Below are 56,320 nucleotides of genomic sequence, written 5' to 3'. Positions count from 1 at the left end.
CTCGGCACAGCGTCGGGATTGTCCGTGTTGGCCCTCGCGGCGTGCGTGGCGCCAGCGCCGGTGACGCCGCCATCCGCTTCGCCGTCGACCCTCACGCCCTCGCTGGTGCCCCAGCCGATCACGGTCGACCGTACGAACTGGTCGACCGACCCCTTCTCCCGCGGATCCTTCAGCTACGCCGCCGTCGGCGCCACCCCTGAACACCGCACCGCTCTCGGTCAGGCCGTCGACGCCCGGGTGTTCTTCGCCGGTGAGGCCACAGCGGTCGATGAGCCCGGGACGGTGCAGGGTGCCCGCGCTTCGGGCGTGCTCGTGGCCAGCCAGGTGCAGGGCGTCGCGGCTCCCGGCGAACGCATCACCATTGTCGGTGCGGGAATCGCCGGCATCACCGCCGCCCGCCGTCTCGTCGCCGCCGGCTTCAGTGTGGTCGTCATCGAAGCGCGCGACCGTATCGGCGGGCGCATCGACACCGTCAGCAGCGACTGGCCCTTTCCGATCGAGCGCGGCCCCTCGTTCGTGCACCATAGCTCCGACAGCTTCCTGGACAACGAGTTGACCGCCCTCGGGGTGACACTGTTACCGTTCGAGCGCACTCCCGAGGTGCGCAGCCGGGCGGGCGCAGTCGTCGAACCCTCACCGTTAGGCGCTCAGGCCGTGGCGGGCGCCCTCAGCTGGGCGGCCGGTCAGCAGCAAGACGTCTCGGTTGAACGGGCCCTGATCGACTCGGGCGAAGCGAGCCTGTCGAAGACTCCGAATGCCGAAGGGCTCTCGGATGCCGATTGGCTGGAGTACGAAATCGCCACCCGGCTCAAGGTCGAAACCGGGGCGACGCCGAGTCAGCAATCGGCCTGGTACACGACCGATATCGCCAGTGCCGACAACGACCAGATCGTGGTCGGCGGGTACTCGACCCTGCTCACCAGTGAAGCGGCGGGCCTCGAGCTGCTGCTCTCGAGCGTGGTGAACCGGGTCGCGCACGACGATCGCGGCGTGAGTCTGCGCCTCGGCACCGGCGAGTCGCTGTCGGCCGATCGGGTCATCGTGACGGTGCCGCTCGGCGTGCTGAAGAATGCGACGATCGAGTTCTCGCCGGCGCTGCCCTTCGCCCATCGCGGCGCGATTGCCGCACTCGGAATGGGCGTGGTCGATAAGGTCTGGCTGCGTTTCGACGTGCCGTTCTGGGATACCGCGGCCCGGCTCTGGACCATCGTCGGCGAAGATTCCGACTTTGCGGTCTGGATCAACATGATGCCACTCACCGGCGAACCCGTTCTCCTGGGTCTCATCGCCGCCGAAAACGCGACCCGGCTGTCTGCGCTCGACGACGATGCCTTTCTCGCCGCGGCGCTCGCGGCGCTCGAACCGTTCCTCGCGGTGCCCAAAGACTAGTTCAGGCGGCGGCCCGCCAGGGTGGGAGCAGGTGTCGCGGCATCCGCTTCAGCCGGGTGATCCCGGTGAGCAGCGCCGCAATTCCGGTGATGATGGCCACGATGATCAGGCAGTACAACACGGTCTCGCCGGGGCCGCTCACCTGGCGGGCGTCGAGAAAGAAGTACGGGTACCAGCCAACGATCGGTCCGCGAATGAGCGTGAAGACCAGCCAGAACACGGGGAAGACGATAGCCCAGCCGAGATATTTCCACGACAGGCGGGCCTTGTACGGGTCGACGACCCAGTCGATGAGGGCGCAGATCGGAATCACGAAGTGCAGTAACTGGCTCGACCACGGCACCTCGATCGAGTAGTTCACGCCAGAGGACCGCCAGACGATGATTCCGTAGACCACGCCCGAGACCAGAATGTAGGTTGTCACCATGGCCCGCAACATATCGAGCCAGGCCGGATCGGTCAGCCGGCGCGCGGCAACCACGGCCGCCGTCACGAAGACGATGACCGACGCAATGCCGCTCTGCACCGTGAAATAGCTGAAGAAATTCGCGATGGCAAACGTGGTCACGCCCAGGGTGTACTGAAAATAGCCGATCAGGGCGACGAGTCCCGCCGCGCTCAAACCCAGGCGCGCCAGGGCGAACGCGGTGCGCGCGTTCACTCCCGCCCCCCGGCGGGGCTCGTGCGCGCGGTCATAGGCTAACGCTACGCCAGCGCTGGGCGGCCCCCGACCTCAGCCGGTGATCTGAAACTCGCTCTCGCCCGTCGTGGCCACATCGCTCACCTCGAGCGCGGTCACGACGGCGTAGCACGGGCCCGTTTCGAGCCAGCGCAGCATGCGCGAAACGGATGCCTCCAGCCCCTCGAGCTCGAGTTCCACCGTTCCGTCCGGCCGGTTGCGGGCATACCCGACGAGCCCGAGGTGCAGGGCCTGGGCCCGGGCATGGTACCGAAATCCGACGCCCTGCACCTCGCCGCGGGCGAGCACGCGTTTACGAATCACCCCACCAGTGTGCACCGGGCGCGGAGACTGTGCGCGCCCCTTCGCTCTGGATCACGCGCAGGTCGAGTCACAATGGCGGGGCAAGACACGGGCGGCCGAGAATGCCACACTGATCAAATGTCGCAGAACTCAGCCCTTGCCCAACAAGCCCAGGCCGCGGCCCGGGTGGCGGCCGAATCGGCCGGCGTGCTGGTGAGCAACGAGGGCAGCCTCGCCGGTTTTCTCGAGATAGAAACGCTCTTCAACACGGTCTGGCGGCTGCCACCCGGCGAGAGCGTCATCCCCTCCGAACTGCTCTGCAGCATCGGTCACGCCGGCTGCAATGTGACCGTGGCCCGGGACCAGGCCGGCCGCCTCGTCGGCGCCGCTGCGGCGATCGTCACGCCATCGTCCCCGTCGAAAAAGATCGCGTCGATGTACTCCCTGATTGCCGGGGTGCTGCCCGGCAACAGCGACCACGGCGTCGGCTTTGCCCTGAAACAGCACCAGCGGGCCTGGGGCCTGGACCGTGACCTATCCGAGATGACCTGGACCTTCGACCCCTTGGTCAGCCGCAATGCCCGCTTCAACCTCACCAAACTCGGCGCCCACGCGAGTGAGTACGCCGTCGATTTCTACGGCCCGATGATGGGCGAAATGAACGCCAACGACCCAAGCGACCGCCTGGTCGCGGTGTGGCCGCTCACGAGCGACGAGTCGGCTGCCTGCAGCGAAGACCGCCCGGTTGCGGTTGGGCTTCCCGACTTCGGGCTGCATGATGTGCTCCGGCTCGGCCCCGACGGTGAACCGGCCTTCGTTGCGGCGAATGGTGCTCTGTGGTGCCGGGTTCCCACTGATATTGTGGCGCTGCGCGGGCTGGACCCGCGGCTGGCCGCCCGGTGGCGGCTCAGCGTCCGGGCTATTCTCACCGACGTGTTCGCGTCGGGGCACGTAGCCCGCGGAGTCAGCCGTGACGGCTGGTACCGACTCGCGCCGGGAGGAACCGCATGAAAATCGAGACCATCGAGCTGCGCCGGGTGCACATGCCGTTAGTGCGGCCGTTCCGCACCTCGTTCGGCACGGCCACTGAGCGGGTAGTGACCGTGGTGCGCGTCATCACAGCGGATGCCGAGGGCTGGGCCGAGTGCGCCGCCGACGCCCGTCCCCTGTACAGCTCCGAATTTCTCGATGCGAGCGACCTGGTTATTCGCGACCACCTGGTGCCCCGGCTGCAGGCGGTGGGCGACCGGCTCAGCGCCGAACTCGTCGCCTCCGCACTCGAACCGGTCAAGGGGCACAGGATGAGCAAGGCCGTTCTCGAAACGGCCATTCTCGATGCGCAACTCAAAACCACCGGCGTCTCCTTCGGCAACCATCTCGGCGCGGTGCGCGACACCGTGCCGGCCGGCGTCTCGGTCGGCATCGTGAATTCGGTCCCCGAGCTGCTCGACGTCGTCGCCGGCTATCTCGATGAAGGCTACCTGCGTATCAAACTGAAAATCGAACCAGGCTGGGACCTTGCCCCTGTGCGGGCCGTGCGCGAGCGCTTTGGTCCTGACCTGCTGTTGCAGGTCGACGCGAACACCGCGTACACCCTCGCCGATGCCCGCCACCTCGCCCTGCTCGACCCGTTCGACCTGCTGCTGATGGAACAGCCGATGAAGGAAGACGACCTGCTTGGCCATGCCAACCTGGCCAGGCTCATCTCCACGCCGATCTGCCTCGACGAATCGATCGGATCCGCCCGCGACGCCGCGACGGCGATCACCCTCGGCGCGTGCAGCATCATCAACGTGAAACCGGCCCGGGTCGGCGGCTATCTCGAGGCTCGGCGCATCCACGATGTCGCCGCGGCCCACGGCGTTCCGGTCTGGTGCGGCGGCATGCTCGAAACCGGCATCGGCCGGGCGGCCAACGTGGCCCTCGCCGCCCTGCCGAACTTCGTACTGCCGGGCGACACCTCGGCCTCGAACCGGTATTTCGCAGAGGACCTCACCGCACGGTTCGAGCTCGAGAACGGGCACCTGCGGGTGCCGACCGGTCCAGGTATCGGCGTGGAGGTGCTGTCCGCCGTGCTGGACAGTGTGACCGCGAGAACCGACAGCATCCGTTTCTAGCCTGGGTCACCAGAGCGCCCCGACCCTGCTCCACGGCCGGCATGCTCGGGGCCTACTCTGGAAGCATTGAAACCCTGGAGGAACAATGACCGTATTGACCGCCGACCTCTACGACGAGCGTGGTGACGAGCTGCAATCCGTACCCCTGCAGTTTCAGACGATCGGTGGGCGCGCCCGGTTCAGCGGCCCGATCCGCACGGTGACCTGCTTTGAGGACAACGCGCTGCTCAAGTCGATCCTGTCCACGCCCGGCGACGGTGCCGTACTCGTCATCGACGGCGGCGGCTCGTTGAACTCGGCGCTCATGGGCGACATGATCGCCGACCTCGCCGTCGCGAACGGATGGTCCGGCGCGATCATCAACGGCGCCGTGCGTGACCGGGTCGCCATCGGTGCCCTCGACCTCGGCGTCAAGGCCCTCGGCAGCAACCCCCGCAAGAGTTCCAAGACCGGTTCCGGGATGGCGGACACCGTCGTCGAGATCGCCGGCGTCGTCTTCACCCCCGGGCGCACCGTCTACTGCGACGAAGACGGTATCCTCGTCGAACGCTGACCAACAGCAGGAGGCCCCGAGCAATTTCGCTCCGGGCCTCCTGCGAACGGCTCTTACTGCTGAACGGCTCTTACTGCTGAACGGCTCTTACTGCTGAACGGCTCTTACTGCTGAACGGCTCTTACTGCTGAACGGCTCTTACTGCTGAACGTCGTCGATGCGCACGACGACGAAGCCGGCGTCGAGCTCGACGTCGCGGTCGGTGCCATCGTCGAGGGTGACCTCAACCTCGTACACGTGGTCCCAGTCTTCGTCCCGATCAAAATCGGTCACGCGACCGTTGCCGACCGCGACGAGGGCGGCGGCTTCCGCGCTGGCACGCTCGCTGGCGGCCTGGTCGGCGGCGCTCGCGTCGGCCGTGGCGCTCGGGCTCGGCGCCGCCTCGCTGTTGTTCGAGGAGTCGTCACTGGTGTTGTCGTAGTCGCCGACCCAGACCACGTCGAAGGCATCGTTGAGTTCGAGGTCGACCTCGGTGCCGTTGTCGAGGCGGACCGCAAGGTCGTAAGCGCTTCCGCCGTCATCGTTGCGCTCGGCGCTCGACACGGTTCCCGGACCGACTTCGGCCAGAGCGGCGTTGCTCGCGCGGTCGAGGGTTTCGCCGCTGAGCGGGCCATCGTTGTCGCCGAGGTTGGTTGCGGCCAGGGCAAGGCCTGCGCCGCCCAATACGAGTGCGACGCCAGCGGCGCTGGCCAGGAGAATATTCTTCTTGTTCATACTGCAGGTACCTTTGGTCGGGCTCTCAGGCGCGGAAGACCAAACGGCCATGCCAAGTTGCTGGCTTAAGCATAAGCGAAAGTATGTACACCCCTGAACCGGCTAGCCGCAGCTGATCGACCGGCGGGCCGACCGGGCCGCGCGTCAGGGGTGATTCAACGCATCCGTTGCGGCGAACTGTTCGAGCACGCTCGATCGCACATCAGGAGCCCCCGCAACTCCCGGTTCGGGGGCTGCTCGGGCCGGTCCTCGGCAGGCTACATTCAGGTACCCGACAGGAGAACCGTGACTTTCGATGCTCCGATCATGCGACAGCGTTGCCCGGCGCAGTCGATCATGGAAGTGCTCCTGCTGGAGCAACGCCTGGTCGCGCCCCGCAGTTCGCTGGAACGCCTGATCGGTCGATCCCCGCTCGGCGCAGGCAGCGTGCGCTGCTTTGACGCCGCCCGCGCGGAAATCGCCGTGGGACTGGCTCTGGCCGAGCTGCCGCGGGAATGGATCGTTTTTCATTCCCTGCCGGTGGGCGAGAGCGGTGCCGACGTCGACCACCTTGTGATCGGACCGGCCGGGGTGTTCACCCTCCATTCCCACCGGCAAGCGCGCAAATCGGTGCAGGTCACCAGCCGCAATGTGCAGGTCGGTGCCCGAAAGATTCCCTATTTGAGGGAGGCCGAATATGAGGCGGGTAGCCTCACTGCCCTTCTCGCCCAGCGGATGCCGCGCCCCGCATCGGTGCGCGGCGTCGTCGTGCTCGTCGGCGCCAAGAACGTGATCGTGCAGGCACAGCCGTCACGGGTGAAATTCATTGAGGCGCCCGACCTCTGCGCCTGGTTGCAGGGACTACCTCCGGTGCTGGCCCCACTCGACCGGCTGGCAATTGCCGGGTACGTCGAAAATCCCGTGCTCTGGCAGGCGCTCACGGCGCTGGAACCGGCCGAGATCCTGCAGCGCTTTGCTGTCCTGGAAACGGAGGTGGGTCGTGCACGTCGCACCCGTCAGCTGTGGTTACTGTGCGGAATGGTGTTCACCACCTTCACGGCGCTGGAGATGCTGCTGATAGTGCCCCGGCTGCTCGGCGCGCCGTAGCCTGCCGGCGGCCTATTCGCAGGCGCTGCCGTCGCCGTCGCGGTCGAGGTGGCTGCCGTAGCCGGGATCTCCGGCGTGCACGGGGGCCGCGCCGGCCTCACGTGCGGCGGTGCAGGTTGGGAAAAAGACGTTGCTCGGGGTCTCGTCGCCCGGCTCTAACGGTTCGGGCGCGTCGCCCGGCGCGATGCCGGTGCTCGCAAGCTCGTCGGGGCAGTCCGACAGTATGCGCGTCATCGCATCATGCTCAGCCGGGGTCACCCACAGCGCATGGGCCGCTTTGACCGAGACCTGCCGCGCCACATAGATGCACCGGTAGCTGTTCAGCGGCGGCAACCAGGTGGCCGTGTCGCCATCTCCCTTGCGCGAGTTGGTCACGCCGTCAACGGCAAGCAGGTTGAGCGGATCATTGGCCAACGCCACCCGCTGCTGCTGCGACAGCTGCTGCGCGCCGGTCTGCCAGGCATTCGACAACGCCACGACGTGGTCGATCTGCACGAGCGACGAGGTCGTCTGCCCACGCACGAAAGCGATGGTCAGGCCCGTGTATGGCCCGAGCAGGGTGCCGCTCTGCACTTCACAGCCACTGTCGACCACGAGCACGGTCAGGTCGCGGGCCAGAATGTCGTTGCGGGTGTCGCATCCGTTCTGGTCGACGTCTTGCCAGGCTGATCCGAAGCTTTCCTCGCGGTCATAGCCGGTCTTCGGCGCGCGCCCCTTGATCGGCAGTGTCGCGAGCACGGCGAGGGCCGCGGTGTCGGCCGGGGGCTCGGGGGCGGTGGTGGCCGGCCGTGCAGCCGTCGGCGTCGTGCTGCCCATAGTTCGGGCCCGATCAGGCGAAACGGATGTGCCCGTCACCGCCGTACCGATCAGGATCGCCGCGAGCACGCCCACGATCACCCCGATCACCAGAACCGACCGGGCCGGGCGTCGAACGGTCATAAGGCTCCTTCTGGCCGCAAGCGCACGACCCTTCGAATATACGTTGTACAACCCGGCCGTCTCGAATCAGGGGCAGCGGGGTGATATCCGCTTGGTGAAAGGCCCCCCTATTCTGGGGGTCATGCCGATGGGGTGGCACTGGCAGGATATAAAACCCGGCGAGGAGCACTCATGACTCACATACTCTCCACGCGGCGGCGCCTGTCGGCGCCCCCGGAAATGCCCGAATCGAATCGCACCGGAGCGCCTCGATCATCAACTGGCCTCTTCTGGCTGCTCGGCCGGGCGTCGCGCAACGCTGCGGCGACGCCCGACGCTTTGGCCCTGGCTCGCGCCCGCACCGACACCGCCGTCGACACCCTGCTCGCGACGCTGCCGCAACACTGGGCTGCCTTCACCTCGACCGCGCTCGGCAGCGACGACGGAGCGAGCGCCGTGCGCCTCCTCGTTGGCCCCGGCGGCATCTTTGCGTTGCACGCGCAGCTCTACGACGGCCACATCGTCTGGGTGCACCGCCACACGGTGCTCGTTGCAGGGCCGCGCTCCCCGGATCTCGCGGTCGCCGAAGCCGGCGCACACCGCCTCACGCTGTTGCTGCGGGGTCGGCTGCCGCTGCGAACGGCGGTGCAGCCAGCGCTCGTCCTGCTGGGCACCCGCGCGCTGTGGGTCACCGGCCGCTCGCCATCGGGCAGAACTCCGCCGGTGCTCGGCGCGGCCACGCTCGGCGCCTGGCTGGCCGCGCGCCCTCAGGTCTTGCGGCCCATCGAACGCATGGAACTCGCCGCCGTGATCGACAACCCGCTGACCTGGGGCATTCGCCCGTCTATCGCGCCGCGGCCCGGTAGCGTGGGGGTCTGATAATCCACCGATTCCGGTGCTTATAACCACGGCGGCAACGACGCCCCGGATTGGACATCGATGCACACCGACGACCTCGCCCACCTGCAGACCCTGCTCGAGCAGGAACGTACCCTGCAGTTCGACGCGTTCAGCCACGACGACGCCTGGATGCTCGGAACCCGGTTGCGCACGCTCGCCGCTGAGCAGACGTTGCCGGTTGCGATCGCGATCATGCTGGGTGACCAGCGGGTGTTTCATGCTGGCCTGGCGGGAGCATCCGCTGATAATGACGGCTGGCTGGAGCGCAAGTTCGCCGTCGTACGCCGCTACGGGCACTCCTCGCTCGCCGTCGGCGTGGAATTTCGCAGCCGCGGCGTCGACTTCGACGTTGATTCCCGGCTCGACCTGACCCGGTTCGCGGCGCACGGGGGAGCGTTTCCGCTGTTCGTTCGTGGGTCGATCGTGGGAATGGTCGGTGTCTCCGGTCTGCCGCAGCTCGACGACCATGCCCTCGTCGTCGAGGCATTGGGGGCGCACCTGGCGTCTGCGTGACCGTGCGACGCGTCGCTTTGCGTTCTGCGGCCAGCGTTCTGCGCTCAGCGTCCTGCGATCAGCGTTTGGCGGGCCCGTGGCCCTTGGCCGAGAGCAGGCGGGCGCGCACCGAGAACGCGCCGCCGACCACGAGGGAGACAACGGCCGCTGGCAGGATCGCGTTGACGAACTCGTTGCCCGAGACGAGATTGGCCAGCAGCAGAAGCACGGCTAGGCCGCTGAAACCGAGTCCCGCGATCGCGCAAACGTTGAAGGTCAGGTGTTTCACGTGCAATTCCAATCGGTGGGGAGGCTTTCAGGCTAGCCGACGTTGCCCTGCGTACTGGGGGAGGCGGCATTCGGGGCCGACGCCCTGCAGTGACAGCGGATGCTCCGCTCAGCTCGCACGTCGCCCGCGCAGCGCTTCTGTGAATTACCAAGGATTTGCCAGCCAATGCTGCAACACGGCAGGTCGTTCACGCAGAATTGTCAGGTGTCGATGCCACCATAATGGTTGATACGAATCCGTGGGTGAGGCAAGTGAACATGGCTTTTACAATTCTTGGCGCAGGGGGGCATGCTCGCGATCGCGAGCCTGCCCCGCTTACGACGCCGGAAACACCCGCTGTCCCCGGTCGCTTCGCTGGGCAATCCGTCGTCGAGGAACTGCTCCGTCAGTACGGTGATCGGCCGCCGCGATCCCGGCTCGCGCGCACCCTCGGTGCCTCGCCGCTCGACGCAAACGAGCTCAGTTGGTTGCGCGCAGCACAGGCCGAGAGGATTGTCGGCGACATTCTCGCGCGACTGCCAACCGGCTACAGCGTCTACCATTCCCTGCCCATTCGCAACACGGCGTTCTGGGTCGACCATCTCGTGCTGGGCCCGGGTGGCATCTTCGCTATCAATTCACGGACCCGCTGGGATCGCGACCTGTTCGGCGCGCCGCGCTCGATTCCGATCGGCGATCACGCTTTCCCGTACCTGCGGGATGCCCGGTTCGAATCGGCCCAGATCACCGCGCTGCTGGCCGCAGCGATGCCGGCGACGACCGTGGTTCAACCCGTGATTGTGCTGGTCAAAACGCACAAAATTCTGCTTGCCGGCAAACCTGACGCGGTGACGGTCATCGACTCGCCCCGTCTGCGCCGATGGCTCGTGGGGCGAGAGCAAGTGTTCAGCCCGCAGCAGCAGGCCGCGCTCGCCGCGATCATCGACGATCCATCAACCTGGCTTGCCGCGGGCCAGCCACTCGCTCCGGCGCACCTGAACGCACGGTTCACCGCGCTGGAACAGCAGGTAGCAGATGCTCGCACCCGACGCACCACATTCACGGTTCTGGCGGCGACCGTGGCAGTGCTCTTCGGGGCGATGTCGCCCCTCGTCGCCGAGTACCTCGCCGCCCGCTGACCCGCCGAGGCGTCAGGCGAGGCGCTCGAGAACTGTGCCCTCGCGCATCCGCTCGACGCGCACCACGTGGTCGCGCAGGTCGCGCACGCCGCCCGCTGACCCGCCGAGGTGTCAGGCGAGGCGCTCGAGAACTGTGCCCTCGCGCATCCGCTCGACGCGCACCACGTGGTCGCGCAGGTCGCGCACGCCGCCCGGGATGGCGAGTTCGGCGATGTCCTGCCCCTTGGTCACCGCGTGTGACCGGGTCGGGTGGTGAAAGTGTGCGATCGACACGAAGGTGTCCCGCCCGCGTGGCTCCCTGCTGTGCCGCTGCGCGAAGCCGGAGTTGATCGCGCTGAGCTCTATCTCGTCTTCGTGGGCGGCGACCAGGCTTCTGGTGCTCAGGGTGATTACGGTGTGGGCGTCATCCCGATAGGAGCGGGCGGTCAGCAGGTCACGCAGAAGTCGCGGCTGCAGGTGAAAGAATACTCGCTCGTTCAGGGCTGCGTACCACTCGGCGAGTGTCATATCGTCGAGGGCGTCGTCGAGCGATGGCTCATGAATGGCCTTCTGATGACGGATGACCGCGGTGCCGAATTCCGCATGCTCCAGCACGCGCGACTCGCCTCGCCGCTTAGCCAGAATGGCCGCTTGCGGGGCCCCCTGCTTGACGCCCCAGCGGGTCACGAGCGCGGACGGGCTGAGCAGCCCATGCCGCTCGATGGCGGGCCAACTGCCGTCGGCCGCCACATGGTAAAGCTCGGGGTACAGACGAATCAGATCGCGAGACAACACGATTCGAGCGTACTCGCCGCCGGAGCGGCGCCGAGCCAGGCTTACGGACACATATCGTAATCAGGGGTCGATGCCCGGAAAGCGTCACGGTCGAGCGTCGCGAGTACGTGCTGCCGCTCGTCGCCATTCCGGGCGCCATGTCCACGAGGGCAACCTGGATCAGTCTGAGTTCGTCGCCCGACTGCACTCGTCCCTGTTGCTCAACTGTCACGTGCGCCCGAAATTCCGGCCCGGCGAGTGCTGACTCGTTCGGATCGGTGGCGAAGCTTTCGCCGGCCTGCAGCGGTGTGAGGGGCAGAACGACGACGACAGAGGAGGCGTCCTGGATGGCTGATCACCGCCGGAAACCGGTCGGTGCAGACCAGTGCTGGGCTGGCCCTTCGCGAAAACAACCGCCGATGACCCGTACGGGGTTAGTCGGGGGAACCTGTTCGGGCTGGTTCATCCCTATGCTTGCCCTATGAGCAGAAATGGCTCAGAGGCGGTTTGCGTGCGCGCGGGCCGCTACCCGGTTCTAGATGAGCCGCAGACTGCTGGGGGCTGCACCATGATCCTTAATGACACTGCTGTCGCAGGAGAGCTTTCGATGAGCCTCGACGACCTCCTCGCGAGCAGTAAACGAGCACGTGCGCAGGGGGAGCATCGACTCGGCGCGGACCAGGCCGAGGAGGTGCTGACCCGCCCCGAGGCGACTCCCGGCCAAATGGCACGTGCCCGGGAGTTGCTCATGGTGCATCGCCTGCGGCTGGGCGACTATCAGGCATCGGTCAAGCAGGGCCTTCTGGCGTTGGAGTACTACACGGCAAGTGGCGACCGGCTGGCCCAGTCGAAGGTGCACTGCACGCTTGCGCTGGCGTTCTCCGACACCGCCCTCAATGAGACAGCACTCCACCACGTGCTCGGCGCGGTCGAGGCGGCACGCGCGTGCGCCAACCCGACGGCGGAATTCTGGGCGCTGAGCCGCTCGTCGCTGGTGCACGGGGCCATGGGCGACGCCGTGCGTTCGGTAGACCTGGGCAAGCAGGCTCTGGTACTCGCCGAAGCCCTGCACGACCCGGAGACGAGTTTCACGGCGCTGAACAACCTCGGCGACACCTATCTGACCATGGCTCGCGCCATGCTCTCCCGCGACGAAGACGCCTCGCAACCCTTCACTGACGGGCTGGTTCTCCTGCGCGAGGCGCTTGGTCTGGCGCAGCAGCAGCAAAATCCCTTTCAGGAGGCGATTGCGCGCACCAACCTCGTGAGCCTGCTGATCGGGCTCGGGCGGCACGACGAGGCTCGGGAGCAAGGTCGGCAGGGCAAGGTACTCAGCACGGTGCACGGCTACCGCAGCCTCGAGATCGACATCGACGCCCAGCTCGCGGAGCTGGTGCGGGCTTCCGGCTGCTTCGACGAAGCCACCGCCATGATGGAAGCCCAGCTCGTCAATCCCGACGTCGATGACGAACCGGCGCTGCTCGCCAAGCTGCACCGGTCACTGTATGAGATGCACAAGGCGGGCGGGCGCTTCGCGCAGGCGCTGGCGCACCATGAGCAGTTGCACGCCGTGACACTGCTCATGACCGTACAGACAGCCGGGCTGCAGGCTCAGATGCTGATCAACACCATCGAAATCGAACAGGCGCGCCACGAGGTCGAGAAATCCCAACTGGAAGTGGGAGTGGAACGCCTCCGGGCCGAGGAACTCGACGACCAGGCAAACACCGATCCACTCACCCACCTGTTGAATCGTCGCGCACTCGACCGTGAATTGCCGTGGTTGATGGGCCATGCCGAGAAAGGCACGCGACCGCTTTGCGCCGCCATGATTGATTTCGATCACTTCAAGCAGGTGAATGACGTCCACGGTCACGCGACGGGTGATCGAGTTCTCACGGTGATGGGCTCGATGCTGCGCACGGTCACCCGCGGCACCGACCTCGCGGTGCGGGTGGGTGGCGAGGAATTCCTGCTCGTCTTCGCTGAAACCAGCCTGGCCGAAGCGACGGCGGCCTGCGAACGGCTTTTGACCTCCGTGCGCGGCTACGACTGGGGGAGCCTCGCTCCGGGGCTGGCCTGCACCGTGAGCGCGGGGGTGGCGGCACTCGAGCCAAACGAACCTGTCTCGGCCTGGCTGGCCCGAGCGGATGCCGCTCTCTACGAGGCCAAGCACAGCGGGCGGGACCGCGTTCACGTGGCCAAACCCGTCGCGGTGGCGATTCCCTAGCTCGCCGCCGCGAGCGCCGCCGTCAGGGCACCATCCAGCCGAGCACGGGGGTGGATTGGAGCCAGATCAGGAGGGTCATCAGCACGAGCAGGCCCAGACTCCAACCAATGAGCTTGCGTAGGAGCGTGCTCTCCGCCCCGGCGAGTCCGACGGCGGCCGCGGCCACTGCAAGATTTTGCAGCGAGAGCATCTTGCCCAGCACCCCGGCTGAGGAATTCGCCGCAGCCATCAAGACCGGTGAGAGGCCAGTCGAGTTGGCAGCAGAGACCTGCAGCTGCCCGAACAGGGAGTTGGACGAGGTGTCGGAGCCGGTCAAGGCCACACCGATCCACCCCAGTAGCGGGGAGAGCACGGCGAAGAAGCCGCCGGTGGAGGCGAGGGCGACGCCCAGCGTGCTGGCCTGTCCGGACAGATTCATCACGAACGACAGGGCGAGCACTGCGGTGACGGTGACGATGGTCCAGCGCAGCTGCATCAGGGTTTCCCGGTAGATCTGCAGTCCTTGGCGGGGGGTGATCTTGTACAGGGCCATCAGGACCGCACCGGAGATCAGCACGGATGTGCCGGCTGCCTTGAGATGGTCCAGTTTGAAGAGCTGCGCGACAACCGGATTGCCCTCTGGGTCGGTCACATCCAGTCCCGGCCACTGGAACGTCACGCTGCCGAAAGCGGTCAGCCACGCCTTGACTATCGGGACTTGCGCAATCGAGAAGATCACGATGATGATCAGGTAGGGGGCGATGGCCGTCCATACCTGCCGAGGTTCGGGACGCGTCGTTTTCACCGGCGCGGCGTCGATCGGCGATGTTGCCACAACCAAGGAAGAGGCGGCAGCGGACGCCCCGGCCCGAACCTTGAGCCCACCGTCGTTACCGACAGCGCCGGTGCGCACCCGCACGTCATCCGAGGGTGCATTGGCCGCTGCCGTCGACAATCCGATGGTTTCGCACGGCTGCCAGAACCGCAACATGACCAGTACGGCAGCGATGGTCGCGAGAGCGGCGATCACGTCCACCAGTTCGACGGCAAGGAAATTGGAGGCGAAAAACTGCGCCACCGCGAAGACAACGCCGGCGACTACCGCCACCGGCCAGGTCTGCTTCACGCCGCGCTTGCCGTCGACGATGAAGACCAACACGAGCGGTACCAGCAGGGCCATGAACGGGGTCTGCCGACCGATCATCGACGCGAGGTCATGAATGGGGAGCCCAGTGACGCCGCTGAGGGCGATGATCGGCGCCGCCACCGATCCGAAAGCTACCGGGGCAGTGTTGGCAAGTAGCGCCACCATCGCCGATTTGAGCGGTTTCATACCGGCGGCCAGGAGCATGGCTGCGGTAATGGCCACCGGTGCACCGAAACCGGCCAGTGCCTCGAGCAGGGCGCCAAAGCAGAAAGCGATCAGGATCGACAGAATCCGCATGTCATCACTAATGGAACGGATGGTGCGCCCGAGCACCTCGAACCAGGGGGTCGCGACGGTCAGCTTGAAGATCCACAGGGCGTTGATGAGGATCCACAGGATCGGGATCATTCCGTAGACGGCTCCTGCTCCGACGGCGCTGAATGTCTGGCCGACTGGCATCTGCCAGCCGAGCAGGGCAAGCACAACGGACAAGAGCAGGCTGGCCAGGGCGGCCTTGTGCGCCTTGACCTTGAAAACGCCCAAGAGCACGAACAAGAGGATGAGGGGCAGTGCGGCGCAGATGGCCGAAAGGACCAGTGATCCAGCTATCGGATCGATGATTTGCTGAAATGGTGCATCGACGGATTTCACGAAAAAACTCCTTTGTTTTCGAGTGTGGTGGTGCGTGTTGGAGCGTTAGCTCATTACGGTCGCGTCACCTCTTCCAGGATCTCGAGCACGTGGCGATACGGTTTGCCGGTGGCACGCGTCATTCCGAGTTCGCAGGTGCGGTTGCAGGAGGCGTGTGCGGTGGCGCCCATGGCGACGACGTCCGCGGCTTGGGCGCGGGTGGCGGATGCGGTGAGTTCGGGATGGAGCATTCCTCGGTCGCCGGCGAACGCGCAGCACCCCCAATTCTCGGGGATTTCGACGTGTTCGGCGATGGCGTCGGCGATGGTGTCGAGGGCCGGATTGATGCCCATCCGGGTGGAGGAGCAGGTGGGGTGCAGCGCGAGAGATTCGATTTTCTGATACCCCGGCAGGCTCGGCAGGATGTGGGTGGCTGCGAACTCGACCGCGTCGATGATGGTCAAGGGCCGCGCGCTGGTGTCGCCATCGATGATGTGGCGAAGGCCCTCTGTACAGGAGGAGGCATCACAGATGACGGGCAGTTCGCCCTCGCCGGTAGCGGTGCGCAGGGCGGCGAGGGTCTTTCGGCTCATGGTGGCGAGCCCGTCGACCATGCCCTTGGACGACCATGGTGTGCCGCAGCACAGCGCATCGATTCCGGTCGGAACGAAAAGAGTGATGCCGGCGCGTTCGCACAACTGCTCGAAGCCAACCTGCACCCCGGGAGTTCCAGTGGTGGCCGGGCCGAACATCGTTTGCACGCAAGCGGGAAAATAGACGGCCTGCGGCGCATCCGCTGGCAGGGCACGCTGTCGGGTGGTTTCAGACGCTGGATTACGCATGGCTGGCTTCGCTTTCTTGGAGTTCGATGGCGGGACGCGCGGCACCAGTCACTGCCGGACGTTTGCGGCTGGCGCCGCCACCGGGCAGTTCCGGGGAGTAGAGGGGCACTGCGTCTGTGCCGAGCACGGCGCGCGCAAGCCTGTTGGGCGCCAGGATGACGCCGACGGGTACTCTGCGCACCACATTCAGGGCAACGCCAGCACTCCGGGTCACGGCGCTCCAGTTCTTCGCGGCAACATTCCAGATTGCCTGCTCGACCGGGTTGGCGTCGTCCCGGCGCAGGCGTTTCATGAGGTCGCCGGTGTTGATCGTCACCGGGCAGGCTGTCTGGCACATGCCGTCGGCGGCGCAGGTCTGCACGGCGTCGTAGTCGTAGTCTTTCTCCAGCTCGGCCACGAGGGCGAGATTGCCATCGAGCCGGGCCTGTTCGATTGCACGTAGCGATACGATGCGCTGCCGGGGTGTGAGCGTCACGTTTCGGCTCGGGCACACCGGTTCGCACCAGCCGCACTCGGTGCAGCGGTCTACTTCTTTCGCCACTGCAGGGATGGCCTTGAGATCCTTGAGGTGCGCGTTCGGGTCATCATTGATGAGCACGCCCGGGTTGAGCAGGCCGGCCGGGTCGAACAATACCTTGATGCGCCGCATCACGTCGTAGAGTTCGTCGCCGTATTGGCGTTGCACATAGGGTGCCATCACACGTCCGGTGCCGTGCTCGGCCTTGAGCGAACCGCCCTCGCCGAGCACGAGGTCGACGAGGTCTTCGGTGAACCGGCTGAACCGTTCCAGCCCGGTGGGGCTGCCGAAATCGTCGGTGAGCATGAAGTGCACGTTGCCGTCTTTGGCATGACCAAAAATCATGGAGTTCTCATACTCGTACTTGGCGAACAGCCGAATCAGTTCCATACAGGTGCGGGCGAGGGCCGGCACCGGAACCACGATGTCTTCGAGCAGCGCGTTCGTGCCCTGCGGCCGGGTACCGCCCACGGCGGGGATGATCCCCTTGCGCAGGTACCACAGCTGGCCGCGGATGCCCGCATCGGTCGTGAAATCGGCTGGCAGGGTGAGGTCCAGCGTATGGACGGTCTGCAGGCCGGTCTCGAGCATCTGTGCCAGTTTCTCGGATGACTCGGCGTGGTACTCCACGAGGAGGGCGGCGTGCTCGTGGATAACGAGGTCGAGCACGATGGCCGGGGCGCCGGGCATCTGCTGCCCCACAGTCAGCGATAGCGCGTCCATGAGTTCCAGGGTGGCCGCGCCGGTCGCCACGAGGGCGGGCAGCGCGGCCGTGGCGGCCTCGAGGCCGGAAAACACGAGCAGCGCTGTTGTCACGTGCGGCAGCTTGGGCACGGTACGAAAAACCACCTCGGCCACGAAGCCCAGCGTGCCCTCGCTGCCCACAATCAGGTGCGCGAGCATGTCTACCGGCCGGTCGAAGTCCAGAAGGGAGTTCACGCCGTAGCCCATGGTGTTCTTCATCGAGAACTGCTGCCGAATGGTGGCGACGGATGCCGCGTTGCTTCGGGTGCGTCGCGCCAGTTCGAGCAGGCCGTTGTACAAAACCGGTTCCCGTCTGAGGAGATGATCATCGGCATCCGCAGCCCCGGTGTCGACGACGGTGCCGCTGGGCAGCACCACGATGACCGATTCGAGGGTCTGGTAGGTGTTATCGACGGTGCCGCACGCCATTCCGGAGGAATTGTTCGCCACGACGCCGCCGATGGTTGCGGCGGACTCGCTGGCCGGGTCGGGCCCGAACTTACGGCCGTACCGGGCCAGCCGGGTGTTGACGGCACGCACAGTGGCGCCCGGCTGCACCCGCACCCGGAGGCCCTCGTCGAGCACCTCGATGTTCTCGAAGTTGCGACGCACATCGACCAGTACCCCGTCGGTGATGGCCTGCCCGCTCAGGCTGGTGCCTCCCGACCGGAACGTGAGGTGCACGCCCTGCGCGGCAGCTGCGCGCAGGAGTGCGCCGACCTCCGCAGCGTCTGTGGCTACCACGACCGCCTGCGGGATAAGCAGGAAGTGCGAGGCATCGTGGGCGTTGGCGTACAGGTCGAGGGCGCGGGTCTTCACCCGGGCCGGATCGGCCACGGCCGCGCGGAGCGCACCGAACACGGTACTGCCGGTCTGGGCGCTAACGGTTGTTGTACTCACAAAAACTCCCTTGTTCGTGAATTGCACGTGCACTACGTCATTGAGGCGGGTCAGACGCTGAAGGAGAGCGAGGTGGGCACATCGGCTGCTGTCTCGGCCAGGTCCTCGAACTCGATCACGGCGTCGATCTCGGCGGCGGCCATCGAGATATTCGTGACCCGCTCGAGGATGACCTCAACGACCACGGGAACCCGGAACTCGGCCATCCAGGCCTGGGCCTGTGCGAACGCTGCCTGCAGATCGTCGGCTTCGCGCACCCGGATGGCCTTGCAGCCGAGGCCCTCGGCCACCTTGAGATGGTCGACGCCGTAGCCCTCGAGCTCGGGCGAGTTGATGTTCTCGAACGCGAGCGACACCTGATAATCCATATCGAATCGGCGCTGCGCCTGCCGGATCAGGCCGAGATAGGAGTTGTTCACGACGACATGGAGGTACGGGATGTGGAATTGGGCCCCCACCGCCAGTTCTTCGATCATGAACTGAAAGTCGTAGTCGCCGCTAAGCCCCACGACCGTCTTCGTCGGATCGGCCACCGCTACGCCGAGGGCGGCGGGCAGCGTCCAGCCGAGGGGACCGGCCTGGCCGCAATTGATCCAGTGCCGCGGGTGGAACACGTTCAGGAACTGTGCCCCCGCGATCTGCGAGAGCCCGATCGTGGTCACATATCGGGTCTCTGTGCCGAATGCCCGATTCATCTCCTCGTACACGCGTTGCGGCTTCATCGGCACGCTGTCGAAGTGTGTCTTGCGCTGCATCGTGTTCTTGCGGTGCACGCAGCTCTCGACCCAGCTCTCCCAATCGGGTAGTCCGCCTTGGGCCTGGCGATCCCGTGCGAGCTCGACCAGACCGCGAAGCGCAGCCCCGGCATCGGAGACGATGCCGAAGTCTGGCGAGAAGATACGCCCGATCTGGGTGGGCTCGATGTCAATATGAATGAACGTACGGCCCTTCGTGTACGTGTCGAGGCCGCCAGTGTGCCGGTTCGCCCAGCGGTTGCCGATGCCGAGTACGAAATCCGATTCGAGCATGGTCGCGTTGCCGTAACGGTGCGAGGTCATCAGTCCCACCATGCCGGCCGCGAGCCGGTGGTCGTCGGGAATGCTGCCCCAGCCCATCAGCGTTGGAATCACCGGAATATTCAACACCTCGGCGAGCTGCACCAGCTGCTTTGAGGCATCCGCGTTGATCACGCCGCCGCCGGCGATGATCACCGGGCGCTTCGCGAGCAGCAGCATGGAGAGTGCTTTCTCGAGCTGGGCAACCGATGCTTCGGGCCTGGCTAACGCCAGTGGCTCATAGGTGTCGATGTCGAACTCGATTTCAGTGAGCTGCACATCGATCGGCAGGTCGATCAGCACCGGGCCAGGGCGGCCGGAGCGCATCAGATAGAACGCCTTCTGGAAGACGCCGGGAACCTGCCCGGCCTCGAGCACGGTGACGGCCATCTTGGTGACGGGGGCCGCGATCGAGGCGATATCGACGCCCTGGAAGTCTTCCTTGTGCAGCTTGCTCACCGGCGCCTGGCCGGTGATGCAGAGGATGGCCGTGGAGTCGGCCCATGCGGAGTAGAGCCCGGTCATCATGTCCGTGCCGGCCGGCCCGGAAGTGCCGATGCACACGCCGATGTTGCCGGCTTTGGTGCGGGTGAATCCCTCGGCCATGTGCGACGCGCCCTCTACGTGGCGGGCCAGGATGTGGTCGATGCCGCCGTGGGCGCGCATGGCCGAGTAGAACGGGTTGATGGCGGCGCCCGGCACGCCGAAGGTCTGGGTGGCTCCCTCTTTCTCGAGGATGGCGACGGCGACGTCGACTGCACGCATTTTAGACATGTGGTTCTCCTTGGAGCTGAATCGTTGGTGTTCAGGTGTGCGAGCGGCCGGACATCTGCTCGACCAGCAACAGCAGAGCCGAGTGATCGAGCGAACCGTGGCCTTCGGCGCGCAGGGCGCCCATCAGCTGGGCCACCATCGCACCCAGCGGAATGGAGACGCCGGCGGCGCGGGCGGCGGCGGTGACGATGCCCAGGTCCTTATGGTGCAGGTCGACCCGGAAACCCGGTTCGAAGCGGCGCGCCACCATCGAGGCGGCTTTGCGATCCAGGATGCGATTGCCGGCTAGTCCGCCAGCCAACACCTTGACGGCGGCCGCGGTGTCAACCGAGTGTGCTTCTAGAAATACCAGCGCCTCGGCGACGAGCTGGATGGTGCCGGCGACGATGAGCTGGTTGGCGGCTTTGACCGTTTGGCCGGACCCGGCCGGACCGACGTGGACGACGATGCTGCCCACCGCGTCCAGCACGCCGCGAACGGCCTCAACGTCGGCGGCGTCCCCGCCGACCATGATTGACAGGGTGCCCTCGATCGCGCCGGCCTCGCCACCGGAAACGGGGGCGTCGACGGCCTTGAGCCCGGCGTCCCGTGCGGCGTTGGCGAGGCGAACGGTGACGTCGGGACGGATGGTGCTGGTGTCAATCCACGAGGCGCCGGCCGGAGTGTTGGCGAAGACGCCGTCCGGGCCGCCGACGACGTCTTCGACATCGGGCGAGTCGGGCAGCATCGTGATCACGACATGGGCATCCCGCACGGCTTCGGCGATGTTGGCCGCACCGATACCGCCCGCGGCAACCAACTGATCGATCCGTGCCGGACTTCGGTTGAAGCCGATGACGTTGTGACCGGCCTTGACGAGATTGATCGCCATGGGAAGGCCCATGATTCCCAGGCCGATGACGGCAACATTGATCATTTTCATTGTCCTTTTCTGACGGGTGGTGGATGGGCCTGTTCGGTTACACGGCTTCGAGCCAGGCGAACGGGTTTGCTGCGGCCGTCTTGTACTCAAGACCGATGGCGCCCTGGTAGCCGAGATCGTGACTGCGCGCGAGCCACTCGCGAATCGGAAGCGTGCCCGTTCCTGGTTCGCCGCGGCCCGGTGCGTCGGCAATCTGGATGTGGCCAAATTGGTGTGCGAGCTCGGCGATCACGGCTTCGACGTCGTCGCCGTTGACGGCGAGGTGGTACAAGTCGGCGAGCAGTTTGATGTTCGTGTCGCCGCTCTGGGCGCTCACCCGGTTGATTACAGCCAGCACGTCGGCCGCCGTTCGCAGGGGATACCTCGGTGCGCCGCTCACCGGCTCCAGAAGCACGGTGCCACCGATCGGGGCAACGGCTTGCGCGGCGAGGGAGAGGTTTTCGACAGCGAGGTCGTCTTGTTCCTCGGCGGTGACGCCGTCGATGCGGTTTCCGTAGAGAGCATTGAAGGACAAGCAGCCGAGGCGCTCGCCGATACCAGCCGTGACCGCCAGGTTGTCGCGAAACTCGTTGGAACGCGCGGGCCAGGAGACCAGACCCCGGTCCCCGGCCGGCATATCCCCGGCAGCAAAGTTCAAACCGGTCAGTCGAACGTCGGCGTCCGTGATCGCGTTCTCAAAGTCGGCAATCTCCGTGTCGGTGGGAACGGCGGCGGCAAAGGGCCACCAGAACTCGACCGCGTCGAATCCGGCGGCCTTGGCAGCGGCCGGGCGCTGGAGCATCGGCAGCTCGGTCAGCAGGATGGAGCAATTCACGGTGTACGGCATGGGCTTCCTTGCTCGAGTCGACAAATGAGCGGTTTCATTCCAGATGATTTCGCATTGTGGAATAAAGGTTCTGCTCTACGAAAAGAATATGGTCGGTGCGGCCCCACGTCAACCGCTGTGTACTCTGGGGAACCCGGCGACGATTTCCGCACTGCAGATATTTGTTGTCACCCACGGTCTGGAGGCTCGGAGATGGCGGAACGTGCGGCTGGTAGCGGTGTGCAGTCGGTGGAGCGGGTTTTTGAACTTCTGGAACTGATCACGGCTGCTGGTGGAGAGGTGATGCTGAGCGAACTCGCCGCCTCCACTGACCTGCCGCTGCCGACCATTCATCGACTGCTGCGCACACTGATGGCCAAGGGGTACATCCGCCAGCTCGCCAATCGGCGGTATGCCCTGGGCCCCGGACTCATTCGCCTCGGAGCGGCAGCCAGCAAGCAGCTCGGCGCCCTCGCCGGCGCGCAACTTCGGTCGCTGGTCGACCAGCTCGGGGAGACGGCGAACATGGCCGTTCTTGACGCCGACATGGCGCTGTACATCGCCCAGGCTCCGTCCAAGCACTCTATGCGCATGTTCACGGAGGTCGGCCGACGCGCGCACACTCATGCCACCGGGGTCGGCAAGGCGATTCTGGCGCAGCTGGGCGATGACGCCGTGCGCGCTATTGTGGCCAGGGTTGGCATGCCGACGCCCACGACCATGAGCATCGGCACGGTGGATGATCTGCTGGCCGATCTGGCCAGGATCCGGGAACGAGGCTACTCCGTCGACGACGGTGAGCAGGAAATCGGTGTGCGCTGCTTTGCTATGGGAGTTCCGGATGCGCCGACGCCCACCGCTATCAGCGTCTCCGGGCCGGTATCCCGGGTCGACGAGGCGTTTGCGCAGCGTGCCATTCCCGCGCTGCGCGCCGCCGCTCAGTCTATTTCCCGGGACCTGAACCCAGCGGCCTAGGTAGCCTCAGGAGATCTTGATGCGCGACGTTTTCACCCGCGTCCCTGCCTGATTTGGTCACCACGCCAGACATGCCAAACCTTGGTTACCGGGGCGCACCGGTGGGCGAGCAATCGGTTCACGGCGGCAACGGTCACCATCCATATCCCGTGGCCGACCTCGAGGTCGGCCACGGGGTCCCGCATGAGGGTTTCGTGCCCGCCGGAAAAGTCCTGGATGGTCGGGCGCATGCTCGCCGATACGCGTGGGGTGTGACACGGCATCAAGGGTCGAGCGAGCTATCCCCAATAGGAGGGCTAGACGCGTTATATCTCCCTCGCCGCGAATTTTTCATGCTTAAGTTGAAGCAATAGCCGAAAAATATAGGGATTTTTCTTTGCGGGGGACGCGCCGACGCGAACCGCTAATCGACTCACGAATCACAGACAGCCGGGGGGTTGGACATGCCGGAAACCGACGCTGATATGAGCCAAGTCGTTCCGCTGAGCATTGAAGAGCTGCTCGCGCACAGCCGGCTGGCGGCCGAGGGCGGGCAGCATCGCCTGGGCGCGAAGCAGGCCGAGAGTGTTCTGGCCGACAACGGCGCAACTCTGCTCCAGCAGGCGAGTGCGCGGGAGCTCCTCACCTTGCACCGGCTTCGCTTGGGCGACTACCAGGCGTCGGTCGAGCAGGGTCTTCTAGCCCTGGAGTATTTCACGGCAAATGGCGACCTGCTGGCACAGTCGAACGTGCACTGCACGCTGGCGCTGGCCTTCTCGGACATCGCTCTGAATGAGACCGCGCTGCACCACGTGCTGGGCGCAATCGAAGCGGCTCGAGCGTGCGGAAACCCGGCAGCGGAATTCTGGGCACTGAGTCGCTCATCGCTGGTTCACGGAGCGATGGGTGACGCCGTGCGTTCGGTCGAGCTGGGCAAGCAGGCGTTGGCGCTCGCCGCGACGCTGCACGACCCAGAGACAAGTTTTGTGGCTCTGAACAATCTGGGCGACACCTATCTCACCATGGCGCGGGCGACTCTTGACCGCGATGAGGATGCATCGCAACCCTTCAGCGACGGGCTGGCGCTCACCCGAGAGGCGGTGGGTCTTGCCCAGCGGCAGGGGAACCCCTTCCACGAGGCGATCGCGCGAACGAACCTGGTGAGCATGCTGATCGGGTTGGGGCAGCACGACGAGGCCCGCGAGCATGGCCGACAGGGCAAAGAATTATGCAGGGTGCACGGCTACCGCAGCCTCGAGATCGACATCGATTCCCAGCTCGCCGAGCTGGTGCGGGCTGACGGCTGCTTCGACGAAGCCACCGCCATGATGGAAGCCCAGCTCGCCGACCCCGACGTCGACGACGAACCGGCATTGCTTGCCAAGCTCCATCGGTCGCTCTTCGAGATGCACAAGGCCGGTGGTCGGTTCGACCGGGCTCTCGCGCATTACGAGCGGTGGCACGCCGTGACCCGGCGCATGACCATGCAGACGGCCGGGCTGCAGGCTCAGATGCTGATCAACACCCTCGAGATCGAACAGGCGCGCCACGAGGTGGAGAAGTCGCAACTGGAAGTGCGGGTGGAACGCCTCCGCGCCGAGGAACTCGACGACCAGGCAAACACCGATCCGCTCACCCGCCTGTCGAATCGCCGCGCGCTCGACCGAGAACTCCCGTGGATGATGGGACTCGCCCAAAAAGGTACGCAACCGCTGTGCGCGGCCATGATCGATTTCGACCACTTCAAGACAGTGAACGACCACCACGGTCACGCGACGGGTGACCAGGTACTGACGGCCCTGGCCTCGATGCTGCGCGCGATCACCCGCAGCACCGACCTCGCGGTGCGGGTGGGCGGTGAGGAGTTCTTGCTCGTCTTCGCTGACACGAGCCTGGCCGACGCGACGGCGGCCTGCGAGCGGCTGGTGGCCTCCGTGCGCGACTATGAATGGCAAAGCCTTGCACCGGGGCTGGCCTGCACGGTGAGCGCGGGGGTCGCGGCACTGGAACCCCACGAAACCGTATCGGCCTGGCTGTCTCGAGCGGATGCCGCCCTCTACGAGGCCAAGCGCAGAGGGCGGGATCGCGTTCATGCGGCCGGTATCGACATTGCAGTGATTACCTAGCCGCATCGGCCGTGCCGCGCCGGCGCAGACGACGTTTGCTCCTCTGCCCAAAGGCCGCGCAGGTCAGGGCACGAGCACGACCTTACCCACGTGAGCGGACGATTCCAGCCGCCGGTGCGCATCCGCTGCATTCGCAAACGAGAATCGGCCGTCGATGACCGGTCGAAATTCGCCCGACGTGATCCACGGCCACACTGCCGCTTCGAGCGACCGCATGATGGCGACCTTTTCGGCGTGCGACCGTGCGCGCAGGGTGGTGCCCCAGTAGCGGGCGCGCTTTTGCATGAGGCGAAACGGGTCGAACGTGGCCGGTTCGCCGCTCTGGTTGCCGAGCACCATAATGCGCCCGTTCACCGCGACGGCTTCGATATTGCGCGCCGCGTAGGAGCCGCCCATGATGTCGAGGATGACGTCGGCGCCTCGCCCGTCGGTGGCGGCGGTGATCTCAGCGACGAAGTCTTGCTCCCGATAGTTGATCAGAACCTGAGCCCCCAGGCTGTGACAGGCGGCAAGTTTCTCGGTCGACCCGGCGGTCACGGCTACGTGGGCATCCATGAGCCGGGCAAGCTGGATGGCGGTCGTGCCGATTCCGCTACTACCGCCGTGCACGAGCAGGGTCTCGCCGGGCGCGAGTTCGGCGCTCATGAACACGTTCGACCACACGGTGGCCAGGGCCTCCGGCAGGGCTGCGGCATCGATGAGGTCCATCGACAGCGGCACCAGCAGTGCCAGGTCTTCGTGCACCACGGCTTCGGTGGCGTATCCGCCGCCAGCGAGCAGCGCGCAGACCCGGTCGCCGATGCCAAACCGGGTCACGTCGTCGCCCAGCTCGGTCACCACCCCGGAGACTTCGAGCCCCGACCACTGGGGTGCGTCGGCGGGAGAGGGGTAGTGGCCCTGCCGCTGCATGATATCCGCTCGGTTCACGCCCGCCGCAGCCACCTCCACACGGATGTCATGGGCCCCGACGACGAGGTCGGGCACGGTCGTCACGGTGAGGGCCTCTGGCCCGCCGGGAGAGTTCACGATGATTGCGCGCATACCCGCAGCCTACGCGCGAGCAACTGAGGACCTAGGGCATACCGACCGCCCAGTACCCCACTGCGCTCGTGCGCACCCCTAATCGTCAACGTTGGTTCCCCGCACAGCCCCGACCGAGGCGCCATAGAACTGAAGAGTGTAGGGCCGGCGCCTCGGCCGCCCGCTCCCAGGTGGCCTCGTACTGCAGCGTGCGATCCACGAAGTCGCCGGCGTCGCTCATCCGACTATTCTGCCCCGTGCACCGTGCCAGGGCTGCGCGTGGATCATTCATCGGATGCGCCGACCTCGCCGGTCGTGTGGCCTGGACGATGCTGTCCTCCGGCCTACGATGGAAGAATGTGGTTAAATGCGGTGCCCGCCGACGCGGTCGATTCAGCGAATGGCACCCCGCTGCACAGTCAGGTGGGGGCGAGCATCCGTTCTCGCAGCGCCGACACGCGGGCGCTCGTGCGCAATTGATGTTCCGGCGCCAGTCGGGCACTCGCGCGGTGGTTCTCGCAATGGGTGCCACCATCACGGGCGGCCTGCCGGTGTTCTTGCTCGGAGCTTTGTTCGTGCAGATTCAAGGTGATGTCCCCGCACCGCAGTGGGTGCTGGGCGCAGCCGTGGCCAGTTACTGGGCCGCCGCCGCGATGATGTCAGTGCTCGCCGGGCGCGTAGTGTCCTGGTTGGGAATTCGTTCCACAACGTTGTTCGGGGTGGCGGTCGGCGCGCTGAGCCTGATTGGATCGGCTTTTCTGGTGCCGTCCTGGGCCTGGCTGCTGGTGTGGTCCGCGGTCGGCGGGGTGTGCAACGGCATCAGTCATCCGGCTGCGAATCAGCTGATCAACCTGAGGGTGCGGCGAGGAATGCTTGCGACGGCGTTCGGGATCAAGCAGTCGGCGATCCCGTTCGCCGCGTTCCTGGCCGGGCTGGCGGTGCCGGCGCTCGCGCTCACACTGGGGTGGCATTGGGGGTTCGGACTGGCCGGCCTGTTCGCGCTCGCCGTGGGGGGCCTGTTCTGGTGGTCTGTGCCGCGGGGGGAGCTTGCGCGTCCCCGGCTCGGCGGATCCCATATGCCGCTGACCCCGCCGCTGATGAAATACCTGCTGCTGATGGCCAGCGTCACCACGCTCTCGGCGGCTGCCACCGGCGCCGTGACTGCGTATGCGGTGATCACGGGCATTGAGCGCGGGCTGCCGTTGGCCGGGGCCGGCATTCTATTGAGCGTCGCCGGGCTGCTCAGCGTCCTCGTGCGCGTTGTCGTCGGCCGAATCGCCGACCGGGCCAACAGCACGTTCGCGCTCGCCACCGTGGCCGCCATGATGTTTATCGGCGGTGCCGGAGTATTGCTAATGGCGGTGGACACCCAGTGGACGTTCGTGGCGGGCATGCTGCTGGCCCTCGGTATCGGCTGGGGCTGGCCAGGGCTCACGCACTTCGTGGTGTCCCGGTTGGCGGGTCCGGCCACCCCGAGCGCGACCGGCATCGTACAGATCGGTACCTATGTCGGCAGCGGCGCCGGCCCGCTCGCCTTCGGACTGCTCTACGCGGCCCTACCGCAGACGACGTTGTGGATCATCGTCGGCGCGGTGCAGATCGTAGCCGGGTACATCGCGTTCGTGCTCGCCCGAAAGACGCCGCCCGCTGTGCCCGTCAGCTAGGGGCGATTCGCCAGCCTCAGTAAAACCCCTGGCATCATCATGACCCTGCCGTTCCGGGACGTTCTCACCGACCTCGGCAAACCTCAACCCCGATAAGGACTTCCCCTCGATATTGGCAGTCACGCGCGAGCGATTTTTGCGTTGACGCCGTGGGCCGCGCGGCGCAGCCACGGGTCACCGTCGCCGGACCACCGCAACAGGGACGCATCCGCTCGGGCACGATTCGCGCCGGTCAGCGCCTGCATGAGGGGCAGCACCACGGTGAAGGTGAGCGGATCCGCGAGCTCTGGCAGCCCCGCTCCGCGCAGAAACCCCTCAATGCGGGTGAGGTCGGTGTTGTCGAGCCGGGTCACGTTCGATTGCAGCAGCACGATCGCGGCGAGGCGGCGCTCGAACACCGGCACGTTCCACAGCTCGGAGCTCAGCGCGGTCACCTCGTCGTGGCTCATGTTCTTATGCCGGCGGGCCAGGTCGCGGATGGTTCCCCGCACGGCGCCCACCGATGCGCCGTAGAACTCGAGCTCGTTCCCGAACCGGGCTTGCGCCTCAGCCGCCCGCTCCCAGGTTGCTTCGTACTGCAGCGTGCGGTCCACGAAGTCACCGGCGTCGCTCATCCACCTATTCTGCCTCGGGTGGCGGCAGCCGCGCGCGCGGCGCTAATGATCAGCACGATCAAGGCGAGCAGGGCGGCGGCACTGACCAGGTACAGCACGACACCCCACGGGGCGTGATCCCCGCCCGAAATCATGAACGTGTCGGCGATCGACATGCCGGGCCCGAAAGCCACAAAAATGTGCCCGGGAGCCGCGAACACGAGCAGAACGAGATAGGCCGCGACAACCGGCCCGACCGCACTCCTGCGTCGCACGATCGTCACCACGAGAACCACGGCGGCGAGCACCATTCCTATCGCCGCCCAGATGACGACGCCGTCCGCGACAAGCGGTTCATTCGCGAGGGTCATATTCTCGCGAATTTGCCCGAGCGTCGCGCCCGGCACCGCCGCCAGCGGATTCCACACCAGTATCTGCAGGACCCCGGTGATCGCGTAGGCCGCAATGACGATGAAGCCCACGGCCGCCGACCGGACGGCGCGGCGCGGTTGTCGTGTTTCGGTCTTCCTCATCTCGCCAGCGTACCGACCGACCGCGCCTACTCCGAAGTGGATGCCGTCACACCGATCGTTCCCGTCGCCGTTCGACCTGCGTACGCGAGACCACGCGATTCGCGACTGCTCACCCAAACGTGGCGCGCGCTCCGCGAGCTGTCCGAGGAACTGGCGCGCATCAGTTGAGTTGTCGTGCCAGCGTGGCCCACCACAGACACCGAGAGCATCCGCTGAGCCCCGCAGCAGGGACTCTAGCGACTCAGTGCACCAGCGCCAGCAGCAGGGCGACGCTCACGAAGAGTACGCCGAACGTGCGGTTGAGAATGAGTTGCCCGCGGGCGGTGTTCGTGAAGCGCTGGAACGATTTCGCCGCGACCGCGAAGAAGAACCACATCACGACGACGTCGATCAGCACGACGGTGACGGTGAGCACCAGGTATTGGGGGAGCAACGGCTGCTCCGGCCGAATGAATTGCGGCATGAACGCGAGAAAGAAGACGAGTGCCTTGGGGTTGAGCAGGTTCACCCAGAAGCCGCGGCGAAACATCGACCTGGCTGGCTCCCTGGTCAGTGGCATGGTCGGGTCCTGCTTGGAGTCGGGCTTCTGCACAAACAAACGGATGCCCAGAAACACCAGGTAAGCAGCCCCGGCATAGCGAATGACGTTGAACAGCACGGGTGAACCGGCGACGAGCACTCCAACGCCGAGTGCCACCACGATGATGTGCACGATGAGCGCAGCCTGCTGCCCGAGGATTCCCCAGATCGAGCGACGAAATCCACTGGTCAGCGAGTTGTTCATGGTGTTGATCGCGCCGGCGCCTGGGGTGAAGCTGATCAGTACGCCGGCGCCCGCAAGGGCCAGCCAGAGGGAAAGTTGCACACGTTAGCGTAGCGCGGGCGCCATCGTTGCGATGGCACGACAGACTCCGGTCTACGTCCTCGCAAGTCGCCCAGCGAGGACGCCTGTGTCGGTGGTGCTGCCTACTCGCGGCCGAACAGGTTGCCAAGCGCAGAGAGACCGGGGATCTCGAAGTTCGACCCCAGATCGGATACCTGCTCGCCGAGGCCGGTCGCGTACTCGCCCGCGCCGTCGGCGACGCCCTGGGTGACTCCCTCGAGACCACCGGTGACGCCCTCGAGTCCGCCGGCGAGGCCCTCAAAATCGACGCCCAGTCCCGCCGCCTGTTCCAGAAGGGGGCCGGCCACATTGCTGAGCACTGCGCCACCGGCGACGGCGGCGAGTAGCCCGCCAGCACCGAGCCCGAGGGCGGCGACACCCGCTCCGGCAAGCGCGCCGCCGGCTCCTCGGCCGGACGGCCGGGCAAACAATTTCTTCAGCAGGCCGGGCTTCTGAGCTTCACCGCGGGTGGCCGACCGGGCCAGGTCCTCGGGGCTGGTCGATGCCGGGTATTCGTTGGCGGGCAACTCGGTGCGCAGCTGGGCGTCGACCTCGTCGCGTTGCGCCGGCGTGAGGCGCGCGAACGCGTCGCGGTGCACCTGTTCGAGCTGCTGGGGCTCTGCGGTCTGCAGCAGGTAGTCGTAGCGGGCGATGGCCGCGCGGTCTTCCGCGCTCACTGCCGACGACGAGTTCGAACCAGAAATGGGAGCGTTATTTCGTTGCACGTTGTTCGCCGGGGGCCTGCTGTCTCCGGTGACCTTGTCGGCTGCGGTGCGCACCATCTCGCGCCAGTCCGTCTTGCCTGACCCGCCTGAAGACGGCTGCCCTTTTTGCTCGAGTGCCTTCGATGCCATGCGCAGAATGCGCTGGAGGTTGCTCATTGGGGGCCTTTCGGTTTGGACGGGGTCTTCTATTGTGCCTAGCGCGCCTGAGCAAAGCCTCCCAGCCATCCAGCTATCCGGTACTGAGCGCCGCGGTGCAGAGCGGGCAGCCAGAGAGACAGGTGCACGCGGCAGCGCATTGCAGGTGCGCGTCGATGCAGTACTACAGCGGATGCATCGGTTGCGGCAGCAGAACTGGCCGTGGCGTCGCGCTCGACGTACCCTGTCAGCCGACAACCGCACCAACCCGGGTACGTTCACCGTACGTCGCTCCCTATGTTGAACCGTACGTTGCGCCCGCCGTCCATAGCGTCGACACCTACACCGGATGCCGCGCCTACGGCAACAACGGAACCTCCGTCGCTAACAAAGGTCGCCGCTACACGAAGATGCCATACCCGTACATAGGCCAGTGGCTGGAACCGGCAGGTCAAACCGGGCGTCCGCCCTCCGCGTCGGGGCGGCCCATTTTCGAGGGTCCGAGCAGTCACCAGAGCGCCGGCGTGGAATACGCCCGGGCTTTGTCGCAGTACGACCTGTTCTGGTCCGAAGAGCCCGTAGACCCCCTGGATTTTGCGGCGCAGGCTGCCGTTGCTGCCGCATACGATAAGCCCATCGCCACCGGCGAGAACCTATTTTCGATGCAAGACGCCCGTAACTTGATTCGTTACGGGGGCCTGCGGCCCGAGACGGACTGGCTGCAGTTCGACTGCGCGCTCAGCTACGGCCTCGTGGAGTACCTGCGCACTCTCAATATGCTCGAGCAGAACGGATGGTCCCGCTCGCGATGCATCCCACAAGGTGGCCACCAGATGTCACTCAACATCGCTGCCGGCCTCGGCCTCGGTGGAAACGAGAGCTATCCAGACCTGTTCCAGCCGTTCGGCGGTTTTCCCGATGGATCGGAGGTTGTGAACGGCTTCATCACGATGCCAAACCTGCCCGGGATCGGCTTCGAGGGAAAAGCCGACCTTTACGCGGTCATGCGTCAGCTGGGGGAGCCCGCGCTCGCGTTGTAGGGAGCCGGTCGGGCGGAAGTTTGCTCGGCGATCCGCGCGGGGACCCGACAACGACCGGCTGGCTCATTCCGAGATCGCTGATGGTCAGGCACGCGCGCTGGGTGGCACCGGGTGCGCGTCAGCGACGGCGATGCCGTGCTGTCGAAGATGGACGCAGCTGAGACGCGAGTACACTCGCTCTTACCCACACCTGCACGACAGACCATAGCCCTATCGACTTACGCGTCATATACTGTAAGTCATGAAAACCGTCGTCACGCTGAGCAGCAAGGGGCAGCTAACGCTTCCCGCGGCCGTGCGTAAGGCCCTGCGACTTGAGCAGGGTGATCGATTTGAAATTTCGATCGACGAAAAGACCGGCACGATGAATATTGCACCGGTTGCAGGCATCGAAGCGCTCAGCGCGCTAATTTCTAGCTACGCGACCATCATCGAGCCCGTGACAGACGTCGACGCCTATTACCAAGAACATCGGAACGGCGAGCGCGCAAATTGAGCGCATCCTTGGATGCAAATGTCGTTCTCCGATTGCTACTCAACGATGTACCCGAGCAACATGACGCCGCTGTGGTCCTGCTTCAGACGGGCGGCACGTTTTTCGTATCGGACATCGCACTTGTCGAGACAGTCTTCGTGTTGGGCCGCGCCTACGGGTTGAATCGAGAGCAGCAGCGAGAAGCTATTCATGGCCTCGTGAATCTGCCGCAGATCGTCGCCAACGCTTCACTGTTTGATCGCGCGCTGACCCTGTATGTCGCCCATCCCAAATTGTCCTTCGAAGACTGCTATCTCGTCACGGCGGCAGAGATGACGTCCAATCAACCGCTGTATACATTTGACCGCAAACTGGCCAGCCAAACGGATGCTCGCCTGCTGGCGACGGGCTAAAGTGTCCGAAACAGGCTGGCTCAGGACGGCCCCTACCCATCCGAACCGCCCGTTCCCCGCGTCGACGCCGCTGCTGGTCGCCGATAGGCCTACGCGCCCCACCAATCCCCGTCATCATCCCGCTCCTGACCAACCGCTGCAGCCGTGACCGCCGCCTTCAGCTCATCCCAGGCGGTCGCGCCGCCTGACAATGATTTCACGCGCGCGATTCCGAGGCTGTTCTGATTGGTCGAGGCCAAATCGCAGCGTGACACCACGTAGAAATCCCATTGGGCCACATTCAGCTGGTCGTAGACATCGTGCGAGGTCGCGGTCTGCACGCAGAACACGTAGACCATGGCGTTCAGCCGCCGACCGAGAGGATCGCGGCCGCCATCCGGTGCTCGGGGATTCGACCGTATTCCCTGTAACCCGGTGAAGTTCAGCGTGCTGAGCTCCTTTTGATCCCATAGCTGCAGGTAAGCCAATGACTTGACTTCGATGGTGATCTCACCGAACAGCAGATCATAGGAATCCCATTCAATGCGCTGCAGCTCTTGGATGCCGAGTGCAGTGCCCACGAGATACTCGGCCAGGTATCCACGGGCATTGTTCATGCGCAGGTCTCCGAGAGCAAACTGCCAGAAGTCCTCCACCCTGGCCCTGCGCAGCCCAAGAAACCTCATCCTGCCCGCGAGCGCTTTCCGCACCGGTGGAACCAACCACTGAATTGCATCTTTCATCTTCGGAGCCTGGTAGCGACGCCATGCCCGCTAGATTGGCTCTAAACCATCGGGGGATGCATGACACCACAGGGACCGGGTATGCGCGATCAGATCGCCGGCCAATCGGTCATCGAAGAGTTGCTCCGCCAGCAACAAGCTGTGCCGCCACGCTCGCGTTTCGCTCGGTTCTGGGGATACTCCCCGCTGGCCGCCGACAGCGTCGCCTGGTACCTCGGCGCTCAGGGTGAGATCGAGGTCGGCAAGATTCTCGGCCGCCTCCCGCCCGAATGGAGAGTTTTCCACGCTCTTCCGATCGGCAAAGCCGACGCCGATATTGACCATCTCGTGCTCGGCCCGGGCGGAATCTTCACGATCAACACCAAACACCACCGCGGCAAGAAGATCTGCATCGCCGAACGGTCGATAACGGTCAATGGCCAGAAGCAGCCCTACCTCCGCAACTCGAAATTCGAGGCCACTCGCGTGACGAAAATGCTTCGAGAGCGGATGCCGCAGCTCCCGCCAGCGCAGGCTGTGATCGCTCTGGTCCGCCCGGGACAGATCACAATCAAGAAGAAGCCCGACGTGGTAAATGTTCTCGATGCAAATTACTTGCGGCGCTGACTGCTGAAACGGCCGATAGTCCTCGCCGAGACCGATCTGGTCGAGCTCGCGACGATCGTCGATGCGCCGCCGACCTGGCCGACACCCGCCTTGCCGAACACGTCGAACCTGATGGCGCAGTACATCACGCTCGACCGTGAGTATCGGGCCGCGCGCGGACGAAGCACCGGTTGGAAGCTCCTTCGTATCGTGTTGTTGACGGCAATGTTAGTTATAACTGGACCGCCCTTCATCGCTGGGGTGTTTCAGATGTTCATAGCTGCGCTCTAATCATCGGCTGCATTCGCCTGCGGGTAATTGATCAGCGGCATGAGGAGTCGTGGACGACTAGCTGGCAGCAAGTTCATTTGTTAGCGATCGAGCCACAGGAGTCCATAACTGACGGTGATATCGAACGTTTTCCATGTTCACGACATGATTCTTTCGGAAGACGAGATTCGAGATAACGGTCATGTTGTGTGTCTCAACGGCCTCCAAGTTGTCCGAAAGCACGAGCCCACCAAAATCGAATTGCGTGTGGTGATTTGGGCAAAGGCACAGGATGTTTTCTAACGCGTCGCGCCCAACATGTGGGCGGCCCAGGGGGCGTACGTGAGCGCCTTCGGCGTATGTGCTGCCATCGAATGTTGGCACTTGCGTGTCGCAAACTTGGCAATGAAAGTCATATAATTTTTTCACATCACGGGCAAGCGCCGAATCGCGTATGCGCCGTGAAACGATGGTGGTCGAAAATTCGGGATCCGGGACGTTTGCGTCCTGGGGCTCAAGCTGCGGCTGCTCATCGACGCGCTCGAGACGAAAACGAACAACCTCGAAACCGTCCTGACCAGATTCGAGCCACCATTGCGTCACAAGATATAGGCCGGAGTATCGATACCCGACCGGTGGGGCGAACGGTGAGGCCTTGTGTTTGCCGCGTATGACACGCACCGGCAGCGCGTTCACATAGCTTGTGATCAGTCCGGCGTTCCCGGGGGCGTCGATGGACTGATCTTTGATCTGATGATTGCTACTCGGATCTTTTCCACCATGCCCCGTGTAAATGATGTAGTCGCCGTGGTCATCGTCATCAGAATAGCCGCCAGAAACGACCACGGAATCGGCGCCATCCGATTTAGTACCGCTAATTCCCGCCTGCAGGGGCCGGTGAACAAACGCTTCATGCAATTCACGTCGATCAATAAATAGCCGACCGACCGCAATCCCGCCCATTGGCCCAAAGAACTTGCCCATGATTTCCCCCTTCGCCAGGCTAGCAATGTGCCATAGGGCGATGCTGCTGTTTCTGCACCCCCCGTTCGCCCGCGATTGACCCCTTCCGAGGGCCGCGAGCAAACCCTATGTGTCGCTACAGTGCAAAGTGCGCCAAGGGTTCGGGCGATTCCGGCCTGAAGCCTCAGAACCGCTATGAAGACGAGGCGTGGACCGCGAACTATTAGTACGCGGTGCCGATGAGCCGGACCGCAAACAGAGGACAGCAACATGAACCAAAGCAATACGACTTATCCCGGCGTAGTGCATCTGCTGCTGAATTAATGATGACGAAACACGCACTCCCGACCTGGCGACCTTCCGCCTGGGGCAAGGCGCTCGCCAGCTCCGGCGACTGGCAACTCGCCCTCCACGAAGAAATCGTCACGCTCACCATTGGCGGTGTCGCTATTGCGAGCTCGGTTGAGGACTTTCACTCAGTAACTGTCACCCGCGGCCTGTTCTGGAGCCAGATCGAGCTGCAGGTGGGGGAACGGGTGAGCCGGCTCCGCGGCATCCGTTCAAAAGACGCTGCCGCGTTTGAGTACGCTTTCACGGCGTCGCGGCAGTCGCTGCAACTTCGGCAGCTCATCGCCGAGTTCGATGCGGCAGCCCACCAGGCAACGCTGTGGCTAAACGGCTTCACTGTCGCGCTCACCGAACATATGCAGACCACGGGCTGGATCACCACCGAATTCAGCACCGAATGGGCGGACCGCAAGACCGCCGTGGGCTTCAGCCACCTGCTCGACGACAAAGCCTTGCACCCCTATATTGCCGTCCAGCCGGTCGACATCGTCAACACCATTGCCCGCTGGGCGGAAGACGTGCATGACGTCGTTGCACGTGAAAACCAGACCTATCTCGAGTCTGAGACTGAGGAGTGCCGCGAATTCCTCGACAACGTGGAATCCTCTCCGCTGACCCCGGAACAGACCCGCGCGGTGATCTGCTTTGACAACCGCATGCTGGTCGTCGCAGCCGCCGGCTCGGGCAAGACTTCCACCATGGTTGCCAAAGCCGGCTACGCGCTGCACCGCAATCTCATTCCGGCCGACAAGATACTCATGCTCGCCTTCAACTCGGCGGCAGCCAAACAATTGCAGCAGCGCACCCGCGACCGGCTTTCACCTCTGGGCCTCAATGCCGAGCAGGTTGTCGCCCGCACATTTCATGCCTTCGGCCTCGATGTTATCGGCCAGGCCACCGGCAAGAAGCCGTCTCTGGCTCCATGGCTCGAGGGCGGTAAAGATATAGAACAACTCGGTTTAATCGTCGACCGGTTGCGCGCCACCGACGTTATGTTTCGCTCGGAGTGGGACTTCTTTCGCGCTGTGCTGGCCCGTGACTACCCTGATGACGACGGAACGAAAGCCAACGCCAATGAGGGGTTTCAGACGTCCCGCGGTGAAACCGTCAAAAGCGCTGGCGAGCGGATGATCGCTGACTGGCTGTTCTTCAACGGTGTCGATTACATCTACGAGAAGCGCTACGAAATCGAGACCGTTGACTCCGAGCATGTGCAGTACCGACCGGACTTCTACTATCCGGCCATCAACGCATATCACGAGCACTGGGCGATCGATGCGGAGGGGTTGTCGCCCTTTGACGGCTATCTCGAGAGCGTCGCGTGGAAGCGCAAAATACATCACACCAACCGGACCACTCTGCTTGAAACCACGATGTCCGAGCTCTGGAGTGGAAGAGACCTCACTCGTTTAGGAGCCGAGCTGACCCAACGGGGAATCTCGCTGCAGCCCGACGCCGACCGACTTGCCGTCGGCCAGAAGCCGGTCGAGAATGCCCTCCTGTTGGGCACCTTTCGTTCGTTCCTTATCCACGCGAAGAGTAATTGCCTCACCGATGAGCAGCTAAGCGTTCGCCTCGCAGAATTAGCCCATGGTCCGGTGCGCTATCGCGACGCATCGTTTCTGAGACTGTTTGCGGCCATCCGTCGGGAATGGGACGAGAAACTGGCAGCAGATGATTGCATCGACTTCGAGGACATGCTCACGCTCTCGGCGCAACATCTCGAAGACGGAGACTGGGTCAGCCCGTACGACCTCGTGATGGTCGACGAATTTCAGGACGCCAGCTTTGCCCGTGCCCGCCTCGCGCGCGCGCTCGTGGCCACACCCGGGCGCTACCTATTCGCGGTCGGCGACGACTGGCAGAGCATCAACCGCTTCGCCGGTGCCGATGTGTCGGTCATGACGGGCTTTGAAGGCTGGTTCGGCCCGAGCGACATCATGCGACTCGAACGCACCTTTCGTTTTTCGCAATCGATAGCGGATGTCTCCAGCGCCTTCGTCATGCAGAACCCCGTGCAGATCGTCAAAAGCGTCGTCTCTTCGACGGCCGAATATGCGCCGACGGTGGGGATTATGACGGTTGAAGTCGATAATGCCGTGGCAGCAGCCATCCGTCATCGTTTGACCACGCTGCACAGCCACGTCGCGAACGGCGCGATTCCCAGCGTGCCTGGCCGCAAGCTGTCGGTGCTCGTGCTCGGTCGGTATCGGCACCAGAGTAGCTATCTGGACGGCTGCAAGCACCTTCGGGATCTGCTCGACATCTCGTTCATGACCATTCACGCATCGAAAGGCGGCGAGGCCGACTACATCGTTATTCCTGGCTTGGTGTCGGGAAAATGGGGGTTCCCGAGCACCATCCCGAACGACCCTGTGTTGCGCCTCGCCATGCCGGCAGCCGAAGAATTTCCGAAGGCCGAAGAGCGTCGCCTGTTTTATGTGGCGCTGACCCGCGCGCGGCGCAGCGTGCTGCTGGTCACTATCGACAAGCGCGAATCACGCTTCGTCATGGAACTCATTCGCGACCAGGGTGTGCTGCGCACGAACGCCATCGGCGAACTGCTGCCCTCGATCGTTTGCCCGCGGTGCGGCCGCGGATTCATGGTCGAGCGCACTAGCAAGCGCGGCCCGTTTCTCAGCTGCCGCCGCTACCCGCGGTGCAAGACAGCACTTTCCCTCGATGGCAGCCCGTCGGTGCCGGTCGTAAAGCCGGTTGTCGGGTATCGCAAACCGTTCACGCCGTACCGGCGCAACCGCTGACGCCCTGAGTTCGTCACCGCTGCGAGGTACTGCACGGCGAGTATTTCGCCGCACTGGCCCGCATCGCCTGGGCTGACGGCATTCTCACCACGGATGAGATGGCCGACCTCGTCGACGTTGCCAACCTGCTCGACATTGCAGCGGATGCCCTGGACGCTGCGCTCGACCAGCCAGAGCAGGCCAACGTCTCGGTGGCGAGTGCGCACTTTGAACTGCAACTCGGTGACCTCGTCGTACTCACCGGCGACATGAACCGACTGCGCAGCGACTGGGAATCAGAGTTGCTGGCCCGCGGCTTCGCCCCGAAGAGTGCGGTGACCAAGAAGGTCACGCTGCTCGTTGCCGCCGACCCGGACTCCCTCTCGGGCAAGGCGCGCAAGGCCCGCGACTACGGAATCCCGATCGTGGGGGAGGCCGCTCTCGCCCGGCTGACGGGGGCGTTTCCGCTGCGTTGATCGCCGGCATTCTAGGTCGCGGAGTTTTTGCGGATAAGGCGACGGCTTCGAGTTCGACCACGACGTCGTGTCCGTTCCGATCAGAATCGGATTCTATCCGTACGCTATTGCTATACGTATAGTGTGAGGGTACGGTCAGGATGTGATCAAGTCGTTTCGACACAAGGGACTCGCGCGGTTTTACGCGTCGGGCAGCAAGGCGGGAATCCGCCCGGATCACGCTGCAAAGCTACGACGGCAACTCGCCGTTCTCGACAACGCTGTGTCGGTTGACGACATACCGCGCTCCTGGCGGCCGCATGTGCTTCATGGAGAGGGCGAATCGGGTCACGACGTGCACGAGCACCTCGCGATTTGGGTTTCGAGGAATTGGCGCCTGACCTTCTTGTTTGCGGACGCTGACGTCGTACTCCTCGACTATGTCGACTACCACTGAACCAAATCGAAATGAAAGGAACGAAGATGACTGGAATGAACAACCCGCCTCACCCTGGCCTGCTCTTCGAGGACTATCTCGGGGATGTCAGTCTGGCCGAGGCCGCACGGCGCCTCGGAGTGACGCGGGCGACGCTGTCCCGCATTCGCCATGGCCATTCCGCTGTGACCGCGGACATGGCAGTGCGGCTGGGCTTGCTTCTGGGGACGAGCGCGGAACTCTGGCTGGGAATGCAGACTGCCTACGACCTATGGAACGAAAAGCAGAAGCCACGACCGGAGGTTCTCCCGCTCGCAGGTTAGGCGCCACCCTCGCGCTGAGCGGAAAGCAATGTTGGCCGTGGAATTCTGGCGGATTAGGCGACGGCCTTGAGATCACCGCAACGTCGTGTCCGTTTACCGAGACCACGATGCGGCGATCGCTTGCTCCGGTTGCCAGCAAATAGTTGCGCGGAGTGGAGAGGAGCATTTATGCGGAAATCTATGTCAACTATCTCCGGTCTCGCGGCAAGATAGAAGGCATGGCGCACCGTCAACCAAAGCCCTCCGATGCCGACCCCGCAGCTGCCCGGGCGGATAAGACGTGCGCGTCCTGTGGGCGGCGCATCGAGTGGCGCGCGAAGTGGGCCAAGAACTGGGATTCGGTGAAGTACTGCTCGGCAGCGTGCCGGTCACACGGCGTCAACGCAACGGACCTGCGGCTCGAAGCGACCATCGTGACACTGCTCCAGGCGCGGGCGCACGATTCCACGATCTGCCCCTCTGACGCGGCGCGAGCCATCGGCGGCGAGGAATGGCGCGACCTGATGGAGCCGGCCCGCCGCGCCGCACGCCGCATGGTCGCCCGCGGCGAATTACAGATGACACAGGGCGGAGTCGTGGTCGATCCGTCGTCCGCCAAGGGTGCGATTCGGTTGCGAACGCCGCGGTGAATGGTCGCCACTTGCCGGGAGCCTGATCTGGGTGTCAAATCGCGGTGACCACGCAGACAGGAGAGCTCGACATGACAGTGACCTGCGACATGATGGTCTCAGAAGACGGCTACGCGGCCGGCGTGAATCAGAGGTGTGAACATCCGCTCGGTGGAGCGGCAACTAGTCACGCACGTCCCCTACCGGGTTGCGCACTGAACGGGTCGTGTGCGGCTTGGTCATCAGTCCAGTTGCAGGGCGATACGCGGGGCATCATCGATGCCGTCGAGTTCCTGACGGCTGACATGGCCCACGAGCTGGCCGAGGTGTTCAGGCGCGACAGCGGATGTCTGCTCAACGAGCACGAGCGTGCGTTCGCCGCCGATCGCAATTGTCGGGCGAAAGCTGCTGGGGCGCGCGGAACGCGAGGTCGGGGCTACCAAGACGTTCGACAGCAGCAGATCGTCAGACTGCAAGATTTCGACCCGGGGATACCTTTTGTCTACATGTAACTCGGCCCATCCGGTACCGAAATCGCAGGCACGCAGGACGGTGAGATAGCGCAGGTCGGCACGCGCCATTCGTGGGAGCATGACGTATGCACAACTTCGTGAGCGAGATCGTCAACCAGGCTCCCCAACAGAACAGCTGGTGGCTCAACGGCGGCGGCTGGTTCGTGCTGGCCCTCGTCAATGCGGGCCTGGCCGAACAGAAGAACCGTTCGCGCTGGACCTGGTTCGTGCTTTCTCTGTTTCTCGGGCCCATCGCCACGTTCCTCATCGTGGTCTGGGAGCCCGTCACCCAGCCGCCACTTGAGCTGCGGAATCCGTTTGCGCGGGCCGACGACCGCTATCTCACCCTCGCTTTTCTGGCTCTCGTGGTCACGGCTGGCGCAGTGCTCTTCGCCGTGGCCGGGCAGACCTGGTACATGTGGGTCGCCAGCGGCGTTGGTGCCGCGGCGCTCGCGCTCTTTCTCGTTCTGTTTCGACGTGCACGCGCAAAACGGATGGCAGCACGCGCGCACGCGCGCAGCGCCTCCGTGCCGACTGTCTGACCCCTGCAAGCGCTACGGCGTGTCGACGATCTGCTTGCCGAGCGGCATGAGCGCGACCGGGATCAGCTTGAAGTTGGCGATGCCGAACGGGATGCCGATGATGGTGATGCAGAGAGCGATACCCGAGAGCAGGTGCTCGAGGGCGATCCACCAGCCAGCCAGCACCACCCAGACGACGTTGCCGAGCAACGACGCGACGCCCGCGTTTGGTGTCTCAACCACGGTCTTGCCGAACGGCCAGAGCGCGTAGACGCCGATCCGTGCCGCCGCGATTCCCCAGGGAATGGTAACGATGAGTATGCACATGATGAGCGCGGCCACCATGTAGCCGATGAACAGCCAGAAGCCCGAGAGCACGAGCCAGATGACGTTGAGGAGAGTCTTCATGATGGATCTCTACCCGATCAGGGTGAGCATCAGTCGTGATTCCTCGAGCGCTTCGACCTCGTGCTCCAGGCCGGCATCGAGCCGGAGCAGGGCGCCGGGCACCAGGTCGGTGACCTGCCCGCTGGCCGTGACGCGCAGGCGTCCATCCAGGGCCTGCATGAGCAGAATTTTGAGCGCTGAGTGCTTCTTGAGCACGAAACCGGCTTCGAAGGTGAGCACGACCACGCGCACCTCGGGGGAGGCGAGAACCGTGCTGTGACCGAGGCGACCGGGTTCAACCGCGGCGTCAGACCGAATGTCCGCGATGTGCGTGAGGGGCAGCGTTGCGTGTTCCATGATTCAACGCTAGACCGTGAACGCCTTTCTCTTCGTCGACGGTGATTGCTAAAATTGATGCTGTCTGGGAGCCAGCCCTGAGCATCGGTTTGAGTGTGTCGCTCGAAGGCATCGCTGGGTATCGTTGACCTATCGCTGTATATCGTTCGCAATACTTACAGGAGGCAATCATGGGCAATTCATATCCAACAAGCGGGTTCAACGCTGGCAACATGGACGGCATCTGGCAGGCGATGGAGCAGTTTCGTTCGCGGTTCGAAAAGCAGACCGGTACCCGCGCCGGCCGTGGTGAGGTGCGCACGGCGGTGCTCGCGCTGCTCGCTGAGCAGTCGATGCACGGCTACCAGATCATCCACGAAATCGAAGAGCGCAGTGGCGGTAGCTGGAAACCCAGCGCCGGCTCGGTCTACCCGACCCTGCAGCTGTTGGCCGACGAGGGCCTCATTAGCGCCGAGGAGTCCAATGGTCGCAAGATCTACTCCCTGACCGATGAGGGTCGCGCCGCCGTCGCTGACGCTGACATGAGCGCGCCGTGGGAAACTACGGCGTCGACGTCTGGTCACGGGCATGGCCATGCGGCATTGCCGAAAGCGGGGATCGAGCTTGCCCAGGCCGCGGCGCAGGTTGGCCGCACCGGCTCGCCGGAGCAGATCAAGCAGGCCGTCATGGTGCTCGACGACGCACGTCGCAAGCTCTACTCGATCCTCGCCCAGGACTGACGGGGTGCCACTGGCTCGTCGAGGTAGCTACGATTCGAACTCGGGCGCAGGAAACATGCGCGCCCGCTACCGCCGCATTCTGCGTTTCGCCAGCTGGTATCTGGCCATAACGTGGTGGTTCGAGTTGTTCCTGCCCCGCATCGGGCTGGTGAAAATCGCGGAGCGCACACGTTCTAAACGGATGCAACGCTTCGCCAAGGGTTTTCACATGCTCGCGTCCGACCTCGGTGGCCTCATGATCAAGGTCGGGCAGTTCATGTCCTCGCGCCTCGACGTGCTGCCGCCCGAGATCACCAAAGAACTCGAGGGGCTGCAAGACGAGGTCGCCCCCGTGGCCTTTGCCGCTATTCGTGCAGCAGCCGAAGCGGAGCTGGGCATGCCGCTCGAGCGAGCCTTTATGTCGGTCGACGAGACGCCGGTGGCGGCGGCATCGCTCGGTCAGGCGCACCGAGCCCGACTGACCGCGCTTGATACTGCCGACACGGGGCTCGACGGGGTCATCATCAAGGTGCAGCGCCCGGGCATCGACGCGATTATCGACGTCGACCTGGCCGCCCTGCGCAAGGTGGGTGGGTGGCTCAGCCATGTGAAACTCGTCTCCAACCGGGTCGACATGCCCGCGCTCGTCGAGGAATTCGCCCAGACCAGCCTCGAAGAGATCGACTATCTGCACGAAGGTGCCAGCTCTGAACGCTTCGCGGCAGCCTTTCCCGACGACGACCGGGTGAGCGTACCCGTCGTCGTCTGGGAGCGCACCACCCGCAAGGTGCTCACCCTCGAAGACGTGACGGCGATCAAGATCACCGACGTTGGGGCCCTGCACAAGGCGGGCATCGATCCGGCACAGGTGGCCCCGCTCTTCGCGGAGGTCATGTTCGACCAAATGTTCACCAAGGGCTTCTTTCACGCTGATCCGCATCCCGGAAACATCTTTGTCACCCCGGACGCTGATATCGAACGCGGGTGGAAGCTGACGTTCATCGACTTCGGAATGATGGGCGAGGTTCATACCAGCACGCGCACCGGACTGCGTAAGATGCTGATCGCAGCCGCCTCGCGTGATGGCCGCGGCCTCGTCAGCGCCATGAACGACGTCGGTGTGCTCCTGCCTTCGGCGGAGACGACGGAGCTCGAACGGGCGATGACGACCTTGTTCGCCCGCTTCGGCGGCATGGGGTTTGCAGAACTGCGAGAGGTCGACCCGCGGGAGTTCCGCGACTTCGCGGTGCAGTTCGGCGATGTTGTGCGCTCGCTGCCCTTTCAATTGCCCGAAAACTTTCTGCTCATCATTCGGGCGATGTCTCTCACCTCCGGGGTGGCCAGTTCGCTCAATCCCGCGTTCAACCTCTGGGACTCTGTCGAGCCCTACGCGGCGCAGTTGCTGCGTGACGAGAGCGGCAACCTGGTGCAGGACTTCGCGAAACGAGCGATGGATACCGCCGGCCTCGCTTTTCGCCTGCCGAAGCGGCTCGATGAGTTCATTAGCCGAGTCGAAGACGGCTCGGTGGGCGTCGCCAACCCTGGACTGGAGAAACGGGTCGTCCGCCTTGAACGCACCACCCGGCAAGCGGTCTCGGCGCTCGTCTTCGGCGCACTGCTCATCGCCGGCGTTCTTCTGCGAGCGGATGACGCGGTGCTCGGCACAGTACTCATGGTCGCGTCGGTCGCCCCGCTCCTGCACGCGCTGTTCGCGGGCCGTCGCGGATTCTGAGCGCGTGGGTACTTGCCCGACGCAGCGATGAGAAAGCCCGACTACCCGGCGCGGTGGCATCCGTTTGGGGGTGGACTACAGCGGACCATCTTTGAGCGCGGAGTCCGCTACTGAGCCATCGGACGGCCGACTAGTAGTGTCTCGCAGTCTCGGCTAGCTCTCGCAGCCGACTCCGTCGCCGTCCCGGTCAAGGTGCCGTCCGTAGCCAGCGTCGCCTGCATGCACCGGAGCCGCACCCGCCGCTCGTGCCGCGTCACAGTTCTGGTAGTACGCACTTGCTGGTGCTGGTGCTGGTGCTGGTGCGGGTGCCGGTTCTACACCGACCGGAACCGGCACAGCTGCGACTGGAACCGGCGCCACGGCCACGGGGGCCACGACCACGGGAGCGGGCGCGAAAGCGGATGTCGTAGCCCGCTCGTCGGGGCAGGCCGTGAGAATCCGAGTCATCGCGTCGTGCTCCGGCTGCGTCACCCACAACCCGTAGGTTGCCTTCACCGAAATCTGCCGCGCAACGTAAGCGCACCGGTACGCCTTCATCGGTGGCAACCACGTGGCCGTGTCGCCGTCACCCTTACTGGAATTCGTACGTCCATCAACGGCCAGCAGGTTGAGCGGGTCGTTGGCCAACGACACCCGCTGGGCCTGGCTGAGCTGCTGAGCCCCGGTCCGCCACGCATTCGACAGGGCCACGACATGGTCGATCTGCACGAGCGACGACGTCGAGGTTCCCCGCACAAAATGAATCTTTTTTCCCGTATACGGTCCGGGCAGCGTGCCGGTCATGACGCGACAGTTTCCCGATTTCACCGTGCCGGTGAGGTCGCGAGCCAAGATGTCGTTACGCGTGTCGCAGCCGTTCTTGTCGACGTCGAGCCAGGCTGTGCCGAAGCTGCCGCTGCGATCGTATCCAGTCTTGGGTGCGCGGCCCTTCACCGTCAGGGTGGCCAGCAGTGCGATGGCCGTGGTGTCGGTCGCCGCGGTATCGGCGAGAACGATGCTCGCGGCTTCCGCTGCCGTCGTAGTGGTAGCCGGGTCGGCCGGCGCTTCCTCGGTGAATGCCAAGGGAGTTGGCGTCGGGCTCAGCGTCGCTGAAGGCATGGCCGTCGCAGTCGGTTGTGAACTCGTGCTCGCCAGATCTGTCTCCACGGATGCCGGTACCAGCGACGATCCGACGATGCCGACAATGATTGCCCCGGCCAGCGCGACGGCAGCAACTTTTCGTGTTGGGATGACGGCCCAGGATCGATGCCCGGTGACCAGGACGTAGATGGCGGTGAGGGCGCCTATCGCGCTGGCCGTCATGAACAGGGCAGAGAAACCGCCGGTCGACGCGGCCACGAGCAACAGCACGAGTGACACGCCGAGCATGATCCAGGTGAGCGTGGAGAATTGGGGACCGCGAAGGCGGGGCTGTGCAGACAAGGGACCCCTTCGGCCGCATAACCACGACTAGCTGAACGTATTGTTGAGTCATGGTGTGCGCACTCCCACCTTCGGGGGCCTGCACCTGTTCCCGGCCCGAAGCCCCGGTGGCTGCTCACACAAGCGGGCAAATGGTTGCTTCGTAGGTGTTGAATCGGTCGTTTGCCCGCCCTCGAAGGTCGTAGACAACTCCTATAAAATCTCACAGGAATTTTGAGATTCTCTCGCTTTCAATAGCGATCCGAGGTAAAATTGTGGGTGAAGGAGGCACCGTCGCCATGACCCTCACCGCCCCGCCCACCGCAGCCGGCTCTCTGCCGGAACCCGAGGCTTCCCGAGTCGCGGCGATTGCCCAAGCCGGTGCGATTCTGGCTGCAGCGTTGGACGGGGTGCGGTTTGGTCACCTCGACGACACCGAAGCCATCGCGGTAATGGCAGCCCTGGAAGCTCTGGGTCGCAAGGTTGATGGGGCCAGACTTCGAGCCACCACCGACATCGGTGCCCGCGCCGAAACCGACCTCGGCACCGGCTCGCTCGCCTACAAAAACGGATGCCGCAACCGGGTCGATTTCATCAGCCAACTCGCCGGCATCTCCACTCGCGAAGCCAAACGGCGTCTGAAGCTCGGCGAAACCGCGGTGGAACGCACGCCGCTTGGCTTGCCGGTACCCGCCCGATATCCGGTCATTGCCGACGGCCTGATCAGTGGCGACCTCGGGCGGGAGTCGGCGGAGATCATCGCCAGCACACTCAGCGCCCTGCACGGTCGGGTCGGGCAAGACGACCTCGACCGGGTCGAACGCGCTCTCGTCGCCTCGGCGACCGGCGCGATCACCGCGGAGACAGCCGGGCTGCCCGGCGCGGGGATCCGTTTCGCGCCGGACCTGCTGCGTGCCCAAGCCTTGGAGTGGCAAGGACGCCTCGACCCCGACGGCACCGCCCCCAATGACGACGCCGTCGAAGCGAAAAGCACGCTGACGTTCGGGCTGCTGCGCAACGGGCTCTACCCGCTGCGCGCCGACGTCACGCCAGAACTGCGCGGCATCATGGACACCCTGTTCGACACCTACCTGTCGGCGCGGTCGACCACGCCCAGGTTTGTGCCGACCGAACTGCTCAACGGCGAGCCTGGTGCTGGCACCGGCACCGGCACCGGCACCGGCACTGCGCCGTTCAGTGACGAACCATTCACGGGCGACACCCGGTTCGACGGCGACCGCCGTACCGGCGGGGAGAAACGCGCTGACATCCTTCGCTCGATCTTTGAATCTGCCGCGCGCGACCCACAGACCCCGACCATGGGCGGCGCCGCGCCGACGGTGCTGGTGCACATCAACGCGGTCGACCTCGAACGCGGCCGCGGCGTCGGCTGGATCGACGGCGTCGACGCCCCCATCAGCTTCCGCCGAGTGAGCGAACTCATCTGCGCCGGTGGGTATCAACAAGTACTGCTCGGCGACGACGGCAACGTGCTCTACCTCGGCAACACCATCCGCTGCTTCACCCCCAAGCAACGCGCTGCGATTGCCGCCCGCGATGAGGGCTGCATCATCCCCGGCTGCACGATCCCCGCCCGCTGGTGCGAGGTGCACCACGTCACACCCTGGCAGCAGAATGGGCCGACCAACATCGACAACGGAGCCCTTTTGTGCTGGTATCACCACCACACGATCGACTCCGTCGGGTGGAAGATCCGCATGGTCAACGGCCGACCCCAGGTGCGGGGGCCATTGCTCTGGGACCCGACCCAAACCTGGCGGCCCGCCCGCACCCACCGCGCCAACACCCCCAGTGCTGATCCACCCTGGCGCACCTGACAGGTGTGCAGCACCGCGAGGAGCGGGTCGTGACCTGACAGCATTGTGGCGGTTTTGAGTCAGACGGCCAACTCGGCCATCCGGGACAACGCCAGCTGGGTGTACAACGCTGCGCCGTCTGCCATTACGTCGTCGTCGAAGGTCGCCGCGGGGGAGTGGTTGAAAGCGGCGGTGGCGGCATCCGCTTGTCGCGGCAGCGCCGAGAGAAACACGAAAGTTCCCGGCACCTCTGCCAGCACCCGTGAAAAGTCTTCGGAGCCGCTGAGCGGGTTGATCATGCGGGTGAATCGCTGGCCGCCGAAGAGCTCGCCCACGACCCGTTCGGCTCGGCCGGTTTCGCCCTCATCGGTGATGGTCAGCGGGTACTCGGTGACGTAGTCCACGGTCACCTCGAGGCCGTGCGCCGCGGCGATTCCCTCGAGCAGTCGGGGCACGACGCGTTGCAGCTTGGCCTGCGATTGCGCCGTGTAGGACCGCACTGTCGCTTCCAGCCGCGCCGACTCGGGAATGATATTGCGCTTGGTGCCGGCCTGCAACACCCCGACCGAGAGCACCACAGGGTCGAACATGTCGAACTGGCGTGTGACCATCACCTGTAACGCGGTGACCATCTCGGCGATCACCGTCACCGGATCCTGCGCCTGGTGCGGGGCAGAACCGTGCCCGCCCGCTCCGTGCACCGTCACTGTGAGGCCATCGCTGGCCGACATCAGGATGCCCGTGCGACTCATGAACTGCCCGTTGGGAGCGCCGGCCGACATCACGTGCAAGCCGTAGGCGGCGTCGGCGCGGCGGCCAGCGGCGTCGAGCACGCCCTCGCGAATCATCACCCCCGCTCCGTCGAAGCCTTCCTCGCCCGGCTGGAACATGAGCACCACGTCTCCGACGAGCCGGTCGCGGTGGTGGGCGAGCAGGGTCGCCGCACCTGCGAGCATGGCTGTGTGCAGGTCGTGACCGCAGGCGTGCATAGCGCCGTCGATGCGCGAGCTGAAGTCAAGCCCGGTGTGCTCCTGAATCGGCAGCGCGTCCATATCGCCGCGCAGCAACACCACGGGCCGCACAGCGGATGCCTCACCGCCCGTTCCGCGCAGTACCGCCGTCACCGAGGTGGCGTCGGTGCCGAGGGTGATTTCGTAGGGAAGCCCGCTCAGCGCCTCGAGCACCTTCTCCTGGGTGCGCGGCAGGTGCAGCCCGAGCTCCGGTTCCTGGTGCAGGCGGCGGCGCAGATCGGTGAGGTCGCCAGCAAGTTCCTGGGCGTCTGAGAGTACGGTCACGACTTCTCCTTTGAATACAACAGTGTGAATGCGACAGTGGACCCAGTCTGGGTCGCTCAGGCAAGGTTGTCCATGAAAGACGCGCCCTGAGGCGCTTCCTGGCTTTCCCGCGCAAAATTTATTGAGTCTTTTTTTTAGCCGAGACGCCACCCTCTCACCGATTGTATTTTTTAGATAATTCGGCTCTGATCAGCTGTATCGTTCCATTGACGGGGTCTACCAGCACTAAGGTAATCGCACAGTATGTCATGTCAGAGCGCGCGCGACCGAATGTCAGGGCTTTCAAAGAAAATAGTGAGGTTTCATTCAAATAGTCCGGCCATGCTGGCGGCCTTGCCCGTGCCACCCCGAAGTGCACGGGCTCACCAACCCAGCGAACAGGCGTACCTAGCGTCTATCCTTCGCGCCAGATTAAGGACATGCGCCCAAAAAACGCCGAACTACCCCATGGCCACTTCGCCTCTCGAAGCCACCGTACGCCCCGCAAACCCCGCACCCGTCGGCACGAGATTGCCGCTGCCACAGGTGCCGTGCTCGTTATTGCCGGCCTCGTCGTGGGCAGCGGAGTCGCTGCCCAGTCGGCCGATGCCAAGCAAGACAGCATCGCCGCCACGACCGCACTGACCGAGAGCACGGGCCGCGAGAGCGACCAGCTCGAGGTTTACACCATGCGCGGTGAGGCAATCACTCGCGACAATGCATCGGCTGCTCTTGACGCGGCCAACGTGGTCATCGCTGCCAGCCAGAGCAAAGTGGATGCCACCGCCCTCACCTCGGTAGCCACTTCGCTCGCCAGCTATGAAATCCTGCCGACCGACCGGCTGGAGTCGCTCACCGCCGAGGCGAAGACTCAGACCGCGTCGGTCGCTGCCGCCACGGCCGAAGTCGACCGCGTCGCCGCCGAGGCTGCTGCGGAGGCCGCGGCTGCTGCCGCCGCTGCTGCTGCTGCCGCCGCGGAAGCAGCCGCCGCCGAAGCGGCCGCTCAAGCCGCTGCCGAAGCCGATCGTGTGCAGTCCCTCGCGGGAGGCAACAGCGTCGAGGGCGCTCGTGCCACGGCGCGTTCGATGGCCGCCGCGCAATACGGCTGGGGCGGGGATCAGTTCAGCTGCCTCGACCGGCTGTGGCAGAAAGAATCGGGCTGGAACTACGCGGCCATGAACTCGAGCAGTGGTGCGACCGGAATTCCCCAGGCGCTCCCCGGGAGCAAGATGGCGTCGGCCGGTAACGACTGGGCGACCAACGCCACCACGCAGATCAGGTGGGGCCTCGGTTACATCAAGGCCTCGTCGTACGGAACTCCGTGCGCCGCCTGGTCCCATTCGCAGTCCGTTGGGTGGTACTAAGCGGGGTAATGCGACACGTTCAGGTTCGTTATGCCCCGGTCACGACCGAATCGACGATGCGCAGGCTGTTTCGTTGCAGCGGGCCGCAGGTTCTGCGGTGGCACGACCGGGGCGCAGCGCTCGGCGCTACGATGGGCGTGCAAGGGAACTCCATGCTTGAGTCGACGAGGCACACCGACGTGTCCGCCGCAGGAGCCCTGCACACGTATTTCGTAATGCTAAGTGTGGACTGAGTGTTGTTCGTTGACTACCCGGTCATCGCCGAGCCAGTATCCCACCCGGGAATGCCGGCGAGTGCCGGTAGTTTACGAGCGTAAGCAAGCCGCATCCACGCGACGAGCAATTTGATGGAGGCGTTTTTTCGATGTCGTCTGGTTTCACCCGAACGGGTCTGTCCCCGTCGGGTCTATCCCCATTAGGCCCAACGCTCGAAACGTTCGTAGTTGATTACTACGAGCATCTAACAGACGAAGATGCGGCGAACTACTCCCCGGAGCTTCTCGATGCCCGGGCGCGAGCCCATAGGCAGGTCGCGCAGCGACGGGTGCCGAAAACGGCGACCGTCGAGATTCAGAATGAATCCGGTCGCAGCATCGTCTACATCGTCACCGACGACATGCCCTTTCTCGTGGACTCGGTCACGGCCGAACTGGTGCGCCAGCATTCGGCCATCCACCTGGTCGTGCACCCGTTGCTCATCGTCGCCCGCAACAAAGCCACGAACGACCTCGTCGACATCAACCGTATTCCGGCCAGTGCCGGTGGATCCAGCGCCGGTGTTTCCAGCGGTGATACCTCGGCAATGCCCAACGTCGCTCACCTCATCGCCGTCGGTGATGACGCCTCGCACCTCGAATCGTGGATCGCGATCGAGATTGACAGCGCGAGCGACGACGCGCAGGCCAATCTCATTCATGGGCTGACCGCCGTTCTCGGAGACGTGCGCGCTGCCGTCGCTGATTGGCCGCTCATGCGTACCAAGGCCATGCAGATCGCCAAGGCCCTCGACAACATCGTCGACGCCGAGCAGATCACAGACCTCCGGCAGACCCAACAACTGCTGCACTGGCTCGACGAGGGCAACTTCACCTTTCTTGGCTACCGCGAATACAACCTCGAGACGCTTGACGGCGAAGACGTGCTCACGCTCATCGAAGGCAGCGGCCTCGGCCTGCTGCGTTCCGCCGACGACCGCCACCAGATCCAGCACCTCACGGATGCCGGCCGTCAAAAAGCGCGTGAGCGCGCGGCCCTCGTGATCACCAAGGCCAACTCCCGGTCCACCGTTCACCGTCCGGCCTACTTCGACTACATTGGCATCAAGAGTTTCGATGCCGCCGGCCAAGTCAATGGCGAGCAGCGCTTCATCGGATTGTTCGCTGCGAGCGCCTACACCAGCTCGGTCACCGCCGTGCCGGTGCTGCGCGAGAAGGTCAAGGCCGTCATGACCGAGGTTGGTTTTCCGCCCGAGTCGCACAGCGGCAAAGATCTTCTCGGCATTATGGAAACCTATCCGCGGGACGAACTGTTCCAGATCGAGGTGCCCGCACTGGTGGCCGTGGCGCTCGCGATTCAGCGCCTGCAGGAGCGTCGCCGTACCCGGCTGTTCCTGCGGCCCGACATTTACGGCCGTTTCATGTCGGCGCTCGTCTACCTGCCCCGTGACCGCTACAACACGACCGTGCGGCTGCGCATTGAGAAAGAACTGCAGGAGACGTTCAGCTCGGATTCACTCGACTTCGAAGCGCGTATGACCGAATCGGCGCTCGCCCGCCTCTTCTATCGCATTCGCTTGCCCAAAGACGTCTCGGCCGACTCTGTCGATGCCGCGGCGCTGGAACACCGCCTGGCTCTGGCCGTGCGGTCGTGGCCCCAGGGGATCAGCGACGAACTGCGCGAGACACACTCGGTCGAAGAAGCCGAGCACCTGTCGAACGTCTGGGCCGACGCATTTCCCGACAGCTACCAGATCGACTACGAAATCCCCGACGCCCTCGAAGACATCGGGCGGTTCGAGGCTTGCGCCGCGCAGGGCGGGGCATCCGCTGAGACCCATGCTCGCCTCGGGTTGCACGTATACCTGCCGAAAACGTCCGGCGACCCCGGCGAAGACGCGCGCATCAAGCTCTATATGACCGAACCGAAAAGCCTCAGCCAGATTCTGCCGTTTCTGCAGAATCTGGGGCTCGAGGTGCTCGATGAGGTGCCGTTCGAGATTCAGACCACCGACGGGCGCCGCTTCTACCTGTACGACCTCGGCTTGCACTACCCGGCCGGTGTCGACCCGGTTACGACCGGCGCGCTGCTGGCCGACTCATTCGGCGCAGCCATCAGCGGTGCCATCGAATCCGACACCCTCGACCGCCTAGTGTTGCAAGACGGCATACCCTGGCACCGCGTGGTCATTTTGCGCAGTTACGCCAAGTATCTGCGCCAGATCGGCAACACCAACTCGTATGGCTTCGTGGCGAACGCTCTCCTCGCCAACCCGGCCGTCACCAGCAGGCTGGTCGCACTGTTCGAGGCCCGATTCGACCCCGACCTGTCAGATGATGAGCGGACGCTCCGCGTCGCCGACGTGCGCGAACAGTTGCGGGTCGCGATGGAGCAGGTGGCCACCCTCGACGCCGACCGCGTGCTGCGCACGCTCATCACCCTGATCGAGGCGTCCCTGCGCACAAACTTTTTTCAGTACAAGCCGTATCTGAGCATCAAACTCGACCCGTCACAGATCGGGCAGATGCCCTCTCCCAAGCCCATGTATGAGATCTGGGTCTATTCGCCGCGCGTCGAGGGCGTGCATCTGCGCTTTGGCAAGGTCGCCCGGGGTGGGCTGCGCTGGTCAGACCGCCGAGAAGACTTTCGCACCGAGGTGCTCGGTCTGGTCAAGGCGCAGACGGTCAAGAACGCCGTCATCGTACCGACCGGCGCCAAGGGCGGGTTCTTCGCCAAGAAGCTTCCCGACCCCGGCGTTGACCGTGCAGCCTGGCTGGCCGAGGGGATCGAGAGTTACAAAACCTTTATTCGTGGGCTGCTCGACCTCACCGACAACCTGGTCGCCGAGGCCGATGGCGAGCATGTCCTCGCACCGCGCCGCGTGGTGCGGCACGACGACGACGACAGTTACCTCGTTGTCGCAGCGGATAAGGGTACGGCGTCGTTCTCGGACATCGCCAACGGGCTGGCCGCCGAGTACGGTTTCTGGCTCGGTGATGCGTTCGCCTCCGGTGGCTCTGTCGGCTACGACCACAAAGAGATGGGCATCACCGCCAAGGGCGCCTGGGAGTCGGTCAAACGCCACTTCAGTGAACTCGGCGTTGACACTCAAACCGAAGACTTCACCGTCGTTGGAGTGGGCGACATGTCCGGCGACGTGTTCGGCAACGGCATGCTGCTGTCGAAGCACATCAAGCTGGTCGCCGCCTTCGACCATCGGCATATCTTTCTCGACCCGAACCCCGACCCGGCGCGTTCCTTCGCAGAGCGGGCCCGGCTGTTTGAACTTCCGCGTTCCTCGTGGGCCGACTATGCGACCGACCTGATCAGCACCGGCGGTGGCGTCTTTCCTCGCCAGGCCAAGGTCGTTCCCATCTCGGCCGAGGTGCAGGCCGTGCTCGGGCTGCCCGAGACGACCACGCAGTTGAGCCCGCCGGAGCTGCTGCGCGCAATTCTGCTGGCGCCCACCGATCTGCTCTACAACGGTGGCATCGGCACCTACGTCAAGGAGAGCAGCGAAACCGCCGCGCAGGTCGGCGACAAGGCCAACGACGGCATTCGTGTCGACGGCAAAGACCTGCGCGTCAAGGTCGTCGGGGAAGGCGGCAATCTCGGTTTCACCCAGCTCGGGCGCATCGAAGCTGCGCTGGCCGGCGTGATCCTCAACACCGACGCGATCGACAACTCGGCCGGCGTGGACTGCTCCGACCACGAAGTCAATATCAAAATCTTCGTGGACCGCATGGTCGCCGCCGGCAAGCTTGACCCAGCCGAGCGGGCCGAGTTCCTCGCCGAGATGACCGATGAGGTCGGGCGTCTCGTTCTCGTCGACAACGTCGACCAAAATATTCTGCTGCTCAACGACCGAGTGCTCGTGAACATCTGGAGCCCGAGCTACGAACGCCTGATGAACTGGCTCGAGAAATCGGGTGGTCTGCAGCGAGAATTGGAGGCCCTGCCGACGACGGCCACGCTGCGGGAGCGTCTCGATCGCGGCCAGGGGCTGACCAGCCCCGAGCTGAGCGTGCTGGCCGCCTACGCCAAGATCGAGCTGGCCACCGCGCTCCGCGACAGCGATCTGGCCGATGACCCGTGGTTCGGGAGCACCCTGCGCCGGTATTTTCCCACCCACCTGGTGGAGCGTTTCGATGCTGAGCTCGACACGCATCCGCTTCGCCGGGAGATCATCGCGACCGTCGTGGCAAACGACATGATCAACCTCGGCGGCATCACCTTTGCCTTCCGCACGATGGAAGAGACCTCGGCCAATGAGGCGACGATCGCACGGGCCTTCGTGGCCCTGCGCGAGATCTTCGATCTCGACACGATGGTCGGCGAACTCAACGCGCTGCCGTCGTCGTTCCCAACCGCGAAGTGGACGGCCATTCACCTCGACATTCGCCGTCTGCTCGACCGTGCGGTGCGCTGGCAGGTCAACCACGGCGGCTCCCTGCCCGTCGCCGCGGTGATCGCGAAGTACAAGCCCCAGATCGCGCTGATGCGCGAGCACCTCGGCGATTACCTGCAGGGAACCGACCTCCAGCGCCTGAAAATGCAGGAAGAACGGGCCAGGGAGTCGGGCCTGCCCGACGATCTCGGCCGCCGTTGGTCTGAGCTGTTCGAGGCGTACGCGCTGCTCGACGTGGCCAAGGTCGCGGCCAGGGCAAACGTGCAGGTCACCGAGGTCGCCGCCATCTACTACACGGTCTACAACCGATTCGGTGTCGACAATCTGCTCGAGCGCATCACCAAACTTCCGCGTAAGGACCGCTGGCAGGCTCTTGCTCGCGCCGCACTGCGCGACGACCTGTATTCGACCGTCGCCGACATGGTCCGGTCCGTGCTCGACGAAACAGCTGCCGGTGCGCCCGAGGAGCGCCTCCTCGCCTGGGAAGATCTCAACGCAGAACAGCTCGGCCGCGCTCGCAGCGTGTTCAAAGAGGTCAACTCGCTCGCACAAGACGACATGGCCTCGCTCTCGGTTGCCGTACGTCTGCTACGTTCCATCGTGCGCCGCTGACGGCTGCAGTAGGCGTTTTTTGCTCTGCGTACTGCTGGCCGGGTTGGCTGTTTTTCAGCTCTTTCTAATTTCTGGCCTCCCCTGGGGACGCTAGGGCAGCGAGGCGATCGCGATGGCGATAGCCATCCACAGCGGCATCGCGGCGACCATGAGGACGAGGCCCACCCACTGCAGCCGGGCGTAAGCCTGGGCGGCGTTGCCGCGTTTGCGGGTACGCACGATGTCGACCACGGCGATGACCATGCCCACGAACATCAGCGGAGACGCGGTCAACAGGGCGAGTATGTTCACTGCATCGTTGCGTACCTCGAGACAGACCGCGACCCCCAGCGCGCTGTACAGCACGAAGAACACCGCGCTGATCCACAGCGAAAGAGGCACGCCTCTCGTCGACGGCATGAGCGTTTTTTGCATGGTGCGGCCCCCGGTGGTATCTGCGATTTCTGACAGTAGCACGAACACCGCGGGCCCCTCTGGGGCGAGGTGGGTCAGCTGATGCGGCCGAGCTGGGTGAGCTTTATGCGCACCTCGACGTCGCTCGGCTCGACCAGGTAGGTGTCGTCGGGAAACACGATCACGGGAATGTTGGTGCGGCCGCTGATGGCGCGGGCACGGTCGGCGCCGTCCTCGACGAGCAGCAGATCGACGTAGTCGTAGTCCACCTCGAGGCGGTCAAGGAATGACTTGGACCGGCGACAATCGCCACACCACTCCGCTCCATACATCGTGATGCGCGGCGCGGTGGCAGTCATTTCAGTCATATCATCGATCCTAAGCGGCGCATCTGAGTGTTGCGGCGGGGCATCCGTTTCAGTCGTGCAGGTGGTCTACCTGCCAGCCGGTGGACTGCTCGAGCAGGTCCAGAATGTTTTGAGCGGATGCCCGCGCCGCGCCCTGGCTGCGTGCATCCACCACGTCGATGGTCAGCGGGAGGCTCTCGCCGAACTTGGGGATTTCCACTTCCACCCGACCGCCATCAGGCAGGGCGATGAATGCGTTCGCGCCGGTCTGGTTCTCGACCTGGGTGTTGAGGGCGGTGGCGATAGCCCAGAGGGCATCGGGTTTGGTGGACTGCACTTGGGCGACGATCGTGGCTGTGTAGGTCATGGGTTTCCAAACGTGGGTGATGAGGACCCGTTCAGTAAAGCAGTAC

54 protein-coding genes and 1 pseudogene (1 of these 55 running past the window's edge) are annotated in these 56,320 nt (G+C 64.6%); 28 read left to right on the top strand and 27 right to left on the bottom strand.

Annotation, left to right across the window (positions count from 1 at the left end):
• On the top strand, positions 1-1,389 hold the 3' portion of the coding sequence (locus E3N85_RS05400; RefSeq protein ID WP_134460358.1) for a flavin monoamine oxidase family protein. The gene continues 21 nt to the left of window position 1, outside the view; only the last 1,389 of its 1,410 coding nucleotides appear in the window; the start codon falls outside the window, past its left edge; the stop codon is at positions 1,387-1,389.
• Position 1,390: 1 nt separating this feature from the next.
• Here E3N85_RS05400 and E3N85_RS05395 read toward each other — a convergent pair whose 3' ends face one another.
• Together E3N85_RS05395 and E3N85_RS05390 are read right to left on the bottom strand one after the other, a co-directional pair.
• On the bottom strand, positions 1,391-2,050 hold the full coding sequence (locus E3N85_RS05395; protein ID WP_134460356.1) for a Pr6Pr family membrane protein: 660 nt from the start codon (positions 2,048-2,050) through the stop codon (positions 1,391-1,393).
• Between the two features lie 72 nt (positions 2,051-2,122).
• A complete protein-coding gene (locus E3N85_RS05390) occupies positions 2,123-2,392 on the bottom strand; it encodes an acylphosphatase (RefSeq protein WP_134460354.1) in 270 nt (89 codons plus the stop codon).
• 117 nt (positions 2,393-2,509) lie between these two features.
• Here E3N85_RS05390 and E3N85_RS05385 point away from each other — a divergent pair, with 117 nt between their 5' ends.
• From E3N85_RS05385 to rraA, 3 genes are all read left to right on the top strand, one after another.
• Positions 2,510-3,382 carry a chorismate synthase gene (locus E3N85_RS05385; RefSeq protein ID WP_134460351.1) on the top strand — a complete coding sequence of 291 codons (873 nt, stop codon included), beginning with the start codon at positions 2,510-2,512 and terminating at the stop codon, positions 3,380-3,382.
• Positions 3,379-4,488, top strand: coding sequence for an o-succinylbenzoate synthase (gene menC, locus E3N85_RS05380; protein WP_134460349.1), 1,110 nt, complete (start codon positions 3,379-3,381; stop codon positions 4,486-4,488). Before E3N85_RS05385 ends, menC begins: the two co-directional genes overlap by 4 nt.
• A gap of 85 nt (positions 4,489-4,573) precedes the next feature.
• Positions 4,574-5,041 (top strand): ribonuclease E activity regulator RraA, encoded by a 468-nt coding sequence (gene rraA / locus E3N85_RS05375; RefSeq protein WP_134460346.1) that lies wholly within the window; start codon positions 4,574-4,576, stop codon positions 5,039-5,041.
• A 138-nt stretch (positions 5,042-5,179) separates the two neighbouring features.
• On the opposite strand, the gene E3N85_RS05370 is transcribed toward rraA, so the two are convergent.
• A complete protein-coding gene (locus E3N85_RS05370; protein WP_134460343.1) occupies positions 5,180-5,755 on the bottom strand; it encodes a PepSY domain-containing protein in 576 nt (191 codons plus the stop codon).
• 285 nt (positions 5,756-6,040) lie between these two features.
• Here E3N85_RS05370 and E3N85_RS05365 point away from each other — a divergent pair, with 285 nt between their 5' ends.
• Positions 6,041-6,841 (top strand): nuclease-related domain-containing protein, encoded by an 801-nt coding sequence (locus E3N85_RS05365; protein WP_134460340.1) that lies wholly within the window; start codon positions 6,041-6,043, stop codon positions 6,839-6,841.
• 12 nt (positions 6,842-6,853) lie between these two features.
• Here E3N85_RS05365 and E3N85_RS05360 read toward each other — a convergent pair whose 3' ends face one another.
• Positions 6,854-7,780 (bottom strand): DUF1524 domain-containing protein, encoded by a 927-nt coding sequence (locus tag E3N85_RS05360; RefSeq protein ID WP_134460337.1) that lies wholly within the window; start codon positions 7,778-7,780, stop codon positions 6,854-6,856.
• Positions 7,781-7,951: 171 nt separating this feature from the next.
• Here E3N85_RS05360 and E3N85_RS05355 point away from each other — a divergent pair, with 171 nt between their 5' ends.
• A complete protein-coding gene (locus E3N85_RS05355; RefSeq protein WP_134460334.1) occupies positions 7,952-8,638 on the top strand; it encodes a hypothetical protein in 687 nt (228 codons plus the stop codon).
• Between the two features lie 60 nt (positions 8,639-8,698).
• Positions 8,699-9,172 (top strand): heme-degrading domain-containing protein, encoded by a 474-nt coding sequence (locus E3N85_RS05350; RefSeq protein WP_134460331.1) that lies wholly within the window; start codon positions 8,699-8,701, stop codon positions 9,170-9,172.
• 58 nt (positions 9,173-9,230) lie between these two features.
• On the opposite strand, the gene E3N85_RS05345 is transcribed toward E3N85_RS05350, so the two are convergent.
• Positions 9,231-9,440: a hypothetical protein gene (locus E3N85_RS05345; RefSeq protein WP_134460327.1), complete on the bottom strand. Its 210-nt coding sequence runs from the start codon at positions 9,438-9,440 to the stop codon at positions 9,231-9,233.
• 257 nt (positions 9,441-9,697) lie between these two features.
• Here E3N85_RS05345 and E3N85_RS05340 point away from each other — a divergent pair, with 257 nt between their 5' ends.
• Positions 9,698-10,558, top strand: coding sequence for a nuclease-related domain-containing protein (locus tag E3N85_RS05340; RefSeq protein WP_166783867.1), 861 nt, complete (start codon positions 9,698-9,700; stop codon positions 10,556-10,558).
• A 111-nt stretch (positions 10,559-10,669) separates the two neighbouring features.
• Here E3N85_RS05340 and E3N85_RS05335 read toward each other — a convergent pair whose 3' ends face one another.
• Entirely contained in the window at positions 10,670-11,332 is a 663-nt protein-coding gene (locus E3N85_RS05335; RefSeq protein WP_134460321.1) for a hypothetical protein, read from the bottom strand.
• Positions 11,333-11,696: 364 nt separating this feature from the next.
• Between E3N85_RS05335 and E3N85_RS05330 the strand changes: the two genes are divergently transcribed.
• Positions 11,697-13,541 carry a GGDEF domain-containing protein gene (locus E3N85_RS05330; protein WP_134460318.1) on the top strand — a complete coding sequence of 615 codons (1,845 nt, stop codon included), beginning with the start codon at positions 11,697-11,699 and terminating at the stop codon, positions 13,539-13,541.
• A 22-nt stretch (positions 13,542-13,563) separates the two neighbouring features.
• Here the strand turns inward: E3N85_RS05330 and E3N85_RS05325 are convergent, their stop codons facing one another.
• From E3N85_RS05325 to E3N85_RS05305, 5 genes and pseudogenes are all read right to left on the bottom strand, one after another.
• Positions 13,564-15,318, bottom strand: coding sequence for an L-lactate permease (locus E3N85_RS05325; RefSeq protein ID WP_134460315.1), 1,755 nt, complete (start codon positions 15,316-15,318; stop codon positions 13,564-13,566).
• 53 nt (positions 15,319-15,371) lie between these two features.
• Positions 15,372-18,261, bottom strand: a pseudogene (locus tag E3N85_RS05320) (FAD-binding and (Fe-S)-binding domain-containing protein).
• An 89-nt stretch (positions 18,262-18,350) separates the two neighbouring features.
• Complete coding sequence (gcl, locus tag E3N85_RS05315) at positions 18,351-20,129, bottom strand: glyoxylate carboligase (protein WP_134460312.1); 1,779 nt, start codon at positions 20,127-20,129, stop codon at positions 18,351-18,353.
• Between the two features lie 31 nt (positions 20,130-20,160).
• Positions 20,161-21,045 (bottom strand): 2-hydroxy-3-oxopropionate reductase, encoded by an 885-nt coding sequence (locus E3N85_RS05310; RefSeq protein ID WP_134460772.1) that lies wholly within the window; start codon positions 21,043-21,045, stop codon positions 20,161-20,163.
• Positions 21,046-21,088: 43 nt separating this feature from the next.
• The gene (locus tag E3N85_RS05305) at positions 21,089-21,877 is read right to left on the bottom strand and encodes a hydroxypyruvate isomerase family protein (protein WP_134460309.1); all 789 of its coding nucleotides are present in this window, start codon (positions 21,875-21,877) and stop codon (positions 21,089-21,091) included.
• A gap of 192 nt (positions 21,878-22,069) precedes the next feature.
• On the opposite strand from E3N85_RS05305, the gene E3N85_RS05300 reads away from it, so the two are divergent.
• Both E3N85_RS05300 and E3N85_RS05295 read left to right on the top strand, forming a co-directional pair.
• Positions 22,070-22,831, top strand: a complete 762-nt coding sequence (locus E3N85_RS05300; RefSeq protein ID WP_134460306.1) for an IclR family transcriptional regulator — start codon at positions 22,070-22,072, stop codon at positions 22,829-22,831.
• Positions 22,832-23,274: 443 nt separating this feature from the next.
• Positions 23,275-24,936 (top strand): GGDEF domain-containing protein, encoded by a 1,662-nt coding sequence (locus E3N85_RS05295; protein WP_134460303.1) that lies wholly within the window; start codon positions 23,275-23,277, stop codon positions 24,934-24,936.
• 63 nt (positions 24,937-24,999) lie between these two features.
• Here E3N85_RS05295 and E3N85_RS05290 read toward each other — a convergent pair whose 3' ends face one another.
• Positions 25,000-25,977, bottom strand: a complete 978-nt coding sequence (locus tag E3N85_RS05290) for an NAD(P)H-quinone oxidoreductase (RefSeq protein WP_134460300.1) — start codon at positions 25,975-25,977, stop codon at positions 25,000-25,002.
• Positions 25,978-26,313: 336 nt separating this feature from the next.
• On the opposite strand from E3N85_RS05290, the gene E3N85_RS16915 reads away from it, so the two are divergent.
• On the top strand, positions 26,314-26,436 hold the full coding sequence (locus E3N85_RS16915; RefSeq protein ID WP_255453859.1) for a hypothetical protein: 123 nt from the start codon (positions 26,314-26,316) through the stop codon (positions 26,434-26,436).
• A gap of 41 nt (positions 26,437-26,477) precedes the next feature.
• Complete coding sequence (locus E3N85_RS05280; protein ID WP_166783866.1) at positions 26,478-27,620, top strand: MFS transporter; 1,143 nt, start codon at positions 26,478-26,480, stop codon at positions 27,618-27,620.
• A 119-nt stretch (positions 27,621-27,739) separates the two neighbouring features.
• On the opposite strand, the gene E3N85_RS05275 is transcribed toward E3N85_RS05280, so the two are convergent.
• The 4 genes from E3N85_RS05275 to E3N85_RS05260 all read right to left on the bottom strand — a co-directional run bounded on the left by E3N85_RS05275 (position 27,740) and on the right by E3N85_RS05260 (position 30,510).
• The gene (locus tag E3N85_RS05275) at positions 27,740-28,234 is read right to left on the bottom strand and encodes a DNA alkylation repair protein (RefSeq protein ID WP_134460294.1); all 495 of its coding nucleotides are present in this window, start codon (positions 28,232-28,234) and stop codon (positions 27,740-27,742) included.
• Positions 28,231-28,746, bottom strand: coding sequence for a hypothetical protein (locus E3N85_RS05270; protein ID WP_241978313.1), 516 nt, complete (start codon positions 28,744-28,746; stop codon positions 28,231-28,233). The genes E3N85_RS05275 and E3N85_RS05270 overlap by 4 nt, the downstream gene beginning before the upstream one ends.
• A gap of 241 nt (positions 28,747-28,987) precedes the next feature.
• Positions 28,988-29,611 (bottom strand): LysE family translocator, encoded by a 624-nt coding sequence (locus E3N85_RS05265; RefSeq protein WP_134460291.1) that lies wholly within the window; start codon positions 29,609-29,611, stop codon positions 28,988-28,990.
• 101 nt (positions 29,612-29,712) lie between these two features.
• A complete protein-coding gene (locus tag E3N85_RS05260) occupies positions 29,713-30,510 on the bottom strand; it encodes a hypothetical protein (protein WP_134460288.1) in 798 nt (265 codons plus the stop codon).
• 155 nt (positions 30,511-30,665) lie between these two features.
• On the opposite strand from E3N85_RS05260, the gene E3N85_RS17020 reads away from it, so the two are divergent.
• The 3 genes from E3N85_RS17020 to E3N85_RS05245 all read left to right on the top strand — a co-directional run bounded on the left by E3N85_RS17020 (position 30,666) and on the right by E3N85_RS05245 (position 32,417).
• Positions 30,666-31,529 carry an enolase C-terminal domain-like protein gene (locus E3N85_RS17020; protein WP_304990926.1) on the top strand — a complete coding sequence of 288 codons (864 nt, stop codon included), beginning with the start codon at positions 30,666-30,668 and terminating at the stop codon, positions 31,527-31,529.
• A gap of 241 nt (positions 31,530-31,770) precedes the next feature.
• On the top strand, positions 31,771-32,025 hold the full coding sequence (locus tag E3N85_RS05250) for an AbrB/MazE/SpoVT family DNA-binding domain-containing protein (RefSeq protein ID WP_104198208.1): 255 nt from the start codon (positions 31,771-31,773) through the stop codon (positions 32,023-32,025).
• A gap of 8 nt (positions 32,026-32,033) precedes the next feature.
• On the top strand, positions 32,034-32,417 hold the full coding sequence (locus E3N85_RS05245) for a PIN domain-containing protein (RefSeq protein ID WP_166783865.1): 384 nt from the start codon (positions 32,034-32,036) through the stop codon (positions 32,415-32,417).
• A gap of 89 nt (positions 32,418-32,506) precedes the next feature.
• Here the strand turns inward: E3N85_RS05245 and E3N85_RS05240 are convergent, their stop codons facing one another.
• Complete coding sequence (locus tag E3N85_RS05240) at positions 32,507-33,013, bottom strand: hypothetical protein (RefSeq protein WP_134460283.1); 507 nt, start codon at positions 33,011-33,013, stop codon at positions 32,507-32,509.
• A 186-nt stretch (positions 33,014-33,199) separates the two neighbouring features.
• Between E3N85_RS05240 and E3N85_RS05235 the strand changes: the two genes are divergently transcribed.
• Positions 33,200-33,745 (top strand): nuclease-related domain-containing protein, encoded by a 546-nt coding sequence (locus E3N85_RS05235; protein WP_134460280.1) that lies wholly within the window; start codon positions 33,200-33,202, stop codon positions 33,743-33,745.
• Here the strand turns inward: E3N85_RS05235 and E3N85_RS05230 are convergent.
• Positions 33,730-33,912: a hypothetical protein gene (locus E3N85_RS05230; protein ID WP_134460277.1), complete on the bottom strand. Its 183-nt coding sequence runs from the start codon at positions 33,910-33,912 to the stop codon at positions 33,730-33,732. The genes E3N85_RS05235 and E3N85_RS05230 overlap by 16 nt on opposite strands.
• 160 nt (positions 33,913-34,072) lie before the next feature.
• A complete protein-coding gene (locus tag E3N85_RS05225) occupies positions 34,073-34,978 on the bottom strand; it encodes a YDG/SRA domain-containing protein (protein WP_134460274.1) in 906 nt (301 codons plus the stop codon).
• 302 nt (positions 34,979-35,280) lie between these two features.
• On the opposite strand from E3N85_RS05225, the gene E3N85_RS05220 reads away from it, so the two are divergent.
• From E3N85_RS05220 to E3N85_RS05200, 5 genes are all read left to right on the top strand, one after another.
• Positions 35,281-38,067, top strand: a complete 2,787-nt coding sequence (locus tag E3N85_RS05220; protein ID WP_166783863.1) for a UvrD-helicase domain-containing protein — start codon at positions 35,281-35,283, stop codon at positions 38,065-38,067.
• Positions 38,068-38,165: 98 nt separating this feature from the next.
• Positions 38,166-38,522, top strand: a complete 357-nt coding sequence (locus E3N85_RS05215; protein ID WP_134460268.1) for a hypothetical protein — start codon at positions 38,166-38,168, stop codon at positions 38,520-38,522.
• 142 nt (positions 38,523-38,664) lie between these two features.
• Positions 38,665-38,958, top strand: coding sequence for a type II toxin-antitoxin system RelE/ParE family toxin (locus E3N85_RS05210; RefSeq protein ID WP_134460265.1), 294 nt, complete (start codon positions 38,665-38,667; stop codon positions 38,956-38,958).
• Positions 38,959-38,984: 26 nt separating this feature from the next.
• A complete protein-coding gene (locus tag E3N85_RS05205) occupies positions 38,985-39,260 on the top strand; it encodes a HigA family addiction module antitoxin (RefSeq protein ID WP_134460262.1) in 276 nt (91 codons plus the stop codon).
• Positions 39,261-39,478: 218 nt separating this feature from the next.
• Complete coding sequence (locus tag E3N85_RS05200) at positions 39,479-39,889, top strand: DUF2256 and DUF3253 domain-containing protein (protein ID WP_134460259.1); 411 nt, start codon at positions 39,479-39,481, stop codon at positions 39,887-39,889.
• Positions 39,890-40,110: 221 nt separating this feature from the next.
• Here the strand turns inward: E3N85_RS05200 and E3N85_RS05195 are convergent, their stop codons facing one another.
• Positions 40,111-40,449 (bottom strand): type II toxin-antitoxin system PemK/MazF family toxin, encoded by a 339-nt coding sequence (locus E3N85_RS05195; protein ID WP_198412055.1) that lies wholly within the window; start codon positions 40,447-40,449, stop codon positions 40,111-40,113.
• Between the two features lie 17 nt (positions 40,450-40,466).
• Between E3N85_RS05195 and E3N85_RS16705 the strand changes: the two genes are divergently transcribed.
• Positions 40,467-40,922, top strand: coding sequence for a hypothetical protein (locus E3N85_RS16705; RefSeq protein WP_241978312.1), 456 nt, complete (start codon positions 40,467-40,469; stop codon positions 40,920-40,922).
• Positions 40,923-40,934: 12 nt separating this feature from the next.
• On the opposite strand, the gene E3N85_RS05185 is transcribed toward E3N85_RS16705, so the two are convergent.
• Positions 40,935-41,309 (bottom strand): YccF domain-containing protein, encoded by a 375-nt coding sequence (locus tag E3N85_RS05185; RefSeq protein ID WP_134460256.1) that lies wholly within the window; start codon positions 41,307-41,309, stop codon positions 40,935-40,937.
• Positions 41,310-41,318: 9 nt separating this feature from the next.
• Positions 41,319-41,645, bottom strand: coding sequence for a hypothetical protein (locus E3N85_RS05180; protein ID WP_134460253.1), 327 nt, complete (start codon positions 41,643-41,645; stop codon positions 41,319-41,321).
• A 170-nt stretch (positions 41,646-41,815) separates the two neighbouring features.
• Between E3N85_RS05180 and E3N85_RS05175 the strand changes: the two genes are divergently transcribed.
• The gene (locus tag E3N85_RS05175) at positions 41,816-42,364 is read left to right on the top strand and encodes a PadR family transcriptional regulator (protein ID WP_134460250.1); all 549 of its coding nucleotides are present in this window, start codon (positions 41,816-41,818) and stop codon (positions 42,362-42,364) included.
• Between the two features lie 55 nt (positions 42,365-42,419).
• On the top strand, positions 42,420-44,075 hold the full coding sequence (locus tag E3N85_RS05170) for an AarF/ABC1/UbiB kinase family protein (protein WP_134460247.1): 1,656 nt from the start codon (positions 42,420-42,422) through the stop codon (positions 44,073-44,075).
• Positions 44,076-44,228: 153 nt separating this feature from the next.
• Here the strand turns inward: E3N85_RS05170 and E3N85_RS05165 are convergent, their stop codons facing one another.
• Positions 44,229-45,497, bottom strand: coding sequence for a DUF1524 domain-containing protein (locus tag E3N85_RS05165; protein WP_241978311.1), 1,269 nt, complete (start codon positions 45,495-45,497; stop codon positions 44,229-44,231).
• A 278-nt stretch (positions 45,498-45,775) separates the two neighbouring features.
• On the opposite strand from E3N85_RS05165, the gene E3N85_RS05160 reads away from it, so the two are divergent.
• Positions 45,776-47,314, top strand: coding sequence for an HNH endonuclease signature motif containing protein (locus tag E3N85_RS05160; RefSeq protein WP_134460244.1), 1,539 nt, complete (start codon positions 45,776-45,778; stop codon positions 47,312-47,314).
• A 59-nt stretch (positions 47,315-47,373) separates the two neighbouring features.
• Here the strand turns inward: E3N85_RS05160 and E3N85_RS05155 are convergent, their stop codons facing one another.
• Positions 47,374-48,588: a M20 family metallopeptidase gene (locus E3N85_RS05155; protein ID WP_134460241.1), complete on the bottom strand. Its 1,215-nt coding sequence runs from the start codon at positions 48,586-48,588 to the stop codon at positions 47,374-47,376.
• A gap of 419 nt (positions 48,589-49,007) precedes the next feature.
• Between E3N85_RS05155 and E3N85_RS16230 the strand changes: the two genes are divergently transcribed.
• Both E3N85_RS16230 and E3N85_RS05145 read left to right on the top strand, forming a co-directional pair.
• The gene (locus E3N85_RS16230) at positions 49,008-49,931 is read left to right on the top strand and encodes a phospholipase (protein WP_166783862.1); all 924 of its coding nucleotides are present in this window, start codon (positions 49,008-49,010) and stop codon (positions 49,929-49,931) included.
• A 364-nt stretch (positions 49,932-50,295) separates the two neighbouring features.
• Positions 50,296-55,167, top strand: coding sequence for an NAD-glutamate dehydrogenase (locus E3N85_RS05145; protein ID WP_134460239.1), 4,872 nt, complete (start codon positions 50,296-50,298; stop codon positions 55,165-55,167).
• A 90-nt stretch (positions 55,168-55,257) separates the two neighbouring features.
• Here the strand turns inward: E3N85_RS05145 and E3N85_RS05140 are convergent, their stop codons facing one another.
• The 3 genes from E3N85_RS05140 to E3N85_RS05130 form a co-directional block, all read right to left on the bottom strand.
• On the bottom strand, positions 55,258-55,548 hold the full coding sequence (locus tag E3N85_RS05140) for a hypothetical protein (protein ID WP_206751238.1): 291 nt from the start codon (positions 55,546-55,548) through the stop codon (positions 55,258-55,260).
• A gap of 107 nt (positions 55,549-55,655) precedes the next feature.
• On the bottom strand, positions 55,656-55,919 hold the full coding sequence (locus E3N85_RS05135; protein WP_370289104.1) for a glutaredoxin family protein: 264 nt from the start codon (positions 55,917-55,919) through the stop codon (positions 55,656-55,658).
• Positions 55,920-55,977: 58 nt separating this feature from the next.
• On the bottom strand, positions 55,978-56,274 hold the full coding sequence (locus E3N85_RS05130; RefSeq protein WP_134460230.1) for a hypothetical protein: 297 nt from the start codon (positions 56,272-56,274) through the stop codon (positions 55,978-55,980).
• Positions 56,275-56,320 lie beyond the last annotated feature (46 nt).

The organism is Cryobacterium sp. Hz9, assembly GCF_004402825.1.
In the GTDB taxonomy this organism is placed as follows: domain Bacteria; phylum Actinomycetota; class Actinomycetes; order Actinomycetales; family Microbacteriaceae; genus Cryobacterium; species Cryobacterium gelidum.
This window is presented reverse-complemented; position numbering and strand designations above follow the sequence as displayed.

What these genes read in the sequence shown, in the direction of transcription:
- E3N85_RS16915 (WP_255453859.1), top strand. Translation starts at nt 26,314, where the DNA reads ATGTGGTTAAATGCGGTGCCCGCCGACGCGGTCGATTCAGCGAATGGC.
- E3N85_RS05260 (WP_134460288.1), bottom strand. Translation starts at nt 30,510, where the DNA reads ATGAGCAACCTCCAGCGCATTCTGCGCATGGCATCGAAGGCACTCGAG.
- E3N85_RS05205 (WP_134460262.1), top strand. Translation starts at nt 38,985, where the DNA reads ATGACTGGAATGAACAACCCGCCTCACCCTGGCCTGCTCTTCGAGGAC.
- E3N85_RS05195 (WP_198412055.1), bottom strand. Translation starts at nt 40,449, where the DNA reads ATGGCGCGTGCCGACCTGCGCTATCTCACCGTCCTGCGTGCCTGCGAT.
- E3N85_RS05280 (WP_166783866.1), top strand. Translation starts at nt 26,478, where the DNA reads ATGGGTGCCACCATCACGGGCGGCCTGCCGGTGTTCTTGCTCGGAGCT.
- E3N85_RS05370 (WP_134460343.1), bottom strand. Translation starts at nt 5,755, where the DNA reads ATGAACAAGAAGAATATTCTCCTGGCCAGCGCCGCTGGCGTCGCACTC.
- E3N85_RS05175 (WP_134460250.1), top strand. Translation starts at nt 41,816, where the DNA reads ATGGGCAATTCATATCCAACAAGCGGGTTCAACGCTGGCAACATGGAC.
- E3N85_RS05160 (WP_134460244.1), top strand. Translation starts at nt 45,776, where the DNA reads ATGACCCTCACCGCCCCGCCCACCGCAGCCGGCTCTCTGCCGGAACCC.
- E3N85_RS05145 (WP_134460239.1), top strand. Translation starts at nt 50,296, where the DNA reads ATGTCGTCTGGTTTCACCCGAACGGGTCTGTCCCCGTCGGGTCTATCC.
- E3N85_RS05170 (WP_134460247.1), top strand. Translation starts at nt 42,420, where the DNA reads ATGCGCGCCCGCTACCGCCGCATTCTGCGTTTCGCCAGCTGGTATCTG.
- E3N85_RS05295 (WP_134460303.1), top strand. Translation starts at nt 23,275, where the DNA reads ATGCCGGAAACCGACGCTGATATGAGCCAAGTCGTTCCGCTGAGCATT.
- E3N85_RS05290 (WP_134460300.1), bottom strand. Translation starts at nt 25,977, where the DNA reads ATGCGCGCAATCATCGTGAACTCTCCCGGCGGGCCAGAGGCCCTCACC.
- E3N85_RS05130 (WP_134460230.1), bottom strand. Translation starts at nt 56,274, where the DNA reads ATGACCTACACAGCCACGATCGTCGCCCAAGTGCAGTCCACCAAACCC.
- E3N85_RS05200 (WP_134460259.1), top strand. Translation starts at nt 39,479, where the DNA reads ATGGCGCACCGTCAACCAAAGCCCTCCGATGCCGACCCCGCAGCTGCC.
- E3N85_RS05225 (WP_134460274.1), bottom strand. Translation starts at nt 34,978, where the DNA reads ATGGGCAAGTTCTTTGGGCCAATGGGCGGGATTGCGGTCGGTCGGCTA.
- E3N85_RS05300 (WP_134460306.1), top strand. Translation starts at nt 22,070, where the DNA reads ATGGCGGAACGTGCGGCTGGTAGCGGTGTGCAGTCGGTGGAGCGGGTT.
- E3N85_RS05340 (WP_166783867.1), top strand. Translation starts at nt 9,698, where the DNA reads ATGGCTTTTACAATTCTTGGCGCAGGGGGGCATGCTCGCGATCGCGAG.
- E3N85_RS05185 (WP_134460256.1), bottom strand. Translation starts at nt 41,309, where the DNA reads ATGAAGACTCTCCTCAACGTCATCTGGCTCGTGCTCTCGGGCTTCTGG.
- menC (WP_134460349.1), top strand. Translation starts at nt 3,379, where the DNA reads ATGAAAATCGAGACCATCGAGCTGCGCCGGGTGCACATGCCGTTAGTG.
- E3N85_RS05215 (WP_134460268.1), top strand. Translation starts at nt 38,166, where the DNA reads ATGGCCGACCTCGTCGACGTTGCCAACCTGCTCGACATTGCAGCGGAT.
- rraA (WP_134460346.1), top strand. Translation starts at nt 4,574, where the DNA reads ATGACCGTATTGACCGCCGACCTCTACGACGAGCGTGGTGACGAGCTG.
- E3N85_RS05305 (WP_134460309.1), bottom strand. Translation starts at nt 21,877, where the DNA reads ATGCCGTACACCGTGAATTGCTCCATCCTGCTGACCGAGCTGCCGATG.
- E3N85_RS05135 (WP_370289104.1), bottom strand. Translation starts at nt 55,919, where the DNA reads ATGACTGCCACCGCGCCGCGCATCACGATGTATGGAGCGGAGTGGTGT.
- E3N85_RS05235 (WP_134460280.1), top strand. Translation starts at nt 33,200, where the DNA reads ATGACACCACAGGGACCGGGTATGCGCGATCAGATCGCCGGCCAATCG.
- E3N85_RS17020 (WP_304990926.1), top strand. Translation starts at nt 30,666, where the DNA reads ATGCAGTACTACAGCGGATGCATCGGTTGCGGCAGCAGAACTGGCCGT.
- E3N85_RS05310 (WP_134460772.1), bottom strand. Translation starts at nt 21,045, where the DNA reads ATGATCAATGTTGCCGTCATCGGCCTGGGAATCATGGGCCTTCCCATG.
- E3N85_RS05355 (WP_134460334.1), top strand. Translation starts at nt 7,952, where the DNA reads ATGACTCACATACTCTCCACGCGGCGGCGCCTGTCGGCGCCCCCGGAA.
- E3N85_RS05180 (WP_134460253.1), bottom strand. Translation starts at nt 41,645, where the DNA reads ATGGAACACGCAACGCTGCCCCTCACGCACATCGCGGACATTCGGTCT.
- E3N85_RS16705 (WP_241978312.1), top strand. Translation starts at nt 40,467, where the DNA reads ATGCACAACTTCGTGAGCGAGATCGTCAACCAGGCTCCCCAACAGAAC.
- E3N85_RS05250 (WP_104198208.1), top strand. Translation starts at nt 31,771, where the DNA reads ATGAAAACCGTCGTCACGCTGAGCAGCAAGGGGCAGCTAACGCTTCCC.
- E3N85_RS05385 (WP_134460351.1), top strand. Translation starts at nt 2,510, where the DNA reads ATGTCGCAGAACTCAGCCCTTGCCCAACAAGCCCAGGCCGCGGCCCGG.
- E3N85_RS05275 (WP_134460294.1), bottom strand. Translation starts at nt 28,234, where the DNA reads ATGAGCGACGCCGGTGACTTCGTGGACCGCACGCTGCAGTACGAAGCA.
- E3N85_RS05350 (WP_134460331.1), top strand. Translation starts at nt 8,699, where the DNA reads ATGCACACCGACGACCTCGCCCACCTGCAGACCCTGCTCGAGCAGGAA.
- E3N85_RS05240 (WP_134460283.1), bottom strand. Translation starts at nt 33,013, where the DNA reads ATGAACAATGCCCGTGGATACCTGGCCGAGTATCTCGTGGGCACTGCA.
- E3N85_RS05270 (WP_241978313.1), bottom strand. Translation starts at nt 28,746, where the DNA reads ATGAGGAAGACCGAAACACGACAACCGCGCCGCGCCGTCCGGTCGGCG.
- gcl (WP_134460312.1), bottom strand. Translation starts at nt 20,129, where the DNA reads ATGTCTAAAATGCGTGCAGTCGACGTCGCCGTCGCCATCCTCGAGAAA.
- E3N85_RS05220 (WP_166783863.1), top strand. Translation starts at nt 35,281, where the DNA reads ATGATGACGAAACACGCACTCCCGACCTGGCGACCTTCCGCCTGGGGC.
- E3N85_RS05360 (WP_134460337.1), bottom strand. Translation starts at nt 7,780, where the DNA reads ATGACCGTTCGACGCCCGGCCCGGTCGGTTCTGGTGATCGGGGTGATC.
- E3N85_RS16230 (WP_166783862.1), top strand. Translation starts at nt 49,008, where the DNA reads ATGCGCCCAAAAAACGCCGAACTACCCCATGGCCACTTCGCCTCTCGA.